Origin of the sequence: Sulfitobacter maritimus (assembly GCF_013346665.1) — a bacterium.
Taxonomy (GTDB): domain Bacteria; phylum Pseudomonadota; class Alphaproteobacteria; order Rhodobacterales; family Rhodobacteraceae; genus Sulfitobacter; species Sulfitobacter maritimus.
This window is the reverse complement of sequence record NZ_JABVBB010000018.1, coordinates 1-55,855: the sequence shown is the minus strand read 5'-3', so window position 1 is coordinate 55,855 and position 55,855 is coordinate 1. Positions and strand designations below refer to the sequence as shown.

Sequence of the window (55,855 nt, the reverse complement as noted above, 5' to 3'; positions counted from 1 at the left end):
TAGAATGCTACGTCTGACAACCCTCACCTCTGTCCTCGCTCTTATGGCCACAGGCCTTATGGCTGAAGAAATCAAAGTTGGCGTCTCGCCGGGGGAACATGCCGAGATCATGGAAGAAGTCGCCCGCGTGGCCGAACCCATGGGGCTGGAGATCGATGTGATCGAATTTTCTGACTACGTCGTGCCAAACCAAGCGCTGGCCGATGGCGACATTCAGGCGAACTCCTTTCAGCACGTGCCTTATTTGGAGGCGCAGATGAAAGACCGTGGTTTCGCGCTGACCGTGGTTGGCAATACGATCACCACCCCGATGGGCGTCTATTCTGACAAGGTCGACGACATTGCCGCGCTGGAGGAAGGCGCCACCTTTGGCATCCCGAATGACCCGACCAATGGCGGCCGGGCGCTGCTGGTGTTGCAAGAGCTTGGCCTGATCAAGGTCGACCCCGCCGCCGGGCTGACCCCGACCGTGCTGGATATCACCGAGAACCCGAAAGACCTGTGGTTCAAGGAGTTGGACGCCGCGCAATTGCCGCGCTCGCTCGCGGACCTCACCGCCGCGCTGATCAACACCAACTACGCGATTGCCTCAGGGTTGAACCCGAAAGAGGATTCCATCGCGATGGAAAGCGCCGAAAACCCCTATGTGAACGTGATCGTTGTGCTTGAAGGGGACGAAGAGGCCCCTTGGGTCGAGACATTGCTGAAAGCCTATCACTCCGACGAAGTGAAAACCTTTATCGACGAGAGCTACCAAGGCACCGTTATCACCTCTTGGTAAGCACATCGCCCAGACCCGCCATATCATTGGCGGGTCTGGGCTGACCCCCTATGCTGGGATCAAAAATCCCAGTCTTCGTCTTCTGTCGCCACGGCTTTGCCAATGACATAGGACGACCCCGAACCCGAAAAGAAATCGTGGTTCTCGTCAGAGTTTGGCGAGAGGGCGGCCATGATCGCAGGGTTCACCTTGCAGGCGTCATCCGGGAAAAGCGCTTCAAACCCAAGATTCTGCAGCGCCTTGTTGGCGTTGTAATGCAGAAAGCTCTTCACATCCTCGGTAAGCCCCAAGCCGTCATAGAGCTGCTCGGCATAGCGCGCCTCGATGTCGTAAAGGTCAAAGAGCAGGGAGAAGGCGAATTCTTTCAGTTCTGCACGTTCCGCTTCCGGCAGGCGTTCATAGCCGCGCTGGAACTTGTAGCCGATGTAATAGCCGTGGATCGCCTCATCGCGGATGATCAGGCGGATCAGGTCGGCGGTATTGGTCAGCCGTGCGCGGCTGGACCAATGCATCGGCAGATAGAAGCCTGAATAGAACAGAAAGCTTTCCAGAAAAACGCTGGCAATCTTCTTTTTCAAAGGGGTGGCGGGGCTGTCGTATTCATCTAGGATCAGCCGGGACTTGGCCTGTAGATGCTCATTTTCAGCCGACCAGCGGAACGCCTCTTCGACCTCGGATGTTGAACATAGGGTCGAGAAGACAGAAGAATAGCTCCGCGCATGGACCGCCTCCATAAAGGCGATATTGCTCAACACCGCTTCCTCATGCGGTGTGATCGCGTCGGGCATCAGAGCAGGGGCACCGATCCCGTTTTGGATTGTGTCGAGCAGGGTCAGCCCGGTGAAGACGCGGATGGTCAATTGCCGCTCTTCGTCGGTGAGCTGCGACCAGCTTTGCACGTCATTGGACAGCGGCACCTTCTCGGGCAGCCAGAAGTTCACCGTCAGACGGTTCCAGACGTCGAGGTCAATGTCGTCCTCAATGCGGTTCCAGTTTACGGCGCGCGGGACAGGGCGGGGGCAGATGAAATCTTTCATAGGAAACCTCAAAGCGAACAGGAAACGCAGCCCTGCACTTCGGTCCCCGAAAGGGCGTCTTGGCGCAGGCGGATGTAATAGATGGTCTTGATGCCCTTTCTCCACGCGTAGATTTGGGCGCGGTTGATGTCGCGGGTGCTGGCATCAGCGGGGAAGAACAGCGTCAGCGACAGGCCTTGGTCCACGTGCTGCGTGGCCGCCGCATAGGTGTCGATGATCGCTTCTGGGCCAATTTCATAGGCATCCCGATAGAACTCAAGATTGTCATTGGTCATGTAGGGTGCTGGGTAATAGACGCGGCCAATCTTGCCCTCCTTGCGAATTTCGATCTTGGACGTGATCGGATGGATCGAAGACGTGGCGTAGTTGATATAGCTGATCGACCCGGTGGGCGGCACGGCCTGAAGGTTGCGGTTATACAACCCGTCCTGCATCACCGCGGCCCGCAACGCCGCCCAGTCATCCCGGCTTGGCACATCGATGCCCGCTTGGGCGAACAATTCTTGCACCCGCGCCGTTTCGGGCTGCCAATCCCGCGTGACATATTTTTCAAAGAAACTGCCGTCCGCGTAGGTTGATGCCGCAAAGCCCTTGAACGTCTGGCCGCGTTCCCGCGCCAGCGCGTTGGAGGCGGTGAGGGCGTGGAACAGGACTGTGCAGAAGTAGATATTGGTAAAGTCGATGCCTTCGGCACTGCCGTAGTGGATGTGCTCGCGGGCAAGATAGCCGTGCAGGTTCATCTGCCCCAAGCCAATGGCATGGCCTTCGTCGTTGCCCTTGCGGATCGACGGCACGCTTTCAATCGAAGACATCTCGGAGACAGCATTCAGCGCGCGGATCGCGGTGTTGACCGTCGCGCCAAGATCGCCGCCGTCCATGCTGCGGGCGATGTTCATGCTGCCGAGGTTGCAGGAGATATCAGTCCCCATTTGCGCGTAGCTCAGATCGTCGTTGAACTGCGACGCCTCGTTCACCTGCAAAATCTCAGAACAGAGATTGGACATGGCGATGCGCCCGGCGATCGGGTTGGCCGCGTTCACCGTGTCCTCGAACATGATATAGGGGTAGCCGCTTTCGAACTGGATCTCGGCCAAGGTCTGGAAAAAGGCGCGGGCGTTGATTTTGGCTTTGCGGATGCGCGGATCATCGACCATCTCGGCGTATTTTTCGGTCACGGAGATGTCGGAAAACGCACAGCCATAGACCTTTTCCACGTCATGGGGCGAGAACAGATACATATCCTCGTTCTTCTTGGCCAATTCAAAGGTCACATCGGGAATGACGACACCCAGCGAAAGCGTCTTGATCCGGATTTTCTCGTCCGCGTTTTCGCGTTTGGTGTCGAGAAAGCGCAGGATATCGGGGTGATGCGCGTTGAGATAGACCGCCCCCGCGCCCTGCCGCGCGCCCAGTTGATTGGCGTAGCTAAAGGAATCTTCCAGCAGCTTCATCACTGGGATCACGCCGGAGGACTGGTTCTCGATCCCCTTGATTGGCGCACCATGTTCGCGGATGTTGGTGAGCATCAAGGCCACCCCGCCGCCGCGCTTTGACAATTGCAAAGCCGAATTGATGCCGCGCCCGATGCTTTCCATATTGTCTTCGAGCCGCAGCAAGAAGCAGGAGACGAACTCTCCACGCGCCTTTTTACCCGCGTTCAGAAAGGTGGGCGTTGCAGGCTGGAACCGCCCTTCGATAATCTCGCGCATCAGGCGCATGGCCAAATCCGCATCGCCCCGCGCCAAGGTCAGGGCGTTCATCACGACCCTGTCCTCATAACGCTCCAGATACCGCTGCCCGTCACGAGTCTTGAGCGTATAGGAGGTGTAGTATTTGAACGCGCCCAGAAAGCTCGGGAAACGGAACTTCAATGCGAAAGCGGCTTCCCAAATGGCATGGAGGTCTTTGCGGTCGTATTGCGCGAGCACCTGTGGCTCATAATAGCCTTCATCAACGAGGTAGCGCAGCTTTTCCTCCAGCGAATGGAAGAAGACCGTGTTGCGGTTCACATGCTGCAGAAAATACTGCCGCGCGGCCATGCGGTCGGCCTCAAATTGGATACGCCCGGTATCGTCATAGAGGTTCAGCATCGCGTTTAACGCGTGGTAGTCGAGATCGGTGGTTACGCTTGCATCAAGCATGAGGTTTCCTTTTCAAAGGCGGCAAATCGGGCAAGGCCAGAACGGATGCGGGTGAGGTCGGTGTCGGTGCCCGCCAGTTCGAAGCGGTAAAGCACAGGCACCCCGCATTTCGCGGAGATGACATCGCCCGCGCGGGCAAATGTCGGGCCGAAGTTTCGGTTGCCGCTTGCAATCACCCCCCGCAGCAAAGCCCGCGCAGCAGGGTTGTTAAGAAAGCGGATCACCGGTTTCGGCACGGCATGACGCCCGCTGCCGTCGGCATAGGTCGGGCAGATCAGAACGAAGGGGGAGGTCACCTCCACCGGCGGCGCGCTGGCGCGCAGCGGCAGCCTGGTGGCTGGCAGACCAAGCCGGGCAATCATGCGCGCGGTATTGCCCGACCCGCCAGAGAAATAGACAAGCTGCATCTGTCGGGTCCCGCTCAGGACAGGCGGTTGATCATATCGGGGCGAAACCCGGCCCAATGGTCGTCACCAGACACCACCACGGGCGCTTGGCGATAACCTAATGCCTGGACCCGGTCCATTGCAGCGGCATCTTGGGTCAAATCGACGAGGTCATAGGCCAGCCCACGCGCGTCAAGCGCTCGGACAGTCGCAGTGCATTGAACGCAGGCCGGTTTGGAGTAAACGGTGATGGTCATGTGGTTCTTCCCAGTGTTCTGGCAGACGTCAGGACCGGGACACGAAACACAACGGCACGCGAGATCGCACCGGGCATCACGCGCCCGGGGCCCTCCGCCCACGGTCGTCGTTTTGGCGCTCAGGCAGGTCTCCTGACTCACGGCTCAAACGCCTTAGCCCGCCTTCCCAGTGCAGTTGCACCAGTGGTTCCGGGCCTCGGCTTGCCGCTCACAGTTGCGGGGGCAGCGCCGGATTTTCACCGGCTTCCCTATTCGTCTGCGACGCAAATCACAGACACCAAAGCAACATCATGTAGAGTGCATTCGCGCTCTTCTGTCAATATATAGATATTTGGGAATCTTCCGTGTCACGCATAGGGCGGCACGAAATTAGCAGTTAGTTCGAGACCAGCGCCCCGTTTAACCGGACAGCGCTGGCCTTATCTTTTGGTATCAGCTACGGGCGCGGGGCAAGCCGCAGCATCCGTATATAGGTGTCAAACCTTGGTGCTATTGCGACGACGGATCGCATCAACGCTCCACGGTCCGGGGCCTGCGAATACCAGATACAGGAACACAAAACAGAACAAGATCGCCCCGGCCCCGTCATTGATGGAAGGAAAGAAACTGCGCGGCGCATGAGCAATGAAATAGGCGACCGCCATGGTGCCTGACGCAAGAAAAGCGGCAGGACGGGTGAACAGCCCCAAAGCGATCAACGCCCCGGTGACCAATTCGATCAAGCCCGCGTTCCAAGACATGGAAAGGATCTCAGGCGTGCGGCCAGCGGGAAAGCCAAGGATCTTTTCCGAGCCATAGCACAGAAAGGTCAACCCGGCGGCGATACGTAGGACGCTGCGCATACGCGGCCCCCAGATGGTTTCAAGGTCTTGGGCGTTCATCTTGATCTCCTTGTTGTGTGTCGAACTGCGGGCATATGTGAAAACGGCGGGGATCGGAACTGCATCGGCTTCGGGTTGCCGATGTCCCGACATCACAGGCCAACATAGGGACGGACCTGTACCTGCGAAACGGAGATAATTTGGCATTCACTATTGCACTGACCGCAATAAAGGCTCCGCGCCTGAGGCAAAGGCTTAACCCGCCGGGGTGCCTGCGACAGCCGAAAAATGGTGCCACGCGCACATGCGGCACAAGCGGCGCATGAAGTGGTATCCGCAGCGCTTGGGGCAACAGAGATTAACCATTCACACGACCTTCTGGGCGCTGGCCACGTAACCGGCATCGAGTGTTCGGGGTCGAAGGCATAGCACCCTGTCAGTCATTCAGAACTGCGCAGCCGTGACCACAACGACCTGTTCCTTTTGGGGGCGAGAACTTTCCCGACATCCGCCACCGCAAACCCCAGCCGCACCATCGCAGCACTGCCGCTGCGTGCGGCGGATGCAATTGCAGCCGCTGCGGCTGAGTGACCCCAATGGGGCCGACCGGATGACAGAGCCATAGGGCCAAGCATACCGCGCATGGCGCCCATGGCTATTCGCAGTCGCGTGTAGGTGAGCCTCCTGTAATCCTTAATAAAACCCGGTTCTTCTGCCAACACTAGACAGACGCGCGGGCGTAACCCATGGTTGCAGCGTGCAAAGGTCAGTGGACGGAAGAGCCACACCGATTGCGCGTCGGGTCTGCCTTATCTGCGCAGCCCGCTGAAATTTTTTTGGAGATTATTCGTGAAAAACATCGCAATTACCGGGCTCTTGCTCGGCTTAACGCAACTTGTTGCGTCCCCCTTGTTTGCCGCTGACCTTAAAGTCACCATCGTGAACCAGTCCGGTTACACCATAGAGGAGTTCTATGGGTCGAATAACGGAACGACAGACTGGGAAGAAGATATCCTTGGCGAATTCGCATTGCCGCATGGGGAAGCGGTTGAGGTCAACTTCGACGACGGTTCCGGCCATTGTATCTTTGATTTCCTCGCGGTGTTCGAGGATGGCGATACCGTGCATGAAGAGGATGTCGACGTCTGCACCGTAGGCACCTTCACTTTCAAATAATGCGCCTTTTTGCAGGGGGAGGTGATCCCCCTGCAAACTTTAATACACCGGCGCTGCCTCACCCTGCGCCTGACGTCTTTCCTGACGCCAAAGCCGCAGCAGATGGCTGACGATCACCAGGTTCAACAGACCTACGGCCCCCGCGACGGCATAGGATGCGGTATAGTTCCCTGTCAGATCGTAGAGCGCTCCGGCCTGATAGCCGCCGATCGCATGGCCGAACCACCCGAACATGGTGACAATGCCAAAGGCAAAGCCCCGGTTATGGGGCGCAACAAGCGCACGGATGGACGCAAGGACCCCGGTCATGACGCCTGCATAACCGAACCCGTAAATCACCGCATAGATGTAGAAAACCTGCAATGTCTCGATCAGCACAAAGCCAAAGACAAGCGCGGTCATCCAAGCTGTCGCTGTCATATAGGCGGGCAGGGCGCCGATCACATCGGCCAGTTTGCCAAAGCCAAGCCGCCCGATGATCGCGACCAGCAACATGACGAAAATCACACTGCCAGCTTGGTCGGGCGCAAAGCCTCGGTCTTGGATCAGCGGCACAAGATGCATCAGCGGGACTGCCATACAGGTGCAGCACAGTATGATCGCGGCGCTAAGATGCACGATGACCACTTTGCTTGGCAGATAGGTTTCTGAGGGGGGCTGAGCGCCACCGTTGGTACCGGTGGCGACGGCAGGCGGCTGGCGCAGCAGGAAGCTCAGCGGCACCAGCGTCACCAATATAAACACACCCGTCGCCGCGAAAGCGCCGTCGATGCCGAAGGAGGTGATCAATATCGACGACACGAAAGGCACGCCACCTTGGCCCAGTGCCTGTCCCGCCGACGCGATCCCAATCGCGACACCGGCACCCACGGCGAACCAGTTGCCGACAGCCGCCATGATGGGCGGAAAAATGGCACCGGCGCCGAGAAATCCGGCGACGAAGAACAGCAAATAGAACTGCCAAAGCGCCGTAAGTGTCGAGGCCAGCAGATAGCATAGGCCCAGCATGACCGACCCAAACAAGACAACGGGTCGCGTGCCGTGACGGTCAGCTAGTGGCCCCATGATCAGCCCGCCAAAAGATAGGCCAAGAATGCCAAAGAGGTTGATTAACGTCGTATCGCCGCGCCCCCAGCCAAAGGTGTCATGCATCGGCACGATGAAGGCCGACATGCCGTTTACAATTGCCCCCATAGCAACAGCGAGGATGCAGGCCGAAGCGGTCACGATGACCCAGCGGTATGCAGGTTGAGAAAGGGCGGTGGTCATAGCAGGTCTGCCTTGGATGAAATCTAAAGTACAGCGTGTGGGCGAAGCGCGCGTCTGAGTTGGGTTTATTGAGGCGCGGCGGCAAAGGCCGCAGCGACAGCGTCGACGAAGAACTGCGCTTCCTCCTCTTGTAGCACAAGGGGCGGGCGGATTTTCAGAATATTAGCCCCCGGACCTGTTGCGCTGATCAAAACGCCATTGTTACGCAGGTGGTTGACCACGAAAGAGGCACAGGCCGCGTCGGGTTGGTTCGTCTCGCGCGATGTCACACATTCCACCGCCCAGAACAGCCCTGTGCCGCGCACATCACCGATCACAGGGTGTTTTGCCGCGATGTTTTCCAGCCCTTCCTTCAAAACAGCGCCCATCTTTAGCGCATGGTCCTGCAAGCCTTCGCCCTCAATCACATCAAGCACCGCCATGCCCGCCGCTGCTGCCACCGGGTTGCCGCCGAAGGTATTGAAGTAGCGACCTTTCTCACCAAACTCTTTAACCAGTTCCGGCCGCATTGCCGCGCCTGCCACCGGAAAGCCGTTGCCCATGGGTTTGCCCATCGTAACAATGTCCGGCACCAGCCCGTGCCGCTGAAAGCCCCAGAAGGTCTCTCCGGTCCGGGCAAATCCAGCTTGGACTTCATCAGCGATAAACAGACCGCCTTCGGCACGGATCAGATCGACGGCGGGCTGTAGGAACCCTGCCGGGCCGGGGTGCAGCCCATCGCTGGAAAAGATCGTATCGACGATAAAGGCGGCAGGTTCGATACCGTCCGCCCGCATCTGCGCAATGGCGCGGGCCAGATCAGCGGCAAGCTTTGCCCCCTGATCGGCGGCAGGAATGCGCAGACTGTCAGGCGCGTCGATCAAGCGAATCCGTGGTCCGCGCGGCGTGAAATCGCCCAACGAGGGGGACAATTCGGCCACCGCTTCGGTCAGACCATGATAGGCCAGCCGGGTGATAATTACACCCTGCCGCCCGGTATAGCTGCGGGCGATGCGCAGAGCGATGTCATTGGCCTCGGACCCGGTGCAGGTAAACATCGCATGACCAAGCGCATCTGGCATCGTGGCCAGTAGCCGCTCGGCATAGGTCACAACCCCTTCATGCAGATAGCGGGTGTGGGTGTTCAGGACGCCCAATTGCGCGGTGATGGCCTGCACCACATGCGGGTGGCAATGGCCGACCGAGGCGACATTGTTATAGGCGTCCAGATACTTACGCCCGTCCTTGTCCCAAAGCCAGACGCCTTTACCGCGCTGAATATGCAGCGGCTTTTCATAGAACAAACGATACGCCGGGCCGAGCGCCTTGGCGCGACGGTCAATCAGCGCTTTGTCATCGGTGTCAAGCGCCGTGCTGCGGCTGGTGTCATAGGCGTTGATCATGCTCATGGGGTCATTCCTTCTGCGCGGCGTTGTGCAGGGCGGTGATCGCGGCCTCATCGCCGAGAGTGTTCAGGGCCGCCAGCCCGCGTTCGGCGGCGGCGGCATTGCGCAGGATATAATCCGCGTTCTCGCAGTAACGCTCTGCGCGGGTGGCGCCGATGGCCAATGTGGTGGCATGGCGCAGACGGATCAGCAGTGGCAGCAGGGCAATTTCCTCCGCCTCCAACGGCAGTCGGGCGGCATAGCCCGCCACCATCTCGCACATCGCGCCGAGCGGATCGCTGCCCTCTGCGATATGATAGGAGCAGGCCACGGCGAGGTCACAGACAATCGGGGTGTGCACCATATCACCGAAATCAATCAGGCCTACGGGACGCGTGGCCTCAACCCCATCGACCAACAGGTTGTGCGGGTTGAAGTCGTTATGGACGACCTGCGCACGCAGATGGGGCAAACGGGGGGCGACCTCAGCGTCGAACCGATTGAGGATAACGTCCAGTTGCGCGCGCAGGTCTGGGTCTTGCACGGCGCTAAGCATGGGGCGCAGATGGGCCGCCTGTTTGATGTCCCATTGCAGGAAATGCCCGGCGGCGGGGTGGAAAAATCCGCGCAGGCCAAGGGTGACCCGCGCATGAAAATCGCCCAGAGCATGAAAGAGACCGGCGCGGGGCGTGGCATTGCTCAGGACCGTGCCTTCGAGAAATGTCATCAGCCGCACCACATGGCTTTGACCGTCCCGCGCCTGTGCGATTTCGCAGGCGTTCCCGTTCAAACTGCGACAGATGCGCTGGACGGGCAGGCTGGGGTCGGTCGCGGCCAGATGCATCAGGGCTGCGGTTTGCATGTCGGTCACCGCGCGGTCCTCGGCCGCATTGGTGATCTTGAGCAAAGCCGCATCACCCGAAGGCAGACGCAGAAGAAAGTTCGCGTCCTTTTCGGCGGTGAGCGTTTTGACCTCGCCGGAGATACCATAGTGGCGCTGTGCGATCTCGGCTGCCAGTGCGGTATCAATGGCGGGGGAGGCCTGCGCGAGCAGGTCAGCGTCAGCCGGGGGTGCGCTGACCGCCGCGCTGGTCAGAAACGGCGGCAGGCCATCCGACAAGGCGGTTTCGGCCTGCGTCATGGTGCGACATCCTCAGTCCCGCACCATTCGGCGATGAACAGCGCCATGGCTTGGGTGATCTTCTTCACCGAACTGAGGCTCACGGATTCATTGATCCCGTGGATGTTGCGCGATTTCGGCCCGTAGCAGAGCGCGGGGATTTTGTTGTACAGCGCATAGACCCGCGTATCGAGATAGCTCGGTGACATGAAGGATTGCAGCGGGGCGCCGATGGCGCTCTCATGGGCGCGTTCCAGAACGGCCTCGGCGTCGCTGCCCGGTTCCAGCACATAGCCTTCGGCGTGAAAGCCGTTGAACACCACCTTGGGCGGGTTGTTCGAAAGGAAGTTGTCGCTTTGGGCAAAGGCTTTGACCTGCTCGGTGATTTCGCGCGCGGCATCTTCGGCGCTGCGGCCCGGGTAGATCGAAACGCGGCAATCGATATTGCACCATGACGGCACGGAGGATGCCCAGTCGCCGCCTTCGATCTTGCCGATGTTGAGGTTGATCGGATGGGCTTCGTCTTCGAAATGGGGGTGTTGGCCTTTTTCGGCGTTCCACTCCGCCTCCATCTCGCGCAGGGCGGTAACGACGCGGGAGGCCGCATCGATGGCGTTTGCCCCTTCGCCCATTTCGCGCACATGGACCGGCACGCCGCGCACCTGCACCTGAAACCAGATGACCCCGGTATTGGCGCGGACCAGCATTTCCTCTTCCGGCTCGGGGATAAAGACCGCATCGGCGGTATAGCCTTGCAGGAAGGTCTGGAGCGCGCCGTTGCCGGTGGATTCTTCCTCCACCACGGACTGCACATAGACGGTGGCCGCCGGTTGCAGCCCGATGCGGCGTAGCGCGTCGAGCGCAAAGATATTCGCCGCAGCACCCGCTTTCATATCGCCCGCGCCCCGGCCATACATCCAATCGCCGTCGATCTTGGCCGAAAAGGGCGGGTCGTCCCACATGTCGTGCAGCCCCTCGGGGACCACGTCGAGATGGGATTGCAGGATCAGTGAGCGGCCAGCCTCGTTGCGCGGGCGGTGGATGCCCACGACGATAGGCGCGTCTGAATGATCGTCCGAATATTTCGAGCCGCCGGGATGCGCCTCAATCGCGGCGCGGTCCATCTTGAACCGGTCCATCGCGTAACCACGGCTCTGCAAACTGCGAAACAGCAGGTCTTGGATCGCATGTTCATGCCCGCGCAGGGAGGGGGTCTGCACCAACTGCTGGGTAAAGCGCACTTGCTCATCAAAACCGTCTTCGACAGCCTGAAGGATGCGGGATTTCAGATCAGGATCGAGGGTCATGTCGTGTCCTTTCAGAGGTTATAGCATCGCTTCGATGAGGAAGGGGCCCGGCTCTTTCGCGGCCTCCTCGATGGTGCGCATCAGGTCGGCAATGTCCTCAACCCGTTTGCCCGGCACGCCCATGCCCTTGGCCATGGCCACAAAGTCCAGCTCGGGGCGGTCAAGGTTGAGCATGCTCAGCGCGTCGGGGCCGGGCTGGGCGCCGACGTTGTGCAACTCACCCTTGAGGATCTCATAAGACTGGTTGGCAAGGATGATCGTGGTGACGTTGGAGTTCTCGCGCGCTTGGGTCCAGAGCCCTTGGATGGTGTACATGGCCGAGCCATCCGCTTGCAGTGTGATCACCGGGCGCTCCGGGCAAGCGATGGCCGCCCCGGCGGAGAGCGGGATGCCGATGCCGATCGATCCGCCAGTGATCGCGAGCCAAGAGTTCGGCGCGGCACTGTCACCGGCAGGGAAAGTGGCCCCGCCGGAGGACACCGCCTCATCCACCACGATTGCGTCTTCGGGCAGCGCGTTCGCCAGTGCGGCCCCGAGGTTTTGCAAGCTGATGCCACCCGCCTGCGGGGCCGCGGGCCGGTTGTGCTGAGGCGGCGTGGTGGCTTTCGCGCCGATCCGATCCGCCAGAGCGGCGATGGCTTCAGACCCGTCACCATCAACCGCCGCCAGTGTGACGGTATGGCAGTCGACCGGCAACAGCAGGCTCGGCTTGCCGGGATAGGCGAAAAAGGCAACGGGGGGCGGGGTTTCGATCAGGATCGCGCGGCTGTAGGGGGCAAGACACTGAAGCGCCGCGTCGATCGGGTAGGGAATCTTCCTGACTGTGAAGCGTCCCTGACCCCGCTCTAGACGGCGGTTCGAGGTTGGGGCGAGGATGTCGGCCCCGGTCTTTTCCGCGATGCCGTGCAGCAAGGCCATGGTTTCTTGGTTTTCCAGCACAGCGCTGCCGACCAGCAGAACGGTTTTCTCGCCGCTTTCCAGTGCGTTGATTGCCGCGTTGAGGGCGCGTTCATCCAAAGGGGCAGGGGCGGCGGGGGCGACGGCCTCAGCCATCTTGCCGCCCGCGTCCCAACCGATATCGGCAGGGGCGATGAGCGTGGCGATCTTGCCCGGTTTGCTTTGCGCCACAGCGAGCGCTGTCATCGCATCGGCGGCAAAACTGCCCGCATCACGGCCCGAACGGACCCAGTCGCTAAAGGGCGCGCAGGCGCCTTCGACATCTGCCGACAGAGGGGCGTCGTATTTCTGGTGGCGCAGCGCGTGGTCGCCCACAAGTTTCACCATTGGCACCCGTGCCTTGCGGGCGTTGTGCAGGTTGGCTGCGGCATTGGCAAAGCCGGGCGCGAGGTGCAGTAGGGTCACCGCTGGCTTCCCGGCCATACGCGCATAGCCATCCGCAGCGCCCGTCACCACGCCTTCGAACAAGCCCAAGACACAACGCATCAGTTTGGTGCGGTCCAGCGCGTCGACAAACTGCATCTCAGACGTGCCGGGATTGGCGAAACAAACCTCCACCCCGCCCGCGTGCAGGCTGCGCACGACGCTCTCGGCACCGTTCATCTCTTTAGGTGTCTCGCTCATGCTGTGGCCTCGCGGAATGTCGTGAGAAAGGCTTTGGCGTTGTCGGCCAAGGAGGGGCCAAGATAGCCGCCCTCCTGCACCAGCGCCGTGGGCAGGTTCAGCGCCGCCAAGCGCCGCGCCATTTCGGCAAAACCATCGGGGTAGACGTTCACAGCTGCGAGCGGATCATCAGCAGCCATGTCAAAGCCCAGTGAAACCACCAGCGCCTCGGCCCCAAAGTCGCGGATCGCGGCAATGCCTTTATCGAGCAACGCCAGCACATCGTCCTGGCTCGCCCCCTGTTCCAGCAGCAGGTTCAACGATTTGCCCGCGCCTTCGCCCTCTCCGGTTTCATCGGCGTGGCCGAGGTAGAAAGTGGGATAGGTCGCCGGGTCGGGGTGGAGCGAGCAGAAGAAGATGTCGCCGCGTTCATAAAGGATGTCGAGCGAGCCATTGCCCGTATGCACGTCCACGTCGATCAAGGCGACCTTCTTGTAGGTTTGGGTCAGGTGATGCGCCGCGATGCAGGCATTGTTAAAAAAGCAAAACCCGTTCGAGCAATCGCGCATCGCGTGGTGGCCGGGCGGACGGCACAGCGCATAAGTCGCACGCGCACCTGCCGCCACGGTTTCAGCGGCTTCCACTGCGGTTTGGGCCGACCAATAGGCGGCATCCCAAGAGCCTTCGGTCAGCGGGGTTGAAGTGTCCGTCATCCACCAGCCCAACTGGCCGTGAATGTCCTTCGGTTCTTTCCCGCGCCGCACGCCGGGGTGCATTGTGGGAATCGCTAGCGCATCGGGGCCCGCGCTTTCGACGAAACGCGCATGGGCGTCAGGCAGGAAGTCCACGTAATCGGGGTTGTGCACGGCCTTGATGGGGGCAATGCCGTGGTCTTGCGGCTTGGTGATCTCAAACCCTTCGCCGATTAACATATCGCGTAGAATTTCAGCACGTTGTGGCTGTTCTTGATGCGGCATCGCCGCGCCGCGCCGGAAGTAGTGGGTTGGTGCGTGGCCAAGCTGGCGTTCGTCGAAAAAGACTTTCATCACATTCCCTGTGGTCTGATGCTGTTGCGGCGGAGCATTGCAGTTTTAATTTGCAGGCTCAATAGAAATGATGCATCATGCATCAAAACTGGTCGCGGTTTGACCAGTAAGAACGAGGGCGCGATGGCCGAGATCAGTCAAGTTTCATTGGGCGATGCGATTTATGATCGGGTCTGTCAGGACTTGGTCGAAGGCAAGCTTTGTCCCAATGAAAAGGTCACAATTCGCGGTTTGTCAGAGCGCCTTGGCACCAGTTCGACCCCGGTGCGCGATGCGGTGCAGCGGCTTTTGCGGGATGAGGCGTTGGTGCAGCGCAGCGTGCGCGATGTGCGCGTGCCAGTTCTGACCAAGCCGCAATATCTGGAAATCGCAAGCATCCGCCGCGAGCTGGAGGGTTTCGCCGCAGGCCGTGCCGCCGAGATGGTTGGCCCCAAGGAAATCCGTCACCTTAAAAAGATCGTTGAGCGCAATGAGACCGCAGCCCTTGCAGGGCGTTGGCCGCAGGCGGTGAAATACAATCAGGAGTTCCACTTCGCGCTGGCCGAAGCTGCGGAGATGCCCATCTTGCTGTCGATTCTCAGCGGTCTTTGGTTGCGCATGGGGCCACTGATTGCCGGGTATTACGCGCGCGAGAAAGTCGGACTGGTTCGACATCATCAGGCCATTATTGCAGCCTGTGAGAATCGCGATCCCGCGGCCGCTGCCGCGGAAATGCGCGCAGACATAGATGACGCAAAGGAGGGGATCATCAGATACATTGAAACGTTCACCGCAGATGAATGAGCGCTCCAACCTCTGCCCATCACGCGGGATCGCACCACCCGAAAGAGCCGACGCAAGATCGGACTTCGCGGAACGAAATTTAACTGAAAACCAATGGGGATTTACATGCTGAAAACCACCAAACTAACCGCAGCCGTTCTGGCGCTGGCACTTGCCGGTCCGCTGGCCGCACAAGAGGGCGCGCCGAAATCCGGCGGCACGCTGAACGTCGTGATCCAGCCAGAACCGCCCAGCTTGATGCTCGGCCTTGTGCAGAACGGCCCGACACAGATGGTCGGCGGCGATATCTATGAAAGCCTGCTGCGCTATGATTTTAATCTGAAGCCCGAAGGGCAGTTGGCGGAATCTTGGGAGATTTCGGAAGACGGCAAGACCTATACCTTCAAACTGCGCGAAGGTGTGGTGTTCCATGATGGGGAGCCTTTCACCTCGGAGGATGTTGAATTCTCCATGGATAAGTTCCTGCGCGAAAGCCATTCGCGGATGCGCACCTATATGGAGCATGTCGAAAGCATTGAGACGCCGGATGACCACACGGTTGTTTTTAACCTTAAGCAGCCCTTCGGCCCCTTCATTGGCATCTTTGAGCCCGGCACCGCGCCGATGATCCCAAAGCACATCTACGAAGGCACGGATTTCGCGAACAATGAGGCGAACAACACGCCCATCGGCACCGGCCCCTTCAAGTTCGACAAATGGGAAAAGGGCAGCTTCATCCATCTGGTGAAGAACGAAGACTACTATATGGAGGGCAAGCCCTACGTTGACGAAGTCTATTACCACGTGATCCCCGATGCCGCCTCGCGCGCCGTGGCCTATGAGACCGGCAAGGTTGACGTGCTGCCCGGCGGCTCGGTTGAGAACTTCGACGTGGCGCGTATTCAGGCGATGGACAACACCTGCATCACTGACAAGGGCTGGGAATACTTCGGCCCGCTGTCTTGGATGTGGGTGAACAACGACAACAAGCCGCTTGACGATGTGAAGGTGCGCAAGGCGATCATGCACGCTGTTGACCGCCAGTTCGCCAAAGACGCACTGTGGAACGGGTTGGGCAAAATCGCCACCGGCCCGCTGTCCTCCTCCACCCGTTTCTATGACGGAGACACGCCGGACATCTCCTATGATCCGGAAAAGGCCAAAGCGTTGCTCGAAGAAAGCAGCTATGATGGCGAAACCATCCGTATTCTGGGTCTGCCCTATGGGGAGACTTGGCAGCGCTGGGCCGAGGCGGTCAAACAGAACCTGAGCGAGATCGGCATGAAGACCGAGATCGTGCCGTCGGACGTGGCGGGCTGGAACCAGAAGGTCGCGGACCGCGACTATGATCTCGCCTTTTCCTATCTGTACCAATACGGCGATCCGGCGCTCGGCGTGTCCCGGACCTATATGGGTGACAATGCCGCCCCCGGTTCGCCTTGGAACAACGTGGCGAACTATCAAAACCCTGAGACGGACAGACTGTTCGCCGAAGCGGCGTTGATGGCCAGCCCCGAAGAGCGCAAGGCGGCCTATAAGGAAATCCAAGACAAAATCGTCGAAGATGTGCCCAACATCTGGCTTTTGGAACTGGGCTTCCCCACGATCTACCGCTGCGACATCAAGAACCCCGTCAACACCGCCTTTGGCGTGAACGACGGTTTCCGTGACGTCTGGATCGACAGATAAAAAGAGCGACAACGCTCAAGGCCCGAGCCGTTTTGGCGGCTCGGGCGCAATTTAGAACAAAACGGGGCGGATAGCGTGATACGTTTCATATTGGGCAGGTTGATCAAGGCAGTGTTTATCCTGCTGGCGATCCTTGTCTTCAATTTCCTGCTGATCCATGCGGCACCGGGTGACCCTGCGGCGGTCATGGCGGGCGAAGCCGGGGCGGCGGACGAGAAATTCCTTGCAGACCTGCGGGCGCGTTTCGGGTTGGACCAACCGCTCTACATGCAGTTGTGGCTTTATATCAAAGGCGCGGTGCAGCTTGATCTGGGCTATTCCTTCCGCCAGCAGATGCCGGTGGCCGAGATGATCGGCGACCGCTTGCCAGCGACTCTTTTGCTGACTGGCGTGGCCTTTGTGCTGTCGCTGGTGCTGGGCGTGACCGCCGGTGTCGCGGCCTCCGCCCGGCAGGGGCGGTGGGGTGACACGATCATCTCGACCTTCGCGCTGCTGTTCTATGCCACGCCGCTGTTCTGGGTGGCGCTGATGGCAACGCTGGTCTTTTCTGTCTGGCTCGAATGGCTGCCGGGTTTTGGCTATTCCACCATCGGGGCGGGCTATACGGGCATGGCTCATGTGCTGGATGTGGCCAAACACCTCGTGCTCCCGGCTACCACTCTGGGGCTGTTCTTTACAGCGATCTACATGCGCATGACGCGGGCTTCGATGCTCGAAGTCTCCCGGCTCGATTTCGTTAAAACGGCCCGCGCAAAGGGGCTGACCCGCGGTGTGATCCAGCGGCGGCACATCCTGCGCAACGCGCTCTTGCCGGTGATCACGCTCGCCGGGCTTCAGGCCGGGCAAATCTTTGGCGGGGCCATCCTGACCGAGACGGTCTTTGCCTGGCCCGGCATCGGGCGGCTGATGTTCGAGGCGATCAACCAGCGGGATTACAACGTGATCCTCGGGGTCTTTTACATCTCGGCGGCCATGGTGCTGCTGTTCAATCTGATCACGGATGTCATCTATGTCATTGTTGATCCGCGGATAAGGCTGACGACATGATGAGCTTTTGGAAACGTTTCAGCTATAACCGTGGCGCGGTCATTGGTCTGGTGATCCTGACCTTTGTGATTGTCGCCGCCGTCCTTGCGCCCATCCTCTTCCCGCAAAGCCCATGGAAAATGGTGCAGCGTCCCTTCCTGCCGCCATTCACGCAAGACGGCTTGCTTTTGGGCACCGATGCGCTTGGCCGCGACGTTCTGGCGGGGCTGGCCCATGGGGCTTACGTGAGCCTGCTGGTCGGGCTGGTCTCAACCATTGTGGCGCTGGCCATCGGCGTGCCAGTGGGGGCTGCGGCGGGGTATTTCGCCGGTCGGATCGACGACGCGCTCATGCGCTTTACCGAGTTCTTCCAGACCATCCCCAGTTTCGCCTTAGCAATCGTGCTTCTGGCGATTTTTCAGCCCAGCCTGACTTTTGTGATCATCGCGATCTCTATCGTGTCATGGCCCCCGGTGGCGCGTCTGGTGCGGGGCGAGGTGCTGTCGCTCAGAACCCGTGAGTTTGTCGAGGCGGCGAGCCTGTCGGGTCTGGGCAACCTCCAGATCATCACCCGCCACATCCTGCCCAACGCGCTGCCGCCGATCATCGTGCTGGCCTCGCTCATGGTGGCGCAGGCGATCTTGCTGGAAAGCTCGCTGTCCTTTCTGGGGCTGGGCGATCCGAACATCATGTCTTGGGGCTATATGATCGGGGCCGCGCGCACCGTGATCCGCACCGCATGGTGGCTGTCCTTCCTGCCGGGCATGGCGATCCTTTTGACCGTGCTGGCGCTGAACTTGATCGGCGAAGGCCTGAACGACGCGCTGAACCCGCGATTGACGAGGAAATCCGAATGACCCTGCTTAGCATCCGTGACCTGTCCATCGCTCTGCCGGTGGGGGCCGATAGGCTCTATGCTGCGAAGGACATCAATTTCGACCTCGCCCCGGGCGAAATCCTCTGCATCGTTGGCGAAAGTGGGTCGGGCAAATCCATGTCCGCCAATGCGGTGATGGGGCTGCTGCCGCAGGGGGTTCGGCCTGACAAAGGCAGCATCACATTTGACGGCCAGTCGATCCTTGGCCTGTCCGAGAAAGAAATGCTGAAGCTGCGCGGCAGCCGCATCTCGATGATCTTCCAAGAACCGCTCAGCGCGCTAAACCCGCTGATGCGTGTCGGTGCGCAGATCGCGGAGGTGTTCGAGGCCCATGGCGCGCTCACCGGAGCCGAGCGTCGGGCGCGGGCGCTGAAACTGCTAGAGGAAGTGGGCATTCCTGATCCCGAAGCGGCGATCCGGGCTTATCCGTTCCAACTGTCGGGCGGACAGCGCCAGCGGGTGATGATCGCCATGGCCTTGGCGCTGGAGCCGGATATTCTCATCGCAGATGAGCCGACCACCGCGCTCGATGTGACCACGCAGGCGCAGATACTCAAACTGATCGAAGACCTGCGGCGCAAACGCGGCATGGCGGTGATTTTCATCACCCATGACTTTGGCGTGGTGGCCGATATCGCCGATCGGGTGATCGTCATGAAAAAGGGCGAGATCGTCGAGGCTGGCCCGGCCCAGGAGGTGCTGCTCAAACCCCAGCACCCCTACACCCGCGCCCTGATCGACGCGATCCCCCGGTTGACCCAGACCGACGCGCCTGAGCAAGTCGAACGCAAACCGCTGCTGAAAGTCGAAGGGCTGCAAAAGACCTTCTCGACCGGCTCTGGCACGCTCTTTGGCAAGCGCCGGGTGGTGAAGGCCGTCCAAGACGTGAGCTTTGACCTCTACGCAGGTGAAACCATTGGTATCGTTGGAGAGTCCGGGTCGGGCAAATCTACTGTCGGGCGCTGTCTGGTGCGGCTGCTGGACCCTGATGGGGGCCGGGTGCTGATGGATGGCGTAGATATCGCAGATATGTCAGGCGCAGACCTGCGCGCGCAGCGGCGTAAGTTGCAGATGATCTTCCAAGACCCGTTTTCCTCGCTCAACCCGCGCGCCCGTGTGTCGCGTATCCTCACCGAAGGGCTGATCGCCTATGGCACGCCCGAGAAAGAGGCCAAGGCCAAGGCGCGTGAGTTGCTCGAACTGGTCGGGCTGGACGAAAGCGCGATGAAACGCTTCCCGCATGAGTTTTCGGGCGGGCAACGGCAGCGGATCGGCATCGCCCGCGCGCTAGCGCTGGAGCCTTCGATCATCATCGCGGATGAGGCTGTCTCGGCGCTGGACGTCTCCATTCAGGCGCAGGTGCTCGACCTGCTGGCTGAGTTGAAAACCCGGCTCAATCTCTCGATGCTCTTTATCACCCATGACCTGCGCGTGGCGGCCCGGATTTGCGACCGGATCATCGTCATGCAAAAGGGCCAGATCGTCGAAGCGGGACCGGTCAGCAAAGTGCTGCACGACCCCGATACCGCCTATACGCGCAGCCTGCTCGACGCTATTCCGGGACAGGAATATGAACGCGCCTTGGCTCAAGCCGAATAGGGCGCGAGTTATCAAGTCTCACGCCAAAGATGGAACATCAGATGAGCAATATGGCGCAGGGCCAAAAGACGCTTCTATTGACAGGAGCAAGCCGGGGCATCGGCCATGCCACGGCGAAAACCTTTGCAGAGAATGGCTGGCGCGTTATCGGCTGCTCGCGGCAGGCATTCTCGCCCGAATGTCCTTGGCCGGGCGGGGCGCAGGATCATGTGCAGGTCGATCTGAGCGATCCTAACAAGACGATTGATGCGGTTGAGCGGATCAAGGGATTGCTGAACGGGCAACCGCTGCATGCGCTGGTCAATAACGCGGGCATTTCGCCGAAAGACGCGAACGGCGGTCGGCTCAACACGCTCGACACCGATCTGCGGGTCTGGGGCGAAGTCTTTCACGTCAATTTCTTTGCCTCCGTGGTCCTTGCGCGTGGGTTGCGCGATGAATTGTCCCTTGGCCGCGGTTCGGTCGTGAATGTGACCTCCATTGCGGGATCGAGGGTGCATCCCTTTGCGGGCGCTGCCTATGCCACTTCCAAGGCCGCACTGGCCGCGCTGACCCGCGAAATGGCGCATGATTTCGGGCCGCTCGGCGTTCGGGTCAATGCCGTGGCCCCCGGCGAGGTTGAAACCGCGATTCTGAGCGAGGGGACTGATAAGATCGTCGAAACCGTGCCGCTGCGCCGCTTGGGCCAGCCCGAAGAAGTCGCCCGCGCGATCTATTTTCTCTGCACCGACGCGAGCTCTTATGTCTCTGGCACGGAGATTGAAGTGAACGGCGGTCAACACGTCTGAGGGCCGAAATGCCCCTTTGGATGCTCTAATACCGGCGTTTTTGCTGCTCGGCGTGGCGTTATTGGCAGCGCACACTTGACTTCCGTAGCCGCAAAATGTGTACCTGCGCGAAACCAGAATTAGCCCTAGGAAGGGACCATCATGCACGCCTATCGCAGCCATACCTGTGCCGATTTGAGCCTTGAGAACAAAGGCGACAACGTTCGTCTGTCCGGCTGGGTTCACCGGGTGCGAGATCACGGCGGCGTTCTTTTCCTCGATCTGCGCGATCATTACGGCATCACCCAAGTGATTTGCGACCCCGACAGCCCGGCCTTTGCCGAGATGGAAAAGGTGCGTGCGGAATGGTGTGTGCGCATCGACGGGACGGTCAAGGCACGCGACGAAAGTCTGGTAAACCCCAAGCTGCCGACGGGTGAGATCGAAGTCTACGCCCGCGACATCGAAGTGCTGGGTGCTGCGGCCGAACTGCCGCTGCAAGTCTTTGGCGATCAAGAATACCCCGAGGAAACCCGCCTGCGCTACCGCTACCTCGACCTGCGCCGCGAAAAGATGCAGCAGAACATGACCCTGCGCTCGGACGTCGTGGCGTCGATCCGCAAGCGCATGTGGGACCAGAACTTCCGCGAGTTCCAGACGCCGATCATCACGGCTTCCTCCCCCGAAGGCGCGCGTGATTTTCTCGTGCCTTCGCGGCTGCATCCGGGCAAGTTCTACGCCCTGCCGCAGGCCCCGCAGCAGTTCAAACAGCTGCTCATGGTCTCGGGCTTTGACAAATATTTCCAGATCGCGCCCTGCTTCCGCGACGAAGACCCGCGTGCCGACCGTTCGCCCACCGATTTCTACCAGCTTGACATGGAGATGTCCTTTGTCACCCAGCAGGACGTTTTCGACACGATCCAGCCGGTGATCGCGGGTATTTTCGAAGAGTTCGGTGGCGGCAAGAAAGTCGACGAGACTTGGGAGCAGATTTCCTACAAAGACGCGGCGCTGTGGTATGGCTCTGACAAGCCCGACCTGCGCAACCCGATCAAGATGCAGGTGGTCTCCGAGCATTTCCGCGATTCCGGCTTTGCGATCTTCGCCAAACTGCTGGAGCAGGAGGGCACCGAAATCCGCGCCATTCCCGCACCGACAGGCGGCAGCCGCAAGTTCTGTGACCGCATGAACGCTTTCGCGCAAAAAGAAGGGCTGCCTGGCATGGGCTATATCTTCTGGCGCGATCAGGGCAACGGCATGGAAGCGGCTGGCCCCTTGGCCAAGAACATTGGCCCTGAGCGCACCGAGGCGATCCGCCAGCAGCTTGGCCTTGAGGTGGGCGATGCGGCCTTCTTCCTCGGCGGTAAACCGAAATCGTTTGAATCCGTCGCAGGCCGCGCGCGGAATGTGATCGGCGAAGAACTGGGCCTGACCGACAAGGACCGTTTCGCTTTCGCATGGATCGTAGATTTCCCGATCTACGAAAAAGACGAAGAGACCGGCAAGATCGACTTTGAGCACAACCCCTTCTCCATGCCCCAAGGTGGGATGGAAGCGTTGCAAGGCGATCCGTTGGAGGTGCTTGGTTATCAGTATGACCTTGCCTGTAATGGTTATGAGCTGGTGTCTGGTGCGATCCGGAACCACAAGCCCGAGATCATGTTCAAAGCCTTCGAGATTGCGGGCTACGGCGAGGACGAGGTCCGCAAGCGCTTTGGCGGTATGGTTAACGCATTCCAATACGGCGCTCCGCCCCACGGCGGTTGCGCGGCTGGTATCGACCGGATCGTGATGCTGCTGGCGGAAGAGGCCAACATCCGCGAGGTTATCCTCTTCCCGATGAACCAGCGCGCCGAAGATCTGATGATGGACGCCCCAAGCGAGCCAACGAGCGATCAGTTGATGGAGTTGGGTCTGCGGGTGATCCCACAAGACTAAGCGCTCGCCCTTCGGGCCGGCAGAGATGAAAAACGCACCGGCGAAGGCCGGTGCGTTTTTTGTTTGTGTGTCGTGATTAGTCTTCCAAACTGTCTTCGCGCTTTTTTTCGATCAGTTTGGCTTCCTTGTCCTTGCGCTTGAGAAAAGCCTCGCCAAACTTATCGTTGTCCTCTTCACCGATCACCTTCTTGGCGCGGGCAAACAGCTCTTCTTCTTCCTCGTCCATGTGATGTTCGTAGTCGTGTTTCAACTTCTTGAACGTGGTGAGCCATGCGGATGAGGACATATCGGTCTCTCGCAACTCTTCCATCAGGTCATCAAGCTGCTGGTGCTCATGCACCGAATGGCGGGCGTGGTCCTGACCCCAGGTTTCCGACATCAGTTTGGAATAAAAGGTTTCTTCTTCCGCCGCCGCATGGGATTTCACGTCGTTGTAAAATTTGTCCCAAGCCTCGCGGCGCTCGGCGCTGTCGCCTTCGGTGTCGGCAATGGTGTTGAGCAGGGCGCGGTGATCGTCGTGATCGTCTTTGATCGCATCGTAAATGGAGGGCATTGCAATATCCTTTGGTGGTTCTTTTAAGATAACGCCAAAGCCTGCTGCCAGTTCCCCCGCTAGAAGATCGCGCCGCTTGGGGCGGAGCTTGCCACCTCTTGGATGATGCCACCCGCCTTGGCGTGGAGCGCTGCCAGTATTACCACGAAAAGTCCGAAGGCATTGGCGCTGAGCACGATCCAATCGACCGGTTTCGACTCGGCTAAGGCTTGCTCTCGCTCTTTTGTCTGGCTCATATCCCACCCCATTCCGCCGGTCCTTTACAGGCAACATAAAGATGGATGCTGAATGTGGCGTGAATGTGGGGTGGTTTCGTTTCTTTCGCGGTGTTTGTTTTGGGGCAAAGGCGGTTGCACGGCGACGCCGCTGAAAATGCGCCTGCCCTAGGTGTATATCCAAGAGCGGGGTTCTCCTGACCGCTTCAAAACCGGGAGGGGGCGACAAACGCCCCCCTCTGTTAGATCGCCATTTTCTCTGAAAGCCGATGTTGGATCATGCCGGCCAGTGCCGCAGTCTCCGAACTTGCGGGCTGTCCAAGTGCCCGCTTATGGGCCAAAGCCCGCGCCGCGGCCTCTAGCACGTTATCATCTGCCGCACGCGCCACCCCGCAGAGAAATTGCGCAACGTAATCGAGCGCGTGTTCATCAGGTGGGTCTTCCAGCACATCCGCGATATGGGCCATATCGTCCTGATAGGCGATCCGGTCGGGTGCCACGATCTCATCCGGCAGCACACGCGGCCCCATGGGGCGGCGGTGGCTGGGCAGGGTCGATAGGATCGCCTCTTGAAAAGACGAGAGCGAGGTGATCGGTTTGGCCAAGAACCCATCGACCCCAGCTGCCCGGGCGTCCGGTTCCATATGGCTATCGCCGGAAATGGCAATAATCGCCTCGATTCGCGGCTGGCTTTGCGTCAGTTCTGCGATCAAATCAAGCCCGCTGCCATCGGGCAAACCAAGATCGACGAGCGCGACCGAGGGGCGGTACACCTGCAAATGGCGCCGCGCCGAGCGCAAACAGTCGGCCCGGCGGATACGCGCCCCGGACCGCAGACAAAGCAGCCGCAACGCCTCACAAGCGAAGCGGCTGTCTTCGACCACCAGAATGGTCAGGCCCAAGAGGGGCCGCGCTGCCGTAGGGGCAGGGGTTGTTTTCGCAAAAGGGTCGATATCGTCCATGATCACCTCCAACAGCATCCGCGTTGCCATGGTTACGCCGCGTTGCCTAACGACGCGTTAACGTGACGCATTGTCGTTCAGCGGATCGGGGGGCATATTGCGGCCAACTCAGCAGGAGAACCCAGAATGATCGGACGTCTTAACCACGTGGCCATCGCGGTGCCGGACCTCGACGCGGCGGCGGAACAGTATCGCTACGCGCTTGGCGCCAAGGTGGGGGCGCCGCAGGAAGAGCCAGATCACGGCGTCACCGTGATCTTTATCGAACTGCCAAACACCAAGATCGAATTGTTGCATCCTTTGGGCGATGACAGCCCAATCAACGGCTTTCTTGAGAAGAACCCGGCCGGGGGCATCCACCACATTTGCTATGAGGTCGATGACATCATCGCTGCGCGGGACCATCTGAAATCCACCGGCGCGCGGGTGCTGGGCAATGGTGAGCCTAAGATCGGCGCCCATGGCAAGCCGGTGTTGTTCCTGCATCCTAAAGACTTCAATGGCGCGCTCGTCGAGCTTGAGGAGGTCTGAGCATGGGTATCGTTTCAGGGCTGGTTCTCTTTGCCGTCATCTGGTCCATGACATTTATGATCGCGCTGCCCATCCGTGTGCAGACCCAAGGGGACCTTGGCGCGGTTGTGCCCGGCACCCATGCAGGCGCGCCGGAGCATCATCATCTGGGGCGTAAAGCGCTTTGGACCACGCTTATTGCTGTGATCCTCTGGGCGATCTGCGCCACGATCATCCTGTCGGGCTGGATCACCGTTGCGGATATCGAAGGCTGGCTGCATCCGAATGCGGCACCAGGGCATGGTACAGGTGGGTAAAGGTCGCCGCGCCTAAGATCGGCACCAATAGGTTGATGAGCGGCACCGACAGCGGCACCGCCATCAGCACCCCCGCCATCCAGATCGTACCGGCATGACGGCGGCGCAGGCGTTTTGCCTCAGCCCGGTCATGGCGGCGTAGGGCGGCGAGGGTGAAATACTCTCGGCCCAGCAGAAAGCCGTTCAGCCCCCAGAAGATAAAAGGCGCGGCGGGGGTGAAAAGCAGGTAGAGAACAAGCGCCAGCAGGTTCGCCCCAACCAGCACGCCAAGGAAGTTGACCGCATCGCGTATGGAATCGCCCAAGCTCAAACGGTGGGCTGCGGGCAGGGCCGGGTAATGCACTTCCTCTACAGCATCGGCCACATCATCCAAAAACATGGATGATATCGCAGAGGCGACCGGGATCATCAGAAACACCGAAAGCCCCAGCAACAGCAGCAAGGCGCCCCAGCTGAGTACATCATCGAGCCAATGGACCTCGCCCAAACCGGGCAGTGTGGCGTTTTCGGGGGTGATCCAGCCCACCAGATAGGCAAAGCCTGCCGTTGCCGCGATCAGCAGCGCCAGTGAAAGGCCCACGCCGAGCAGCAGCACCCGCCGAAAGCGGCTGTCGCCTAATTGGCCGAGCGCACCCGTGAAGGACCGCAGGATGACCCCTAGAGCCATGTGGCGATCCGGTCGATGTCCGGGCGCGGGCGCTCGGGTGGGGCGGTGGTTTCGGTGCCGATATGGATGATGCCCGCGATGCGCTCATGCGGTTCCAGCGCGAGACCCTCTTCCATAAAGCCGCGGTCATGGCTCGGCCAGCCGGTCAGCCAATTGGCCCCCCAGCCCGCCGCCAATGCGGCGTTAAGCAGCGCCAGACAGACAGCACCCGCAGAGTAGGTCTGCTCAAGGGGCGGGATCTTGGGCGAGGGTTTTTGCACCTCGATCACGGCCACCGCAAGATGCCCCTGATCGAACTGGCTACGGCCCTTGGCGATGTCGGTGTCTGGCAGGCCAAGCGCCGCGCCACGTGCGTCAACAAGGCGGGCCATACGCGCCATCGCCGCTTTGTCGATGACGATGAACCGCCAAGGCTCAAGCTTGCCGTGGTCCGGTGTGCGTGCGGCAGCGGTCAGCAAAGGACGCAACTCTTCAGCATCAGGCACCGGCGGGCAGAGTGTTTTTGCAGGGCGCGAGCGGCGGCTTTGCAGAAAGGCGAGGGCAGCGGGATCGGCAGTGGGCATAACAGTCACCTATAAGACCAGTTGCCGCGCCATATCGTCAATTGACTGGCGCAGAAAGGCATCAAAATCGGGCGCGGGTTGGCGGATATTAAAGGACCGCGCCAGTGGATCGGGGGCCGTGGTTTTGCTGTCAGCCAATGCAGCAATAGTGGCATGACCGCAAAAGGGAACATAGGCCTCAGAATAGCCGCCTTCATGCACCATCACCAGCTTGCCGCCGCACAGCTTTGCCGCAGTCTCGCGGATGCGGCGGGTCATCTCGGCAAAGGTTTCAGCCGTGGCCTGCATCCGGGCGAGCGGATCAATAATGGCCGCGTCATAGCCGCAGGCGACGATGATCATGTCGGGGTTGAAGGCCTCAATCGCCGGGATCACCACCCGATCCATCGCATGGAGATAGGCGGTATGGCCCGACCCTGCGTGCATCGGCAGATTGAGGTTATAACCCTCACCCGCGCCGCGCCCGCGATCCTCCAGCGCGCCGGTGTCGAGCGGGTAGTTCCCCTGCTGGTGCAGCGAGATCGTCAGCACATCGTCACGGTCATAGTAGATCGCTTCAGTGCCATTACCGTGATGCACGTCCCAATCCAACACCACCAAACGTTTCGCCAGACCTTTGGCCTGTGCGGCCTCAATCGCAACGGGGATATTTGCGAGCAGACAAAAACCGTTGGGATCATCCGGCAGACAGTGATGCCCTGGCGGGCGGCTGAGCGCATAGGCGTTGTCCAGCGCTCCTGTCGCTACCGCGTCCACCGCAGCAATCGCGAGACCGGCAGAAAGCGCGGCCAGCTCAAACCCGCCTTTGCCAAAGGGCACACAGCGGCCCAACTCGCCACCGCCATTGTCTGACAGGCGTTTGAACTCTTTCAGATAGCTTTCTGGGTGAATGCGCGCCAAGGCCTCATAGCTCGCAGGCGCGGCGCTGCTGGTTTGCAACTCTGCCAAAAGACCGGTCACATCGAGCAGATTTTTCAGCCGTCGTTTTGTCTCGGGATTTTCGGGCAGGCCACCGGCGGCCATGGGCTGCACCAGCCCGCCCGCTGGTAGGGTGAAAACATAGTTCCCCCCTGCGTGCCAAAAGCAGGATTCGTCCCAGTAAAAGCCTGTGGCCATTGTATTCCCCCGTCGTTGTTCGAAGGGAAACTGGCGCAGGGGCGAAGGATTGTCCATGGGGCGGGCGGGATAGAACGCGGGTGTGGTGTTTGGGGGCGCAGGTTGCGCAGCGGTATTTAAGAAAGGATGAAGGGAAGGGCGGAGGTGCGTAATGGGATGCGTTCCGCGTCTGTGGAGGAGGCCGCAGGTTGCGCAGCGGTATTTAAGAAAGGATGAAGGGAAGGGCGAGGGCGCGTAATAGGATGCGTTCAGCGTCTGTGGAGGGGCGGCAGGTTGCGCGGCGTCTGCGATTTTGAAAGCTGCAGACGATGGCGGCGCCTAAGCGCCGACCATGCCGATGATTTCATAGGTGCGTTTGAGGATCGGGGCCGTGATCTCGCGGGCTTGTTCGGCGCCGCGGGCAAGGATGCGGTCGATCTCGACCTCATCGGCCATTAAGCGAGACATCTCGGCTGTGATGGGGCCCATTTTTGCTACGGCAAGGTCTGCGAGGGCGGGTTTGAATGTGCCGAATTGCTGGCCGCCGACTTCGGCAAGCACTTGATCGACGGTTTGGTCGCTGAGGGCTGCGTAGATGTTCACGAGGTTGCGCGCTTCGGGGCGGTCCTTGAGGCCGTCGGCTTCGGACGGCAGCGCGTCTGGATCGGTCTTGGCTTTGCGGATCTTCTTGGCAATGGTGTCGGCGTCGTCGGTCAGGTTGATCCGGCTCGCGGGAGAAGGGTCGGACTTTGACATCTTCTTGCTGCCATCGCGCAGGGACATGACGCGGGTGGCGGCGCCTTCGATCACCGGCTCGACCAAGGGGAAGAAATCGACGTCATAGTCGTGGTTAAATTTCGCCGCGATGTCGCGGGTGAGTTCGAGGTGCTGTTTCTGGTCCTCGCCCACCGGGACATGGGTGGCGTGGTAGATCAGGATGTCGGCGGCCATCAGGGCGGGGTAGGCGAATAGGCCAAGGGAGGCGGCTTCGGCGTTTTTGCCGGCCTTGTCCTTCCATTGCGTCATACGGCCCATCCAGCCCATGCGGGCGACGCAGTTGAACACCCATGCCAGTTGCGCGTGTTCAGGCACTTGGCTTTGGTTGATCAGGATGGATTTTTCCGGATCGATGCCTGCGGCGATGAATCCGGCGCAGAGCTCGCGTGTGCTTTTCTTCAGGTCCGCCGGGTCTTGCCAGACGGTGATCGCATGTAGGTCGACCATGCAGTAGATCGACTGCACGCCCTGTTCTTGTGCATCGGCAAAGCGTTTGAGCGCGCCGAGATAGTTGCCCAGATGCAGGTCGCCTGAGGGCTGAATGCCGGAAAACACGCGCGGGGTGAACTGGTTCTCTGACATGGAACGTACCTCTGGGCTGGAAAGTCTTGCGCGGCAGGCTTACTTCTGGCCGCGAACCCCGTCAAGGAGCGCCCATGCAAGACCCTGATCTTCAGCCCCCCGTGAATCCTCTGCCGCCTGCGGTTGTCCTGCTTTTTCTGGCCATCGCTGGGGTCGAGGTGGTGCTTTCCCTGGCCGAAGCCGGGCTGGTTGGGGGCCCCGGTGCCGTAGGTTGGCGGCTGGGGCTGGTGCGCGACTATGGGTTTTCGGGGTTGATCTTTGACGCGATGATCGGCGCGGGGCAGTACCCCGTTGAGCATATCTGGCGCTTTGTGACCTATCCGTTCATTCATCTGGGCTTCACCCATGCGATCTTTGCCGTGGTGTTGCTCTTGGCCTTGGGCAAGATGGTGGCCGAGGCGATGGGGCAGGTGGCCTTTGTGGTGATATTTGTGCTTTCGGGCGTGGGTGGCGCGCTGGCCTATGGGGCGCTGCTCAATGATCCGGTCTGGCTGGCCGGGGCCTATCCCAATGTTTACGGGCTGATTGGCGGGTATAGTTTTGTCATGTGGCGGCGGCTGATTGGGTCGGGCGAGCCCCAGTATCAGGCGTTTACCTTGATTGCGCTGTTGATGGGCTTGCAGCTGTTCTGGGGCATTTTCTTTGAAGCGGGCCTGTTGTGGGTGGCGGAACTGGCTGGGTTCTTTTGTGGCTTTGGCCTGAGCTTTCTGCTCGCGCCCGGTGAGTGGGCGCGGCTGAGGGCGCGGTTGCAGCAGCGTTAACCGCGCCGCATCGCGCCCTTGAACTCGGACAGGCGGAAGGCCCCAATGAGCTGGCCGATGCCAAAGTAGCTGACAGCGCCAATCGCGATCAGCAAGACCAGCGCCAGCCCGCGCCACCATGGCAGGCCTAGCATCGGCTGTAGTGCGGCGTTGCCCAGCCAGAGCGCGCCGCCCATTGCTGCGGAGGCGAAGAGAATACGCCAGATGCGTTTGTGGAACCGCGCATCGAACTTGGCCGCCGCGCCGTAGCGCCTTGCGCCGATAGCGAGGCAGGCGAACATGGTCCAGCCTGCAAGCGTCGCGGCGATGGCGGGGGCGAGCCAGCCGACCCAAGGGGCGAGCCCGACGGCGAGGGCGGCGTTCACCACCATGGCGACCACGGCGAAGTGGAACGGGCGGCGGGTGTCTTCGCGGGCGAAATAGACGGGCTGCAGGATTTTCTGCAGCACAAAGGCGGGCAGGCCAAGGCCATAGACCATTACCGCTGTGGCGATGGCGGCGGTGTCATCGACATTAGAGGCCCCGCGTTCGAACAGGACAGTGACCAGCGCGAAGGGGATAACGATTAGCGCCACGGCTGAGGGGATCGTCAGCGCGAGCGAAATTTCTGCGGCGCGGCTGAGCGCGGTTTGCGCGCCGTCGTCGTCACCCGCCCGCAGGCGGCGCGACAGGTCAGGCAGCAGCACAATGCCTACTGCGATGCCCACCACACCCAGCGGCAGTTGGTACAGCCGGTCGGCGGCGAAGAGCCAAGAGACGGCTTTTTCATATTGGCTGGCGACTAGCTGCCCGACCACAAGGTTGATCTGCATCACGCCGGAGGCCAAGGCGGCGGGCAGGGCGATCATAATCATGGCGCGCATGTCGGGGGTCCAGCGCGGGCGCGAGGGGCGCAGCGCGAAACCTGCCTCCGCTGCCGCACGCCATGTCAGCGCCAGTTGCGCTACACCTGCCAACGGGATCGACCAGACCAGCCAAAGTGCGACTTCGCCGCCTATGAAGGCCGCAATGCTCATGGCCGCGATGACAAAGATGTTCAGCAAGACAGGCGCGGCGGCGGCCACGGCAAAGCGGCCTGTGGCGTTCAGGATGCCCGAGAACAGCGCGGCCAGCGACATGCAGAGGATATAGGGGAAGGTGATCCGGCCAAAGCCCACCGTCAGGTCAAAACGTTCGTCGCCGGTAAAGCCTTCGGCGGTCAGCCAAACCAGACCGGGCATGAAGATCATGCCAAGAGCCGTCAGCACCAGAACCACCATCGCCAGCCCGTTAAAGGCATCGCGGGCAAAGGTGCCGGCGCCTTCCTCACCCTCCAGCTTTTTGGCGAACATCGGCACGAAGGCTGCGTTGAACGCACCTTCGGCGAAGAAGCGGCGGAACATATTGGGCAGGCGGAAGGCGGCCACGAAGGCGTCCATCACCGGGCCGGGGCCGATCAAGGAGAGCAGCAGCACTTCGCGCAGAAAGCCGAGCACGCGGCTGAGTAAGGTCCAGACACCGACAGTGAAAAAGCCGGACATAAGACGGATAGGTTTCATCGGGGGAGCCTTAAGTTGCGCTGCACCGTCCCTAGCGCGGGCGCTGGCGCGGCGCAATGCTGGGCGTTAGCCCCGATTTCGCTGCTTTGGCAAAGCGGCGCTTATCCTCCGGTGGGGTATATAAAGCCGTTAATCGGATAGGTGCTGCCAAAGGCACCGGGCTGGCTTTCCACGCGCACGGCGGACCAGTCGTTGGCCTTGGACACGTCAATCACTGCCATCTTGAGCGAGACCTGATTGCGCTTCCAATTGGCGTGATCGACTTTAATTTCACGCGGGGAGACGATGTCGGACACCACGGCAATATGCCCCATCGGCATGGACCCGGTTGCGCTAAAAGCCATCACCGCGCCGACCACAGGCTCTTTGCCGCGTGGATAAAGCCCTTTTGCCTTGCCCCACCATGTCTCTGCATTGCCGCGAATTTGGATGCCGCTGACATTGCGGGCAAAGGGTACGCACCAAACGCGTTGACCCTTGGCACGCATGTCTTGGGCGGTTTGCACGGCCATGAAATGACGCTGCGGGTCAATCCCACCGAAATCATAGGTTGGCAGCGTGTCGGGAGCTTTTGCGCAGGCAGCGGTCAACAAAAGAGTTGCGCAAATCGCCATAAGGCCCCGGTTCGGCAGTGCTGCGCGTGTGGCGCTCATATGTCCCTCATTCACGAAATCCCGCGCTTTTGCCGGGTTGCGAAGGATTTTGAATATTCGGGCTTAAAAGCAAAGCGCGGATATGGCGACCGGCGGGAAATTGCCGGTTAGGCGAAAGGAGGAGCCTAACCCTCCGCTCGCTCAACCCCGGCGGCAATCGCCTCGCGCAGACGTTTTTCCAAAGCGCGCTGTTTGGCTTCGGCGTAATATTTGAGGCCAAACATGTCTTTGACGTAGAACGTATCGACGACTTGCTCGCCATAGGTCGCGATCACAGCATTGGCGATATAGACGTTGGAGGCCGCCAATGTGCGCGTCAGATCATAAAGCAGACCCGGGCGGTCGCGGGTGTCGACCTCGATAATCGTGTAGATCTCCGATCCTTCATTGTCGAAGGTGATATGCGTCGGCACCTTAAAGGCGCGTTCGCGTTTCTTGACTTTATCACGTGATTTCAAGGCATCGCGGGCAACGATCTCGCCACGCAGGGTCTTTTCAATCATCTCACGCAGGCGTGGCAGGCGGGAGGCTTCGTAGGCGTTATCCTCGGAATCCTGAATCCAGAAGGCATCGGTGACAAAGCCGTCCTTGGTGGTATAGCTGCGCGCATCCACGACATTGGCCCCTACCAGCGCCAGCGCCCCGGCCAGACGCGCAAAGATGCCGGGGTGATCGGCCATGACGAAACAGGCGCGAGTGGCGCCGCGGTCTTCGTCGGGGTGCAGATCAATGCGGATGTCGTCATTGCCGATGTCGCGCAGCAGTTCGGCAAAGGCCACATGCGCGGTGACGTGAAGGCCCTGCCAATAGGGCGGGTAATGCCGCGCGGTCTCGCGTTGCAGCGCCTTGCGCGGCCAGTCTTTCAATGCGGCACGCAGCGCTTTCTTGGCCTCGGCCCCGCGGTTCTCGCGGTTGAGGTCCTCCAGCCCGGTTTCCAGTGCCCGTTCGGTCTGGCGGTAGAGCGCGCGGATCAAGACGGCTTTCCAATTGTTCCAAGTGTTCGGCCCGACGCCACGAATATCGCAGACCGTAAGCACACAGAGCAGGTCGAGCCGCTTCACCGTCTGCACGGCCTTGGCAAAGTCGCGCACTGTACGCGGGTCGGCGATGTCGCGTTTCTGGGCCATGTCGGACATCAGCAGATGGTAGCGGACCAGCCATTCAACCGTGTCAACTTCATCCCGCTTTAACCCCAGTCGAGGCCCAATGCGCCGCGCCAGTTTGGCGCCGATGATCGAATGGTCTTCGGGGCGGCCTTTGCCGATGTCATGCAGCAGCAGGGCGATATAGAGCACTTTGCGGTTCACGCCACGCTCCAAGATCGAAGAGGCGACGGGCAGTTCTTCTTCCAACTCGCCTTTCTCGATCCGGGCCAGATGGGCGATACATTGGATCGTATGCTCGTCAACCGTGTAGCTGTGATACATATTGAACTGCATCATCGCCACGATCGGTTCAAACTCGGGGATGAACGCACCAAGCACGCCCAGTTCATTCATCCGTCGCAAAGCGCGTTCAGGGTTGCCGTGTTTCAGCAACAGATCAAGAAAGATGCGCCGGGCCTCGGGCGTGCGACGCATGTCATCGTCGATCAGCGCCAGATTGGCCTTAATGAGCCGCATTGCGTCGGGGTGGATCAACATGCCGGTACGCAGGGCTTCCTCAAAGATGCGCAGCAGATTCAGTTTGTCCGACAGGAACTCAGCATCGTCCTTTACGGCAATGCGGTTGTGCACCACCTGAAACCCTTCGCGTATTTTCGGACGGCGGCGAAAGATGCGCTCCAACAGCGGTTCGGCCTTCATATGGCTGGCTTCCAGCCCGGTCACGAAGATGCGTGTCAGATCGCCCACGGCAGTGGCGTGGCGGAAGTAGGCCTGCATAAAGACCTCAACCCCGCGCCGCCCGCCCATGTCCTCATAGCCCATCGCTTGGGCCACCAGCACCTGCATGTCAAAGGTCAGCTGTTCGGTCGCCCGCCCGGCCAAGAGATGCAGATGCCCGCGCACCGCCCAGAGAAAGGCCTCGGCCTCGCGGAAAGTGTCATACTCATCGGCGCGGAAGACGCCGAGATCGACCAGATCGGCCACGCGGTCAACGTCATGGATGAACTTGGCGATCCAGAACAGCGAATGGAGATCGCGTAGCCCGCCTTTGCCCTCTTTGACATTGGGCTCCACCACATAGCGTTCGCCCTGTTTCAGGTGGCGGTTATCACGCTCTTCCAACTTTGCTTCGATAAAATCATGACCTGAGCCTGAGAAGAGATCGATCTTAAGACTTTCCGACAGCGCCTCTGCCAAGGCCGCATCGCCATCGATGAAACGATGTTCCAGCAGCGCCGTTTGAATGGTGAAATCGTCCGCTCCAAGACGCAGACATTCTTCGATGGTACGGGTGGCGTGACCGACCTTCAGCTTCAGATCCCACAGGATATAGAGCATCGATTCAATCACGCTCTCTGACCAAGCGGTGGCCTTGTAGGGGATCAGAAACAGCAGATCGACGTCCGAATGAGGTGCCATCTCGCCGCGCCCATAGCCGCCCACGCCGATCATCGCCAAACGCTCGCCTTCGGTCGGGTTGGGATTGGGGTGAAGGATATGGCTGGCGATGGACAGCACGCAACGCAGCAGTTGGTCGGTTAGATAGGTATAGGACGAGGTCATCGCCCGCGCGTCGAAGGGGGATTCCGCAAAGGCCTGTGCAATGGCGGCGCGGCCTGCCTCGCGCGCGCTGCGCAGGATCGCCACAATATCAGCCCGGAGGGCCGCGCCTTCATGGGTGGTGTCGAGCTGTGAAAGCGCCCGCCAGACGCTGTCACCATCGAAAATCTGTTCGGGGCTGCAAATCAGGCGCGGGTGGGGCCCCGCGCCTGATGTTGTTGTCGGTTTCGCTAGGTCCAATTTAGAACCCGGCGCCGCCGAAGCCGCGGGGGGCTGGGTCAAGCACAACAACACGGTTGTCGCGGATCGTGGCTATCGCCAGCGCCCGCTCATTTGTGCCATCGCGGCGCAGGCGGAAGACGCCGCTGGCCCCATTGAAGCCCGCACCTTGGGTCAGTGCTGCGCCAGTCAGGGCGTTCGATTTGCCAGCTTTCACCAGCGAGCCAATCGCGGCTATGCCGTCAAATGCCAGACCAGCAAGCGGATGCGGTTCGTTTTGATAGGCGGCTTTATATTGGTTGGTGAAAGCATTGCTCGCCCCGGTATCGGGCCGTGCGAACCAGCCGCCCTGAATGCCCGGCAGTTCCAATGTCTGCGCCGGAATGTCCCAGCGGGTCAGACCCATGTATTGCGTGGTGGCCGCCTGCACGCCCGCTTCAGGGAGCAATTGGGCGAAAAGCGGCAGGGCGCTGGCCGAAGAGGTGGTCAAGAACAGTGCATTTGCCCCGGTGCTGTCAACCGCAGCTTTGACCCGCGGCACGGCAGCGACAACGGATTCTTGGCTCAAGGCATAATCTACTGTGCCTGCCAAAGTGGCGCGATTGGCGCTGATCGCCTGCAAGATCGCATCACGGCCCAGTTGACCAGCCAGATCCTGCCCGTGCAATACGACGATCTTATCTTTGCCGTTGCGTTTGGCAAAGCTCACCAAGCGGTTCGCGGTGTTAGAAAAGGTTGGTCCGAGGATGAAAACATTCCCGCCTGCAATGGTCGGGTTGTTAGAGAAGGACAGGACATTCACGCCCGAGGCTGCCACGGCAACACCTGCGGCATTGGCTGCTTCGGCATAAACCGGGCCAAGAATAATCTTTGCACCCTCATTCACGGCCTGAGAGGCAATCGAGGCCGCTTGGCTCGCATTGCCCGCCGTGCCATATACGCGCAGGTCAATCTGAACACCGCCCAGATCCCGCATCGCCAGACGCGCGGCGTTTTCTAGGTTTTGAGCGAGCAGATTATCGCTGGCCGAACCGCCGCGCGGGACCAGCAGGGCCACCGGAACAGGTGCGGCCGTATCAATACGCGGGCCACCGGAATTGGCGCCTGTGATCGCGACAGGCTGACAGGCCGCGAGGATCGCAGCAAAGAGAGGCAACAACAAAAGGTGCATCTTCTTGCGGATGGCTCGGAAAAAGGCAATCATCGGTATTCACTCCCCGGTGGTTACAGGGCGGCAAAAGCCGCCGGAATATGGCCGCGATCATAGTGACTGCGAAAGGCGGGTCCAGCGTTGAAATTCCAAAAGACAGAGCTAGCGCCAGGACTTTATTTTGTCGGCGTCCCCATCGGCACGGCGCGTGACATCACACTGCGGGCGCTGGACGTGCTGGCCTCCGCCGATGTGCTGGCGGCTGAAGATACCCGCAGCTTGAGGCGGCTGATGGAAATCCACGGCGTCCCGCTTGCCGGGCGGCAGGTGTTGGCTCTGCACGATCACAGCGGCCAAACGGTGCAGGAGCGGCTGATCGCTGCGATTGGCGAGGGAAAATCGGTCGCCTATGCATCCGAAGCGGGCATGCCGTTGATCGCCGATCCGGGGTTCGAACTGAGCCGAGCAGCAGCGCAGGCGGGGGTCATGATGACCTGCGCGCCAGGGCCATCAGCGGTACTGACCGCCTTGGCCTTGGGTGGGCTGCCAACGGACGCATTTTTCTTTGCTGGGTTTTTGCCAAATAGCAAAGCTGCCCGTCTCAGTGCGCTGGAAAAGCTTCGCGATATCCCCGGCACGTTGGTTTTCTACGAATCGCCCAAGCGGCTAGGGGCGATGTTGCGAGACGCGGCCACGGCTCTGGGGGGGCAGCGACAGGCCGCAATGTGCCGAGAGTTGACAAAAAAGTTTGAGGAGATCCAAAGGGATACATTGGAAAACCTCGCGGAAACCTATCTTGCCAAAGCGCCAAAAGGCGAAGTTGTCGTGCTTATTGATCGCGGACGTTTAGAATCTGTTAAGCAAGTTGACTTAGAAGCGGACCTGAAGCGGGCGCTGCATGATCATTCGATGCGCGATGCCGTTGATCTGGTGGCCAAAGCTCATGGTTTGCCCCGGCGGCAGGTCTATCAGGCAGCATTGTCGCTCGGCAACGACGGTTGAGGAGGTTGTTTCGATGATGGTAAGAGATGCGCCCCTGCGCTCGGCTGCAAAGCGTCAGCGAGGGTTGAATGCTTATCACGCAGGATTGGCCGCCGAACAGCGTATTGCTCAAGACTATGAGCGACGGGGGTTTGCGGTTGCGCGGCAGCGTTGGCGTGGGCGCGCGGGGGAGATAGATTTGATCGTGCGGGACGGCGCTGCCTTGATCTTTGTCGAAGTGAAACAAAGTCGCAATTTCGCCCGCGCTGCAGAAAGCCTGTCAAAGCGACAGATGCAACGTATCTACAAATCCGCCGAAGAATTCCTTGCTGGAGAGCCTGCTGGCAGTCTGACGGAAGTGCGTTTTGATGTGGCCCTTGTTAACGGACAGGGAGCAACTGAAATCATTGAAAATGCTTTTGGTCTTTGCTGAGCTATTGCGCCCTCCCACCTGCTGCGCCATCTAAGAGGGGTCCTTTTTACCCTGTTCCATAGGTTCAGGTCGGGACGTGACCGACGCAAGCAGCAGGGAGACCCCAATGAAGATCGCCTTTCAGATGGACCCGATTGGGGACGTGGACATCATCGCGGACAGCAGTTTCCGTCTTGCCGAAGAAGCTCAAGCGCGGGGGCATTCGCTGTTTTTCTACTCCCCAGACCATCTGGCCTATCAAGAGGGACGGATCACGGCGCGGGGGCATGATTTTACCGTCCAGCGCGTCCAGGGCGATCATGCGCAGTTTGGTGAGGAACGTGAGGTTGATCTTGCGGGCTTCGATGTGGTTTGGCTGCGCCAGGATCCGCCGTTTGACATGCACTACATCACGTCGACCCATCTGCTGGATCGGTTGAAAGGGACCACATTGGTGGTCAATGATCCGTTTTGGGTACGCAATTTCCCCGAAAAGCTGATGGTGCTCGACTTTCCCGAATTGACGCCGCCAACGACGATCGCACGCGATCTTGCGACAATTAAAGCATTCAAAGCCAAACATGGCGATGTGATTCTCAAACCGCTGTATGGCAATGGCGGGGCTGGCGTGTTTCGGTTGGATACGAATGATCGCAATTTGACGTCGCTGCATGAATTGTTCACCAACTTCTCGCGTGAGCCGTTGATCGTGCAAAAGTTTCTGCCTGCGGTATCTCAGGGTGATAAACGTGTCATCCTTGTCGACGGTGAAGCCGTGGGGGCGATCAACCGCGTGCCAGCAGCGGGCGAGACGCGGTCGAATATGCATGTCGGCGGGCGGCCTGAAAAGGTCGGACTGACAGAGCGCGATCTGGAAATCTGCGCGACCATCGGTCCGCTGCTAAAGGAAAAGGGGCAGGTTTTCGTCGGCATCGACGTGATCGGCGACTATCTGACCGAGATCAACGTCACATCGCCCACTGGCATTCAGGAGTTGGAGCGGTTTGACGGGGTGAATATCGCCGGCAAGATCTGGGAGGCGATTGAGGCGCGGCGCGGGTGAGCCTTCGGCGTCATCTGCTGAACCGCTGTCTGCGCTGGACTGAGAAACCCTTGTTGTCGCGCGGATCACCGCAGATGTTGCGTCGGGTTCTAGAAATACAGGCCCGCCTGTTTTTTCGCGGCCCCCGCGACGTAGATGCGAATTGGCAAGAGGTGCCGGATGGTCCGCGCGCCTTGTGGCTTGTCCCGTCGCAGGCGGGGGCGCGGGTCATCCTTTATATTCACGGCGGGGGGTTTGTCTTTGGCAGCCCGCAGACGCATCAGGCCATGTTGGCGCGGCTGGCCTCGCGTTGCAAAGCCCGAGCAGTTTTGCCAACCTATGCGCGAGTTCCAGAAGCGCGGTTCCCTGCGCCGGCGAAGGACGTGCGCGCGGCTTGGGACGGGCTGCGTCGTGCGGGGATCGCGGCGCAGGATATCGTGATCGGCGGCGATAGCGCCGGTGGGGCTTTGGTGTTCGCTCTGTTGGCAGAGCTTTGTGCAGAGGGCCGCGCTTTGCCGGCAGGTGTGTTTGGGCTTTCGCCTTTATTGGATCTGACCTTTTCGGGGCGAAGTTTTCGCGAGAATGCGGGGCGCGATGTGCTCTTGCCGGTTCAGCGGGCGAGCGAAATGGTGCAGTTGTATCTCGCAGGGTTTAACCCCAGCGATCCGAAAATCAGCCCGTTGTACGCAGATTTTCAGGGCGCGCCACCGGTCTGGCTTTGTGCCAGCGATACCGAGATTTTGCGCGACGACAGCCGCCGTTTGGTTGCACGTTTAGAGGCTGCCAATGTGCAGGTGACCTTTCGCGAAGAGCATGATCTGGCCCATGTTTGGCCGCTCTTTCAAAACCATTTGCCAGAGGCGCAAGCGACGATTGAAGCGCTTGCGGATTGGATCAAGGCTTTGCCGCTTGCGGCAGGCAGCGAGAGGCTGGGTCGGGAAGTCGAAAACTAATCGCCTCCGCCATATGGGCACGACCAACATGGGTGGCGCCCTCTAGATCAGCGATTGTGCGGGCGACCCGCATCACACGGTGATAGCCCCGTGCCGATAGCGCAAAGCGATCTGCTGCGCGGACCAGCAATGCGCGGGCATCACTGTCGGGGCTGGCAATCGCTTCGAGCATATCGCCCATGGCATCGGCATTGGCGGACATCCCCGGATGATCGGCAAAACGAGCGGTTTGTCGGTCACGTGCGGCGCGAACGCGGGCGCCGACATTTGCTGAGCCTTCGGCGCTCGGCGGCAAGTTCAGGTCTGTATAGCTGACAGGCGGCACGTCGACACGCAGGTCAAAACGATCCATCAGCGGGCCAGAAATGCGCCCCAAGTAGTCTTCGCCGCAAGCCGGTACGCGGGAACAAGCGCGGGCGGGGTCGGGCAGATACCCACATTTGCAGGGGTTCGCGGCGGCGACCAGCATGAATTTGCAGGGGTATTTCACATGGGCTTTGGCGCGGGCGATCATCACCTCGCCGGTCTCGATAGGTTGGCGTAGCGTTTCGAGCACGGTGCGCGAGAATTCGGGAAACTCGTCCATGAACAGGACACCGTTATGGGCAAGGGAGACTTCGCCGGGCCGGGCCCGCCGCCCGCCGCCGATGATCGCGGCCATGGAGGCGGTATGGTGCGGCTCGCGAAAAGGCCGGCTGCGAGAGATGCCGCCTTCGTCGAGCAGCCCCGCGAGCGAATGGATCATCGACGTTTCAAGCGCTTCGATGGCGGTAAGGGGCGGCAGGATGCTCGGCAGACAGGCAGCGAGCATGGATTTGCCCGAGCCCGGCGTGCCCACCATCATTAGGTGATGACGCCCTGCCGCAGCGATTTCCAAAGCGCGTTTGGCGCGTTCCTGACCTTTCACATCCCGCAGGTCGCGGGTGGCTGTGGAAAGCGGCACTTCACCCGGTTCGGCGGGGGTGATTGGCACCTGTCCAGTATAATGGCGCACCACATCGCTGAGGGATGTCGCGGCGATGACCTGCGCGGCACCAACCCATGCGGCCTCCGCCCCCGAGGCGGCAGGGCAGAGCAGGCTGCGGTCGTGGGCGGCGGCTGCCATGGCGGCGGGCAGGGCGCCGACCACCGGGACTAACGTGCCGTCGAGAGACAACTCGCCCAGAGCGACGACGTTCTGTGTTATATCATCCGGCAGAATGTCCAGCGCCGACAAGAGCGCCAGGGCGATAGGAAGGTCAAAATGGCTGCCTTCTTTCGGCAGGTCCGCAGGGGATAGGTTCACGGTGATGCGTTTGGACGGCAGGGCAATGGCCATCGCGCCGAGTGCGGTGCGGACCCGGTCGCGGGCTTCTGAAACCGCTTTGTCGGGCAGCCCGACGATGGAAAAACCCGGCAAACCAGCGGTCATAGCGCATTGCACTTCAACCATCCGGGCCTCTACCCCCTGAAATGCGACCGTATAGGCCCGCGACACCATCTGTCTATTCTCCTGCCCTGACAGGATTAAGGGTTAGGCAGGGTGTGTTTAAGAATGGTTAATCCGGTTAGAGCACATCGTTAATCTTATGGACCTGCCATTGGCCTTCTTTATGGCTCAGGTGAGTCACCGATAGATTGTCGATCTTATGGGCCATGGCCGCCAAAGGCTCGGTGCCGAGCGCCTGTTGGATCTGGGTCAGGATTACGCCGAAATGAGCGACTGCGATCACATGCGCCTGCGGATGAGCGGTATTGATCCGGGCCACCACGCGATCAACGCGAGCTTTGGTTTGGTTCCAGCTTTCGCCCTCTGGCGCAACGACATCGCCCGGCGTTTCCCAATAGGCGCGACTTAAGTCCGGGTCGCGGGCTGCGACCTCTTTAAAATGCAGCCCGTCCCAAGCGCCAAAGTGCAACTCGCGCAGGCCGTGCTCATTCGGAAGACGGGCGCGGCTCGGCAGCGCCAAGGCATCGGCAGTCGCAACCGCGCGGCTAAGGTCAGACGACAGCAGCACGGCCTCACGTGGCAGGTGGGCGTTCAGCCGCGCAAGGGCTGCGGCATCTGACAGATCGGCAGGCACATCGCGCCAGCCAACGAAATTTTTTTCATGTGTCGGGCCATGACGGACCCAGTGCCAGACCGTCATTCCAACTGGCCTTTCAGCACCTGTGGCAAACCTGCGATCACCTGAACCACGGTGTCGGCTTCGGCGGCGAGCGCGATGTTGAGCCGCCCCTGCGCTTCGCGGAACTGCCGTGCCAATGCGTTGTCGGGGACGATCCCCTGTCCCACCTCGTTTGACACAATGATCCACGGTGCCGCGCAGCCGCGCAACGCCTGCAGCAGGTCGTTTTGCGCTTGTTTAAGGTCACTGCCTTCCAGCAGGTGATTGCTCAACCACATGGTCGCGCAATCGATCAGCGCAATCTCGCCCATGGTGAGGTTGGACAACGGTTCTGACAGGTCAAGCGGGCATTCAACTGTCTGCCACCCCGCATCACGCCGCGCCCGGTGTATGTTCACGCGTTCTTGAACTTCGGCGTCCCAGATGCGCCCAGTGGCAAGGTAAGTCCTTTTAAGACCTGAAGAATTTGCCAACTCCTCGGCCCATTGGGACTTTCCTGACGCCGCACCGCCTAGAGCGAAGGTATTTCTTGGCAACATCTTCTCATCAAATATTTGAACCAAATGGCATAGCTCTGCGTATCTCTCTCAACGGCGCATCACAAGCCAAGCCACGCTTTAAGGGGGATATCCATTATGTCATTGCAAACCGCACGCGAATTTTCACTCACCCGCACCGCTATGAAGGCCGAGTTGCTCGACGCCGATACCGAACTTGAACTGGCCTATGCTTGGCGCGACCAGCGAGACGAGGCAGCGCTGCACCGTCTGATCACCGCTTACATGCGTTTGGCGATTTCCATGGCGGGTAAATTCAAGCGCTACGGCGCCCCCATGAACGATCTGATCCAAGAAGCGGGTCTGGGTTTGATGAAGGCGGCGGATAAGTTCGACCCCGACCGAGGCGTGCGCTTCTCGACCTATGCCGTTTGGTGGATCAAGGCGAGCATCCAAGACCATGTCATGCGCAACTGGTCGATGGTACGGACCGGATCGACCTCCTCGCAAAAATCCCTGTTTTTCAATATGCGTCGTGTGCAGGCTCGGCTGGAGCGCGAAGCCTCGGCGATGGGCCAGACCCTCGACAAACATCAGCTACGCCAGATGATCTCGACCGAAATCGGTGTGCCGCTGCATGATGTGGAGATGATGGAGGGGCGTCTGTCCGGATCGGACTATTCGCTGAACGCCACGCAGTCCGCCGAAGATGAGGGCCGTGAGTGGATCGAAGCGTTGGCTGACGAAAGCGCGCAGGCTGCGGAACGTGTTGAGGAAGAGCATGACACGGCACAATTGCGCAACTGGCTGCTGACCGCGATGCAGGGGCTGTCGGAGCGTGAACAGTTCATCGTTCGTGAGCGCAAACTGCGTGATCCTTCGCGCACTTTGGAGAGCCTTGGCGATGAGTTGAGCCTCAGCAAAGAGCGGGTGCGTCAGCTGGAAGCGGCAGCGTTCGGCAAAATGCGCAAGTCGCTCGAAATGCAATCGCGTGAAGTCTTTGCTTTCTTGGCATGACTGAGGCGCCCCCACTCGCTGGGGGCTGGCAGAATTGTGATCCCCGGATTAAGGTCTCCCGAATGAAATCGGGGGGCCTTTATGCTGTCGGGCAAACATATTCTGTTGATCATCGGGGGGGGCATTGCTGCCTATAAGTCGCTCGACCTGATCCGCCGCCTGCGCGAACGTGGGGCGCGGGTGACGCCGGTGTTGACTCGGTCTGGCGAAGAGTTTGTCGCACCGCTTTCGGTTTCCGCACTGACGGGCGTAAAGGTCTTTCGCGATCTCTTTGATCTGGGGGATGAGGCTGAGATGGGCCATATCCAACTGAGCCGCGCGGCGGATCTGTTGGTCGTGGCACCTGCGACGGCGGATTTGATGGCGAAAATGGCCCAAGGCACAGCGAATGATCTGGCCTCAACGTTGCTGTTGGCCACTGACACGCCGGTGCTGTTGGCCCCCGCAATGAATGTCCGCATGTGGACGCACCCCGCGACACAGCGCAATATTGCCACGCTGCGCAGTGACGGTATCGGCATGATTGGCCCGAATGACGGCGACATGGCCTGCGGTGAATATGGCCCCGGACGCATGGCAGAACCGCTGGAGATCGTCGCCGCCATCGAAGCGCGTCTTGGCGATGGTCCGCTAAAGGGCAAGCGCGTCGTCGTGACGTCGGGGCCTACGCATGAGCCCATCGACCCGGTGCGCTATATCGCCAACCGCTCATCCGGTGCGCAGGGGACGGCCATTGCACGCGCGCTTGCAGCACTGGGGGCCGAGGTTGTCTTTGTCACCGGTCCGGCAGAGGTGCCTGCGCCCGAGGGCGTGCAGGTCGTGTCGGTCCAGACAGCGCAAGAGATGTTGAAGGCGGTCGAGGCTGCCTTGCCCGCCGACGCCGGCGTTTTCGCTGCTGCTGTGGCTGATTGGCGGGTCGAGGGGGCGAGCGGTCGTAAGCTTAAGAAATCCAAAGATGGCCTGCCCACGCTTTCCTTTGCCGAGAACCCCGACATCCTCAAAACCATCAGCCAGCGCAGCACAGACCGCCCGCCGCTGGTCGTGGGGTTCGCCGCCGAGACCGACGATGTGCTGGCCAACGCCACATCGAAACGGCTGCGCAAGGGCTGTGACTGGATCGTGGCCAATGATGTCTCGCCCAGCACTGGGATCATGGGGGGCAGTGAAAACGCTGTGACATTGATTACCGACGCGGGTGCAGAGGAGTGGCCGCGCATGGGCAAAGATGCAGTTGCCCAGCAGCTCGCCCAACGTATTGCCGCAGAACTGGCCTGAAGGAACGTCATGACCACAATCAAACTCCGCTGGGCCGAAGGCGCGGACAAGACCCTGCCGCTGCCCGCCTATGAAAGCACTGGCGCCGCCGGGGCCGACCTGCGCGCGAACCTGCCCGGTGGCGCGATCACCTTGGCCCCCGGTGCGCGCGCGCTTATTTCGACTGGGCTGCATATGGCGATCCCACAGGGGTTCGAGGTTCAGGTCCGCCCGCGCTCCGGGTTGGCGCTCAAGAATGGTATTACCGTAATCAATAGTCCCGGCACGATCGACAGTGACTATCGTGGCGTGGTTGGGGTGATCCTTGGGAATATGGGTGATGAGAATTTTACGGTGACGCATGGGATGCGCATCGCGCAGATGGTCGTGGCGCCTGTGGTGCAGACGGGCTTTGATCTGGTTGAGCAAATGGATGAGACGACGCGCGGTGCAGGCGGGTTTGGTTCGACAGGGGCCGCCTGATGGCGCTGGTGCTGCTGATCGCCTTGGCCATTTGGTTCGGCGGTGGCCTTTTGGGCATGCCACGCGGCCTGCGGGCAGGGATGCTCGCGGTGATGTTCGTGGCCCTAATCGCCTTGCATCTGGTCTTCCCGGCAGACCATCCCATGCGCCTTGGCACCGGCGGCAGCGCGGCACCTTGGCTGTTGCTGGCGGGCTTTGCCGCGCTGGTGGCGCTTTACCGTTTGGGCCTGTCCACCCTGCGAGCACGGGCCACACCGGTGGACGCTCCGCCAAGTTCGGGCAGCTTCAGCGACAGCGAATTGAACCGCTACGCCCGCCACATCGTCCTGCGCGAAGTCGGCGGGGCAGGGCAGAAGGCGCTGAAAAATGCCAAGGTGCTGGTTGTGGGCGCAGGCGGTCTTGGTGCGCCTGCGCTGCAATATCTCGCGGCGGCAGGGGTCGGCACCATTGGGGTGATCGATGATGACACGGTCGAGAACGCCAATCTGCAACGGCAGGTGATCCACAAAGACGCCTCTATCGGCATGCCCAAGGTGTTCTCAGCCCAAGCCGAAATGCTGGCTCAGAACCCCCATATCACCGTGCGCCCCTATCACCGCCGCCTGTCGGACGACATCGCAGAAGCCCTGATCGCTGACTATGACCTCGTGCTGGATGGGACCGACAACTCGGACACGCGCTACCGGGTCAACGCGGCCTGTGTCGCGGCGGGTGTGCCGCTTATCTCAGGTGCGCTGAGCCAATGGGAAGGGCAGTTGAGCGTTTTTGATCCCGCCCGCGGCGCGCCCTGCTATCGTTGCGTCTTTCCCGAAGCGGCGGCTGCAGGGCTTGCGCCATCCTGTGCGGAGGCGGGGGTGATCGGCCCACTGCCCGGTGTGATTGGCACGATGATGGCGCTGGAGGCGGTCAAGCTCATCACTGGCGCGGGCAGTGTGCTGCGTGGGCAGATGATGATCTATGACGGGCTTTACGGCGAGAACCGGCAGATCACGATTACCCGTCGGAAGGGCTGTGAAACCTGCGGCGGGTGATTGCAAGTCTCTGCCCCGCGCCCCATCTTGGGGGCAAAGGAGATTTTCATGACAAACCCGCTGCTGGCCCGTTGGGACACCCCCTTCGGCATCGCCCCCTTTGACCGTATTTCCGACGACGATTTCGCGCCTGCGTTGCAAGAGGCACTGACCGCCCACCGGGCCGAGATCGACGCGATAGCAGACAACTCGGATGCGCCCACCTTTGCTAATACGATTGAAGCGCTAGAAGCCTCTGGCCAAGCGCTCGACAAGGTGCTCAGCGTGTTTTTCACCGTCGCCGGGGCCGACAGCAACCCAACGCGCGAGGCGTTGCAGCGCGAATTTTCGCCGGAACTGGCGGCGCATCAATCGGCAATCTCGGGCAATGAGTCGCTGTTCGCGCGTATCGCTGCCGTCTGGGCCGCGCGGGATGATCTGGACCTGACCGAGGAACAGGCGCGGGTGCTGATGTTAACCCACCGTGGCTTCGTCCGCGCCGGGGCGGCGCTGACCGGGGATGCCGCCAAACGCATGAAAGAGATCAAGGCGCGGCTTGCCGTACTGGGGACGCAGTTCACCCAGAACCTGCTGGCCGATGAGCGGGCGTGGTTCATGCCGCTGGGCGAAGATGACCTGACCGGCCTGCCGGATTTTGTGATCGACACCGCAAGGGCAGCGGGCGAGGAGAAAGGCGCAGACGGTCCGGTGGTCACGCTGTCGCGTTCGCTGATCGTGCCTTTTCTGCAATTCTCGGACCGCCGCGATCTGCGCGAAAAGGCGTTCCGCGCATGGGAAGCGCGTGGCGCGAATGGGGGAGAGACCGACAATCGCGAGATTGCCGCCGAGACGTTGGCCCTGCGCAAGGAGCGTGCAGAGTTGCTCGGCTATGAAAACTTCGCCGCTTATAAGCTGGAAACCGAAATGGCCAAGACGCCACAGGCGGTGCGCGATTTGTTAATGTCGGTCTGGAAACCAGCCAAGGCGCAGGCTGATGCGGATGCCGAAGTGCTCACAGCACTCATGCAGGACGACGGTGTGAACGGCCCCCTTGAGCCGTGGGATTGGCGCTACTATGCCGAGAAACGCCGCGCGGCAGAGCATGACCTCAATGAAGCGGCGCTGAAACCTTACTTCCAACTCGACCGAATGATCGACGCAGCCTTTGACTGTGCCAATCGTCTGTTCGGGCTGGAATTCGCGCCGCTTGACGTGCCGCTCTATCATCCCGATTGCCGGGCATGGGAGGTAACGCGCGGTGGCGAACATGTGGCGGTCTTTATCGGGGACTATTTCGCGCGTGGCTCCAAACGTTCGGGCGCGTGGTGTTCGGCAATGCGCGCGCAGGCGAAGTTCCCGCAGGAACAAGCGCCGGTGGTCATCAACGTCTGCAACTTTGCCAAAGGCGATCCAGCTCTGCTGTCCTATGACGATGCGCGGACGCTGTTTCACGAGTTCGGCCACGCGTTGCACCAGATGCTCTCGGATGTGACCTATGAAAGCGTCAGCGGCACCTCGGTCGCGCGGGACTTCGTGGAACTGCCGAGCCAGCTTTACGAGCATTGGCTGGACCAACCCGAAGTGCTGCAGAAATTCGCCACCCACGCCCACACCGGCGAGGCGATGCCGCGCGAGATGTTGGAGGAAGTGCTGAAGGCTGCGACCTTCGACATGGGTTTTCAGACCGTGGAATACATCGCCTCTGCGCTCGTCGATCTGGAGTTCCACGACGGCCCCCCGCCCGCTGATCCCATGGCGCGGCAGGCCGAGGTGCTGGCGGAAATCGGCATGCCGCAGGCAATCCGCATGCGCCACGCCACACCGCAATTCGCACATGTCTTTGCGGGCGACGGCTATTCCAGCGCCTACTACAGCTACATGTGGTCCGAGGTGATGGACGCCGATGCTTTTGCCGCCTTTGAAGAAGCAGATGGGGCGTTCGATGCAGAACGCGCCAAAGCGTTGGAAGACCACATCCTCTCAACCGGCGGCAGCCGCGATCCGGCAGAGCTTTACACCGCGTTCCGTGGACGCTTGCCGGGGGTTGAAGCGCTGCTGAAGGGGCGCGGACTGGCGGCCTAAGAGCATGTGGCCGGGGGTCAGTACCCCCGGTCGCGGTCCACGAGATGCAGCAACGGCTTACCGGCTTCGCTGCGGCGAATGTTTTCCGCGATCACTTCGGACGCCGTGTCATTGCGCGTCGCGGCGGCGATATGGGGGGTCACGGTGACATTGGGATGCGCCCAATAGGGGTGGTCCTCGGGCAGCGGCTCGACCCGGAAGACATCAAGCGTGGCATGGGCGATCTGTCCGCTGTCGAGCGCGGCGAGCAGCGCGTCATCGTCAATCAGCGGACCGCGACCGGGGTTAATGATATAGGCACCCTTGGGCATCTGCGCGAGCGTCTCGGCGTTGATCACATTCTGGGTGGCGGGCGTGTCGGGCATCAAAAGCACGGCGATCTCGGCACGCTTGAGCGTTTCGGTCAGACCTGTGTCACCATGCAGACAACGCACGTCCTCCACCGCTTTCTCACTCCGCGACCAGCCGCTGACGCTAAAGCCCAGCCCCACCAGCGCCTTGGCCACCGCCTGCCCAAGTGCGCCAAGCCCAAGGATCGCGACACTGCGATCACGGGCGAGCGGTTGGTCGCGCGGCTCCCATTTGGCGTCTCGCCGGGTGATGTCGATATCCAGCCCCAGATGATAGCGCAGCACATGGCCGGTGACCCATTCCACCATACCGTGCGTCAGGCCGAAATCCACCATCCGGGTCAGCGGGATTTTCAGGGTCTCATTGCCGGTGATATTCTCGACCCCGGCCCAAAGGTTCAGCACCGCTTTGGCGCGGGTGTAGGGTGTGAAATCCTGCAAATCGCTGTTAGGCGCGTAGACGATGTAGTCGACCTCTTCGGGCGCGAAATCTGTGGCGAGTTTGAGATCCCGCCCCGGCAGCGCTTTCGTTAACGCATCCGTCAGGGGCTGTTCATATCCAGCCCAGCGTTCGGCCTTGGCAGCGAAAAGAATATTGATCGTCATAAATTACCTCGGTCTATGAACATGCGCCGATTGCACAAGGCCAAAGGCCAAGAGCAGCACCAACATGGCCGAGCCACCGTAGCTGACCATCGGCAACGGCACGCCCACCACCGGGGCCAGCCCCATGACCATCGACATATTGACGGCGAAAAAGAGAAAGAAATTGAGCGCAATGCCCAGCGTCAACAGGCTGGCAAACCGGTCTTTGTTCTTGATTGCTGAGACCACACAGAACAGGATGATGAGCGCATAAAGGCAGAGCAACGATACGCCGCCAAGAAAGCCAAACTCTTCGGCCAGTGTGGTAAAGATGAAGTCCGTGTGTTTCTCGGGCAGAAAGTTCAGCCGCGACTGGGTGCCTTGCATATAGCCGCGCCCCGACCAGCCGCCCGAGCCGAGCGCGATCTTGGACTGGGTGATGTGGTAGCCCGCGCCCAACGGGTCCTGACTGGGGTCGATGAAGGTATCAATACGGCGGTACTGGTAGTCCTTAAGCAATTGCCACGGTGTGCCCCGCGATTGGAAGACCGCTGTGACCAGCCCGATCGCAGCGGCGATGACCGCCGCGAAATAAGCCCAGTGAACGCCGGCCAAAAACATCAACCCGCCCCCCGCCGTCAGCAGCAGGATTGAGGTGCCAAGATCGGGCTGTTTCAGCACCAGCGCGGTAGGGACCACGATAATTAATATGGGCAGCAGTACCCAAAACGGGCGCGAGACTTTCTTGGCGGGCAGCCAGTCGTAATAGGCCGCCAGAAACACCACCAGCGTGATTTTCATCAGTTCCGAAGGCTGTAATCGCATGAAACCAATATCAATCCAGCGCTGCGCCCCCATGCCCACCGAGCCGAAAAGTTCGACCGCGACAAGCAGCAGCAGCGTGCCACCATAGGCCACGCCAGCAAGGTTGCGCCACAGCCATATCGGCACCATCGCCACGCTGAACATCAGCGCCAGACCCAGCCCGAAACGCTTGATCTGCGGCTCTGCCCATGGGGCAAAGGAGCCACCGGCCACGGAATAGAGCATCAAAAAGCCGACCCCCGCGACAGAGGTCAGCAAGATCGCCAGCGGCCAGTTCATATACAGGATTTTGCGCAGCCCGGTGGGGACGTGTTTGACCGTATGCTCAAGATAGCTCATGCCTGATCCTCGCCCTCTTTCGCGGCGACGGTGCCGGGGGCCAGATCGCGGAGCTTCTCTTGCTGGGTCTTGATGCGGCCCCGGTCAGACTTGGGATAGGCGTCGAGCGGGGGCTCGCCGCCGGCCATAGCCTGCAATATGACGTCCCGCGCGATGGGAGCTGCCGCTGTGGAGCCGCCGCCGCCATGCTCGACCAGAACCGCGACTGCATAGCGCGGCTTGTCAAATGGTGCGAAGCCCACAAAAAGCGCGTGGTCACGGCGTTCCCACGGCAGGTCTGCGTTACGGGTCACGCCACGCGCGCGTTCGGCGGCGGTGATGTTGCGGACCTGACTGGTGCCGGTCTTGCCCGCCATCCGCATCGTATCGTCGATGATCCGGCTGCGGTAGCCGGTGCCGCGCCGGTCGTTGACCACATCGTACATCGCCTTGCGCACCTGTCGCATGTGGTTTTCGTTCAGCCCCATCGGCGCCCCGGCACCGCTGGGCTGTTCCACCCCGTCGATGGATTTGATCAGCCGCGGGTCCACTGCGCGGCCCGTCGCGATGCGTGCGGTCATGATCGCCAGTTGCAGCGGTGAGGCAAGGTTGAACCCCTGTCCGATCGAGGCGTTGACGGTGTCGCCCACGACCCATTCCTCGCCCCGCGCTGAGCGTTTCCATTGTTTCGTTGGCGTCAGCCCCCCGGCGACGGACGACAGCGCCAGATCATGTTTCACACCTAGGCCGAAGCGGTTCGCCATTGCAGTGATCTTTTCGATCCCCACCTTCACAGCAAGGTCGTAGTAATAGACGTCACACGATTGCTTGAGCGAGTTTTGTAGGTCGACCCAACCGTGGCCTGCGCGTTTCCAGCAGTGAAAGCGCCGTCCCGCGACCTCCAGATGGCCGGGGCAATAGACGGTTTCATCGGGGGTAACGATGCCCTCTTCAATGGCGGCCAGCGCCACGATCATCTTGAAGGTAGAGCCGGGTGGGTAGGTGCCTTGGACGGGTTTGTTCACCAGCGGGCGGTATTTGGAGTTCAGCAGCGGGTTATAATCGGCCGAGGAAATCCCGCCGATAAAGAGGTTCGGGTCATAGCTGGGCGATGAGGCAAGCGCCGCCAAGTCGCCGTTCTCGCAGTCAATAATTACCACCGCGGCGCTTTCTTCGCCCAAACGCGCTTGCACGTAGCGTTGCAGATTGGCGTCGACCGTCAGTTGCAGATCGGCCCCAGCCTGTCCCTCTCGCCGCTCCAACTCGCGCATCACGCGGCCGGTTGCGTTAACCTCGACGTTCTTGGTCCCGGCGCTGCCACGCAGCAGGCTTTCGGCGCGGGCCTCGACGTTGATCTTGCCAATCTGAAAACGCGGGATGCGCAGCACTTGATCAGGGTCTTCCAGCGCGTCCAGATCAGCTTGGCTGACGCGGCCCACACGACCCACCACATGGGCGAAGTCTCCGCCGCGCGGGTAGACGCGGGTCAGACCCACTTCGGGCGTGACACCGGGCAGGGCAGGGGCATTAACGCTGACTTTGCTCACGACCTCCCAACTGACGTCATCGACGATGGTGACGGGCAGGAAGGGGGCGGAGCGGGCCATTTCAGCCATCGCGCGTTCGCGGGTTTCCGGATCGATTTCAATGACCTGCGCAAGGCGGTCCATGACCTTTTCCACATCGCCAGCATCTTCGCGCACCATGACAATGCGGTAAGAGGGCACGTTTTCAGCCAGTTGCAGCCCGTTGCGGTCAAAAATCTCGCCACGGGCGGGGGGGATCAGGCGGATGTTGATGCGGTTCTCTTCGGCCAGCAGGCGGAATTGGTCGGCCTGATCGACTTGCAGATAACGCATCCGCGCGGCTAATCCGCCCATGAACAATAGCTGCGCGCCGCCCAACAACGCCGCACGGCGTGTGAGTTTGAGGTGGCTTGCATCACTGTCAGCGCGGTTGCGTCTCATTGCAGCGGTCTCCGTTCAAACCCGTTTGCCAAGCGCATCAAGATCGCCCGGCGCTGTTTTACGCACGCCCATGATACCATGGGTGACAAATACGATCAGCGGATAGATCACGACCGTCGCGACAAGTTCGGTGAGGTTCAGCGTCCACGTCGGGGTGGGCAACAGCGCAAGCCCTAAGAGCAACCTATTGCCCAAGATCACAACGCTCAGCACCACAGCGACGCTCAGCCATTCAGCGGCAAAACTCGCGTCCCGCAGATGCCGCCCGCGCGATTTGAGGTTCTCCACCCCGATCAGAGCCAGCACGGCCCAAAGACCGGGTGGGCGGTGTAGCAGCAGGTCCGCCAGCAGAAAAACCCCGGCTAAAATGATCGCCGGCACATATTCAGGCCGCCGCAACCCCCAAGCGCAGGCAAAGGCCAAGAGCAGGTCCGGCCCGGCCCAACTGCGCGGCAGGGTTTCCAGCGGCAGGAGGTGAAAGAATAGGATCACCAGGACCAGCGCGACAAAGCCGCCCCGCATGAGCCACAGACGGCTGCGCGACAGATCGGTCATGGGGTGATCCCCACAGGCGCAGCCGGGTCGGCCAGCGGCCCGTCCGAGGTGATCACATGCGCGGTGTCGGGCACCTCTTCATGGCCGTGGTGGCGCAGCACGCGCAGGAATTCGAGCCGCTCGTAATCTGCCGCCAGACGCACCCGCAGACGCCCACCTGGATCGGCGGCAACCTGTCCGATCAGAATGCCCGCCGGAAAGACCCCACCATCGCCTGAGCTAATCACCCGGTCGCCGGGGCGGACCAGTTCGGGGTTCTCAATAAAATCAAGCGGCGGGGCGGCGGTGTTATCGCCGGTCACCATCGCGCGTTGTCCCGAGGGCTGGATCGTCGCCGGAATACGGCTTGAGGCGTCAGTCAGCAGGATCACCCGTGCCGTGTTCTTGCCCACACCCGCAATGCGCCCCACGAGGCCAATGCCGTCCATCGTCGCCCAGCCTTCGACCAGTCCATCGCGCGCGCCCACATTCAACAGCACGGATTGCCGGTAGGGCGAGCCACTGTCAGCCATCACGGTGCCGGTGATAAAGGTCAGGCGCGGGTCGAGCCGCACGTTGTTGAGGTCCAGCAGCCGCGCGTTCTCCTGCTCTAATTGCAACGCCGCTTCTTTCCACGCCTGCATTTGGCGCAGTTCCGAGCGCAGCTCGCGGTTCTGTTCGTTCAGCCGCTGATAGCTTTGAAAGTCGCGCAGCAGGTTGATCGTGCCAGTCACCGGAGCCATCGCCCAGTCGAGGTTCGGCACAAAACGGTCCGTCACTTGAGCGCGAAAGCGTTCCACACGCGGGCTGTCGATCCGCCACAGCAGGAACACGCCGGTCAACGCCAGCACCAGCACAGCCAAAAGCAGCCGACGCAGGGGGCCGGTGAAATCGCTGGAACTGGACCGGTCTCTGGCCATCTATGCTCAAACTCCCACCCGGTCAGGCGGGGCGTTGTCGCCGCGTGCCGGGTCTGGCTACCTTGCCAGTATTAACTGTCGTAATCGATTGCGTGGCGGAGTTGTTTTTCATACTCAAGCGCCTTGCCAGTGCCGAGGGCCACGCAGTTGAGCGGCTCATCCGCGACCGAAATCGCAAGGCCGGTCTGCTCGCGCAGGGCGAGGTCCAAGTCACCCAAGAGCGCGCCGCCGCCGGTCAGCATGACGCCCCGGTCAACAATGTCAGCGGCGAGGTCGGGCGGGGTGGTTTCCAGCGCGGTCATCACCGCTTCGCAGATCTGCTGCACCGGTTCGGCCAAGGCTTCGGCGATCTGGGCTTGTGTCACCTCGATCTCTTTCGGGACACCGTTCAGCAGGTCACGGCCCCGGATCTGCATCGAGGTGCCGCGCCCGTCATCGGGCATACGTGCCGTGCCGATGGAGGTTTTCACCCGCTCAGCCGTGGTTTCCCCGATCAGCAGGTTCTGCTGGCGGCGCAGGTAGTTGATGATGCCTTCGTCCATCCGGTCACCACCAACGCGGACCGAGCGGGCATAGACGATGTCGCCCAAGGACAGCACCGCGACTTCGGTCGTACCGCCGCCGATGTCGACAACCATGTTGCCGGTGGGGTCCGTGATCGGCATGCCGGCACCAATGGCAGCGGCAATGGGTTCGGCGATCAGCCCCGCACGGCGGGCGCCCGCGCTCAGCACCGATTGACGGATCGCGCGTTTTTCCACTGGGGTCGCGCCATGCGGCACGCAGACGATGATCTTGGGCTTGGAGAAGGTCGAGCGCTTGTGCACCTTGCGGATGAAATGCTTGATCATCTCCTCGGCGGTGTCGAAATCGGCAATGACACCCTCGCGCATCGGGCGGATCGCCTCAATGCTGCCCGGTGTCCGGCCCAGCATCAGCTTGGCGTCTTCGCCCACCGCGAGCACTTTCTTGACGCCGTCTTTGACGTGGTAGGCGACAACCGAAGGTTCGCTCAGAACGATGCCCTTACCCTTGACGTAAACCAGCGTATTCGCGGTGCCGAGGTCGATCGCCATATCAGAGGAGAACAGACCGCGGAATTGATCGAGGATGGACATAGGGTAGCGGAGCCTTGCAAATATTCGGACGGGCCCGGTGCATAGGATATGCGCGGGCTATTGGCCCTTATAGGACGCGCAGGGGCAGGGTGAAAGGGGCAAGGCGGCAAAGGTGGCGCGATATTGCCATCGCGCTATCATGCAGTGGCAGATTTAAGGAAATGTAAGGCGGAGGTCCACGGCATCATGCAAAAAATTCAAACACTCGGGGTGCATCATATCACACTTACCGGAGCAGACCGGCAAAGCTCGATTGATTTTTGGGAAGGGGTACTGGGGATGCCCTTTGTCTTTGACCAGCCCAACTTGGATGATCCCGACGAGGGGCATCTGTATTTTGATCCCGGCGATGGTCGCTTGATCACGATCTTTACCAATGAGACCCGCAAACGCGTGCATAACCGCACGCCGACGGACCCCGGCTGCGTGCATCATCTGGCGTTTGAGGTAGACAAGGCGATGTTTGACCAGATCATCGAACGGCTGGAAGCGCGCGGTATTGGTCATTCGGGCGTGAAGGATCGGGGCTTCATGCATTCGATCTATTTCAAAGATCCGCTGGGGCTGTTGATCGAACTGGCCTGCTATACCTTCATCCCGCCGCGTGGGTCGAGCCATGCAGAGGTGATGCTAGAGGCGCATAAGCTGCGGGTAGCGGCGGGGGATAATCATATCCAGCGGCAGCATTTGGCGGACGCGACGGTGAAGATTGTCGAGCGCGGTCAGGCGTCGCTGAGTGAGGATCGTGGGGCGAAGAACCCGTATTGACGGGGCGCGGCGCAAGACAAGCCGCGGGCGCTGGCGCTCTTTCCCGACGGTTTCCCATGTCACTTGGCCCGGAATCGAGCCGCAGGCGCCGGGCCATCGGCTGCCCGTCCATCACGCCAGAAGCGTGCGATTGGATGTTTGCGCACCTCTGGTGCGGCGGGTGGGCGAGTTTGTGAAGCTGGGCGTAACCTCGCGAGCGCACATTACGATTGAGCCATAGCGCACATCACGATTAAGCCTTAAAGGGGTATCAACGCGGATCGCATCGCCGACCCACGGTCAGGCGATTGCTCTCGCTTTTGATGGCTTTTGATGTCACTTAGTCGGGGCTGAGATCAGTCAATTAAAGCGCAATGCTCGAAGCGCTGTCCCCATTTTCTCAACAGTTTTCCATGCCACCGGGCCCGGAATCAAGCCGCAGGCGCCGGGCCATCGCCTGCCCGTCCCGCCGGGTAGGCGATTTGGTGAAGCTAGGCGTAA

The 55,855-nt window shown here is 60.6% G+C and carries 53 protein-coding genes, 1 pseudogene and 1 riboswitch; of the genes and pseudogenes, 23 read left to right on the top strand and 31 right to left on the bottom strand.

Translation table 11 applies throughout. The features are described from left to right. Positions 1-4: 4 nt before the first annotated feature. Complete coding sequence (locus HTT03_RS00875; protein WP_174857993.1) at positions 5-781, top strand: MetQ/NlpA family ABC transporter substrate-binding protein; 777 nt, start codon at positions 5-7, stop codon at positions 779-781. Positions 782-840: 59 nt separating this feature from the next. Here HTT03_RS00875 and nrdF read toward each other — a convergent pair whose 3' ends face one another. The 5 genes from nrdF to HTT03_RS00850 all read right to left on the bottom strand — a co-directional run bounded on the left by nrdF (position 841) and on the right by HTT03_RS00850 (position 5,483). Beyond that, positions 841-1,818 (bottom strand): class 1b ribonucleoside-diphosphate reductase subunit beta, encoded by a 978-nt coding sequence (nrdF, locus tag HTT03_RS00870; protein ID WP_174857992.1) that lies wholly within the window; start codon positions 1,816-1,818, stop codon positions 841-843. An 8-nt stretch (positions 1,819-1,826) separates the two neighbouring features. Then, complete coding sequence (nrdE, locus tag HTT03_RS00865) at positions 1,827-3,959, bottom strand: class 1b ribonucleoside-diphosphate reductase subunit alpha (RefSeq protein WP_174857991.1); 2,133 nt, start codon at positions 3,957-3,959, stop codon at positions 1,827-1,829. Continuing rightward, entirely contained in the window at positions 3,941-4,366 is a 426-nt protein-coding gene (gene nrdI, locus HTT03_RS00860; RefSeq protein WP_174857990.1) for a class Ib ribonucleoside-diphosphate reductase assembly flavoprotein NrdI, read from the bottom strand. The genes nrdE and nrdI overlap by 19 nt, the downstream gene beginning before the upstream one ends. 14 nt (positions 4,367-4,380) lie before the next feature. Beyond that, positions 4,381-4,602 (bottom strand): glutaredoxin-like protein NrdH, encoded by a 222-nt coding sequence (gene nrdH, locus HTT03_RS00855; protein WP_174857989.1) that lies wholly within the window; start codon positions 4,600-4,602, stop codon positions 4,381-4,383. Between the two features lie 105 nt (positions 4,603-4,707). After that, positions 4,708-4,899: riboswitch (cobalamin riboswitch) on the bottom strand. A gap of 179 nt (positions 4,900-5,078) precedes the next feature. Beyond that, the gene (locus HTT03_RS00850) at positions 5,079-5,483 is read right to left on the bottom strand and encodes a DoxX family protein (RefSeq protein WP_174857988.1); all 405 of its coding nucleotides are present in this window, start codon (positions 5,481-5,483) and stop codon (positions 5,079-5,081) included. Positions 5,484-6,272: 789 nt separating this feature from the next. On the opposite strand from HTT03_RS00850, the gene HTT03_RS00845 reads away from it, so the two are divergent. Next, on the top strand, positions 6,273-6,599 hold the full coding sequence (locus tag HTT03_RS00845) for a hypothetical protein (RefSeq protein WP_174857987.1): 327 nt from the start codon (positions 6,273-6,275) through the stop codon (positions 6,597-6,599). A 39-nt stretch (positions 6,600-6,638) separates the two neighbouring features. On the opposite strand, the gene HTT03_RS00840 is transcribed toward HTT03_RS00845, so the two are convergent. Both HTT03_RS00840 and HTT03_RS00835 read right to left on the bottom strand, forming a co-directional pair. After that, positions 6,639-7,868 carry an MFS transporter gene (locus HTT03_RS00840; RefSeq protein WP_174857986.1) on the bottom strand — a complete coding sequence of 410 codons (1,230 nt, stop codon included), beginning with the start codon at positions 7,866-7,868 and terminating at the stop codon, positions 6,639-6,641. A 65-nt stretch (positions 7,869-7,933) separates the two neighbouring features. After that, positions 7,934-8,440, bottom strand: coding sequence for an aminotransferase class III-fold pyridoxal phosphate-dependent enzyme (locus HTT03_RS00835; protein WP_174857985.1), 507 nt, complete (start codon positions 8,438-8,440; stop codon positions 7,934-7,936). A 106-nt stretch (positions 8,441-8,546) separates the two neighbouring features. Here HTT03_RS00835 and HTT03_RS00830 point away from each other — a divergent pair. Further along, a pseudogene (locus HTT03_RS00830) lies at positions 8,547-8,643 on the top strand. Positions 8,644-9,260: 617 nt separating this feature from the next. Here the strand turns inward: HTT03_RS00830 and HTT03_RS00825 are convergent. From HTT03_RS00825 to HTT03_RS00810, 4 genes are read right to left on the bottom strand one after another with little or no spacing between them, the layout of a single operon-like run. Then, entirely contained in the window at positions 9,261-10,373 is a 1,113-nt protein-coding gene (locus HTT03_RS00825) for a phosphotransferase (protein WP_174857984.1), read from the bottom strand. Next, positions 10,370-11,659, bottom strand: coding sequence for an ArgE/DapE family deacylase (locus HTT03_RS00820; protein WP_174857983.1), 1,290 nt, complete (start codon positions 11,657-11,659; stop codon positions 10,370-10,372). Before HTT03_RS00820 ends, HTT03_RS00825 begins: the two co-directional genes overlap by 4 nt. Positions 11,660-11,677: 18 nt before the next feature. Beyond that, positions 11,678-13,240: an acetolactate synthase large subunit gene (locus tag HTT03_RS00815; protein ID WP_174857982.1), complete on the bottom strand. Its 1,563-nt coding sequence runs from the start codon at positions 13,238-13,240 to the stop codon at positions 11,678-11,680. Next, complete coding sequence (locus tag HTT03_RS00810; RefSeq protein ID WP_174857981.1) at positions 13,237-14,265, bottom strand: histone deacetylase family protein; 1,029 nt, start codon at positions 14,263-14,265, stop codon at positions 13,237-13,239. Before HTT03_RS00810 ends, HTT03_RS00815 begins: the two co-directional genes overlap by 4 nt. Before the next feature lie 123 nt (positions 14,266-14,388). On the opposite strand from HTT03_RS00810, the gene HTT03_RS00805 reads away from it, so the two are divergent. The 7 genes from HTT03_RS00805 to aspS all read left to right on the top strand — a co-directional run bounded on the left by HTT03_RS00805 (position 14,389) and on the right by aspS (position 22,923). Continuing rightward, on the top strand, positions 14,389-15,048 hold the full coding sequence (locus HTT03_RS00805) for a GntR family transcriptional regulator (RefSeq protein ID WP_246253312.1): 660 nt from the start codon (positions 14,389-14,391) through the stop codon (positions 15,046-15,048). A gap of 93 nt (positions 15,049-15,141) precedes the next feature. Further along, on the top strand, positions 15,142-16,716 hold the full coding sequence (locus HTT03_RS00800) for an ABC transporter substrate-binding protein (RefSeq protein ID WP_174857980.1): 1,575 nt from the start codon (positions 15,142-15,144) through the stop codon (positions 16,714-16,716). Positions 16,717-16,791: 75 nt separating this feature from the next. Continuing rightward, positions 16,792-17,763, top strand: a complete 972-nt coding sequence (locus tag HTT03_RS00795; protein ID WP_174857979.1) for an ABC transporter permease subunit — start codon at positions 16,792-16,794, stop codon at positions 17,761-17,763. Beyond that, a complete protein-coding gene (locus HTT03_RS00790; RefSeq protein ID WP_217482689.1) occupies positions 17,760-18,599 on the top strand; it encodes an ABC transporter permease in 840 nt (279 codons plus the stop codon). Before HTT03_RS00795 ends, HTT03_RS00790 begins: the two co-directional genes overlap by 4 nt. Next, a complete protein-coding gene (locus tag HTT03_RS00785) occupies positions 18,596-20,218 on the top strand; it encodes an ABC transporter ATP-binding protein (RefSeq protein ID WP_174857978.1) in 1,623 nt (540 codons plus the stop codon). Before HTT03_RS00790 ends, HTT03_RS00785 begins: the two co-directional genes overlap by 4 nt. A 29-nt stretch (positions 20,219-20,247) precedes the next feature. Next, positions 20,248-21,006, top strand: coding sequence for an SDR family NAD(P)-dependent oxidoreductase (locus HTT03_RS00780; protein ID WP_425506270.1), 759 nt, complete (start codon positions 20,248-20,250; stop codon positions 21,004-21,006). A gap of 141 nt (positions 21,007-21,147) precedes the next feature. After that, positions 21,148-22,923 (top strand): aspartate--tRNA ligase, encoded by a 1,776-nt coding sequence (gene aspS / locus HTT03_RS00775; RefSeq protein WP_174857976.1) that lies wholly within the window; start codon positions 21,148-21,150, stop codon positions 22,921-22,923. A gap of 76 nt (positions 22,924-22,999) precedes the next feature. Here the strand turns inward: aspS and HTT03_RS00770 are convergent, their stop codons facing one another. The 3 genes from HTT03_RS00770 to HTT03_RS00760 form a co-directional block, all read right to left on the bottom strand. Then, entirely contained in the window at positions 23,000-23,476 is a 477-nt protein-coding gene (locus HTT03_RS00770; protein WP_174857975.1) for a hemerythrin domain-containing protein, read from the bottom strand. 59 nt (positions 23,477-23,535) lie between these two features. Then, the gene (locus tag HTT03_RS00765; protein ID WP_174857974.1) at positions 23,536-23,712 is read right to left on the bottom strand and encodes a hypothetical protein; all 177 of its coding nucleotides are present in this window, start codon (positions 23,710-23,712) and stop codon (positions 23,536-23,538) included. A 221-nt stretch (positions 23,713-23,933) separates the two neighbouring features. After that, positions 23,934-24,653, bottom strand: a complete 720-nt coding sequence (locus HTT03_RS00760; RefSeq protein ID WP_174858005.1) for a response regulator — start codon at positions 24,651-24,653, stop codon at positions 23,934-23,936. Between the two features lie 126 nt (positions 24,654-24,779). Between HTT03_RS00760 and mce the strand changes: the two genes are divergently transcribed. Next, complete coding sequence (mce, locus tag HTT03_RS00755; RefSeq protein ID WP_174857973.1) at positions 24,780-25,184, top strand: methylmalonyl-CoA epimerase; 405 nt, start codon at positions 24,780-24,782, stop codon at positions 25,182-25,184. Positions 25,185-25,186: 2 nt separating this feature from the next. After that, positions 25,187-25,480: a DUF1467 family protein gene (locus tag HTT03_RS00750; protein ID WP_174857972.1), complete on the top strand. Its 294-nt coding sequence runs from the start codon at positions 25,187-25,189 to the stop codon at positions 25,478-25,480. On the opposite strand, the gene HTT03_RS00745 is transcribed toward HTT03_RS00750, so the two are convergent. The 4 genes from HTT03_RS00745 to trpS all read right to left on the bottom strand — a co-directional run bounded on the left by HTT03_RS00745 (position 25,413) and on the right by trpS (position 29,164). After that, positions 25,413-26,147 carry an EI24 domain-containing protein gene (locus tag HTT03_RS00745; RefSeq protein WP_174857971.1) on the bottom strand — a complete coding sequence of 245 codons (735 nt, stop codon included), beginning with the start codon at positions 26,145-26,147 and terminating at the stop codon, positions 25,413-25,415. The two genes, HTT03_RS00750 and HTT03_RS00745, sit on opposite strands and share 68 nt — an antisense overlap. After that, the gene (locus tag HTT03_RS00740) at positions 26,138-26,710 is read right to left on the bottom strand and encodes a nitroreductase family protein (RefSeq protein ID WP_174857970.1); all 573 of its coding nucleotides are present in this window, start codon (positions 26,708-26,710) and stop codon (positions 26,138-26,140) included. The genes HTT03_RS00745 and HTT03_RS00740 overlap by 10 nt, the downstream gene beginning before the upstream one ends. Before the next feature lie 9 nt (positions 26,711-26,719). Continuing rightward, positions 26,720-27,826 (bottom strand): class II histone deacetylase, encoded by a 1,107-nt coding sequence (locus HTT03_RS00735; protein WP_174857969.1) that lies wholly within the window; start codon positions 27,824-27,826, stop codon positions 26,720-26,722. 318 nt (positions 27,827-28,144) lie between these two features. Further along, the gene (gene trpS, locus HTT03_RS00730; protein ID WP_174857968.1) at positions 28,145-29,164 is read right to left on the bottom strand and encodes a tryptophan--tRNA ligase; all 1,020 of its coding nucleotides are present in this window, start codon (positions 29,162-29,164) and stop codon (positions 28,145-28,147) included. 74 nt (positions 29,165-29,238) lie between these two features. Here trpS and HTT03_RS00725 point away from each other — a divergent pair, with 74 nt between their 5' ends. Continuing rightward, on the top strand, positions 29,239-29,925 hold the full coding sequence (locus tag HTT03_RS00725; RefSeq protein WP_174857967.1) for a rhomboid family intramembrane serine protease: 687 nt from the start codon (positions 29,239-29,241) through the stop codon (positions 29,923-29,925). Here the strand turns inward: HTT03_RS00725 and murJ are convergent. The 4 genes from murJ to HTT03_RS00705 form a co-directional block, all read right to left on the bottom strand. After that, positions 29,922-31,463 (bottom strand): murein biosynthesis integral membrane protein MurJ, encoded by a 1,542-nt coding sequence (gene murJ, locus HTT03_RS00720; protein ID WP_174857966.1) that lies wholly within the window; start codon positions 31,461-31,463, stop codon positions 29,922-29,924. The two genes, HTT03_RS00725 and murJ, sit on opposite strands and share 4 nt — an antisense overlap. Before the next feature lie 101 nt (positions 31,464-31,564). Continuing rightward, positions 31,565-32,116 (bottom strand): CHAP domain-containing protein, encoded by a 552-nt coding sequence (locus HTT03_RS00715; RefSeq protein WP_246253311.1) that lies wholly within the window; start codon positions 32,114-32,116, stop codon positions 31,565-31,567. Between the two features lie 125 nt (positions 32,117-32,241). Continuing rightward, a complete protein-coding gene (locus HTT03_RS00710; RefSeq protein WP_174857965.1) occupies positions 32,242-35,022 on the bottom strand; it encodes a [protein-PII] uridylyltransferase in 2,781 nt (926 codons plus the stop codon). A 1-nt stretch (position 35,023) separates the two neighbouring features. Beyond that, positions 35,024-36,205, bottom strand: coding sequence for a penicillin-binding protein activator (locus HTT03_RS00705; protein WP_174857964.1), 1,182 nt, complete (start codon positions 36,203-36,205; stop codon positions 35,024-35,026). An 87-nt stretch (positions 36,206-36,292) separates the two neighbouring features. Here HTT03_RS00705 and rsmI point away from each other — a divergent pair, with 87 nt between their 5' ends. From rsmI to HTT03_RS00685, 4 genes are all read left to right on the top strand, one after another. Next, positions 36,293-37,153 (top strand): 16S rRNA (cytidine(1402)-2'-O)-methyltransferase, encoded by an 861-nt coding sequence (rsmI, locus tag HTT03_RS00700; protein ID WP_174857963.1) that lies wholly within the window; start codon positions 36,293-36,295, stop codon positions 37,151-37,153. A gap of 13 nt (positions 37,154-37,166) precedes the next feature. Next, positions 37,167-37,565 carry a YraN family protein gene (locus HTT03_RS00695; RefSeq protein ID WP_246253310.1) on the top strand — a complete coding sequence of 133 codons (399 nt, stop codon included), beginning with the start codon at positions 37,167-37,169 and terminating at the stop codon, positions 37,563-37,565. A 106-nt stretch (positions 37,566-37,671) separates the two neighbouring features. Next, complete coding sequence (gene gshB, locus HTT03_RS00690) at positions 37,672-38,607, top strand: glutathione synthase (protein WP_174857962.1); 936 nt, start codon at positions 37,672-37,674, stop codon at positions 38,605-38,607. A 74-nt stretch (positions 38,608-38,681) separates the two neighbouring features. Then, positions 38,682-39,539 carry an alpha/beta hydrolase gene (locus tag HTT03_RS00685; protein WP_217482688.1) on the top strand — a complete coding sequence of 286 codons (858 nt, stop codon included), beginning with the start codon at positions 38,682-38,684 and terminating at the stop codon, positions 39,537-39,539. Here HTT03_RS00685 and HTT03_RS00680 read toward each other — a convergent pair. From HTT03_RS00680 to cobU, 3 genes are all read right to left on the bottom strand, one after another. After that, positions 39,481-41,019 (bottom strand): YifB family Mg chelatase-like AAA ATPase, encoded by a 1,539-nt coding sequence (locus HTT03_RS00680; RefSeq protein ID WP_174857960.1) that lies wholly within the window; start codon positions 41,017-41,019, stop codon positions 39,481-39,483. The genes HTT03_RS00685 and HTT03_RS00680 overlap by 59 nt on opposite strands. Positions 41,020-41,086: 67 nt before the next feature. Next, entirely contained in the window at positions 41,087-41,668 is a 582-nt protein-coding gene (locus HTT03_RS00675) for a histidine phosphatase family protein (protein WP_174857959.1), read from the bottom strand. Next, positions 41,665-42,186, bottom strand: coding sequence for a bifunctional adenosylcobinamide kinase/adenosylcobinamide-phosphate guanylyltransferase (gene cobU / locus HTT03_RS00670; RefSeq protein ID WP_174857958.1), 522 nt, complete (start codon positions 42,184-42,186; stop codon positions 41,665-41,667). Before cobU ends, HTT03_RS00675 begins: the two co-directional genes overlap by 4 nt. Positions 42,187-42,282: 96 nt before the next feature. On the opposite strand from cobU, the gene HTT03_RS00665 reads away from it, so the two are divergent. From HTT03_RS00665 to HTT03_RS00645, 5 genes are all read left to right on the top strand, one after another. Further along, a complete protein-coding gene (locus tag HTT03_RS00665; RefSeq protein ID WP_174857957.1) occupies positions 42,283-43,161 on the top strand; it encodes an RNA polymerase factor sigma-32 in 879 nt (292 codons plus the stop codon). An 81-nt stretch (positions 43,162-43,242) separates the two neighbouring features. Next, entirely contained in the window at positions 43,243-44,436 is a 1,194-nt protein-coding gene (gene coaBC, locus HTT03_RS00660; protein ID WP_174857956.1) for a bifunctional phosphopantothenoylcysteine decarboxylase/phosphopantothenate--cysteine ligase CoaBC, read from the top strand. 9 nt (positions 44,437-44,445) lie between these two features. Then, entirely contained in the window at positions 44,446-44,898 is a 453-nt protein-coding gene (gene dut, locus HTT03_RS00655; protein ID WP_174857955.1) for a dUTP diphosphatase, read from the top strand. Further along, complete coding sequence (locus HTT03_RS00650) at positions 44,898-45,929, top strand: HesA/MoeB/ThiF family protein (protein ID WP_174857954.1); 1,032 nt, start codon at positions 44,898-44,900, stop codon at positions 45,927-45,929. Before dut ends, HTT03_RS00650 begins: the two co-directional genes overlap by 1 nt. Positions 45,930-45,977: 48 nt before the next feature. Continuing rightward, entirely contained in the window at positions 45,978-47,990 is a 2,013-nt protein-coding gene (locus HTT03_RS00645; RefSeq protein WP_174857953.1) for a M3 family metallopeptidase, read from the top strand. 17 nt (positions 47,991-48,007) lie between these two features. On the opposite strand, the gene HTT03_RS00640 is transcribed toward HTT03_RS00645, so the two are convergent. From HTT03_RS00640 to HTT03_RS00615, 6 genes are all read right to left on the bottom strand, one after another. Next, positions 48,008-48,946 carry a 2-hydroxyacid dehydrogenase gene (locus HTT03_RS00640; RefSeq protein WP_174857952.1) on the bottom strand — a complete coding sequence of 313 codons (939 nt, stop codon included), beginning with the start codon at positions 48,944-48,946 and terminating at the stop codon, positions 48,008-48,010. A 3-nt stretch (positions 48,947-48,949) separates the two neighbouring features. Then, positions 48,950-50,089, bottom strand: a complete 1,140-nt coding sequence (gene rodA, locus HTT03_RS00635; RefSeq protein WP_174857951.1) for a rod shape-determining protein RodA — start codon at positions 50,087-50,089, stop codon at positions 48,950-48,952. Further along, a complete protein-coding gene (gene mrdA, locus HTT03_RS00630; RefSeq protein ID WP_174857950.1) occupies positions 50,086-52,035 on the bottom strand; it encodes a penicillin-binding protein 2 in 1,950 nt (649 codons plus the stop codon). Before mrdA ends, rodA begins: the two co-directional genes overlap by 4 nt. Before the next feature lie 15 nt (positions 52,036-52,050). Then, the gene (locus HTT03_RS00625; protein ID WP_174857949.1) at positions 52,051-52,590 is read right to left on the bottom strand and encodes a rod shape-determining protein MreD; all 540 of its coding nucleotides are present in this window, start codon (positions 52,588-52,590) and stop codon (positions 52,051-52,053) included. After that, positions 52,587-53,489: a rod shape-determining protein MreC gene (gene mreC / locus HTT03_RS00620; protein WP_174857948.1), complete on the bottom strand. Its 903-nt coding sequence runs from the start codon at positions 53,487-53,489 to the stop codon at positions 52,587-52,589. The genes HTT03_RS00625 and mreC overlap by 4 nt, the downstream gene beginning before the upstream one ends. A gap of 71 nt (positions 53,490-53,560) precedes the next feature. Then, positions 53,561-54,607, bottom strand: a complete 1,047-nt coding sequence (locus tag HTT03_RS00615; protein ID WP_217482687.1) for a rod shape-determining protein — start codon at positions 54,605-54,607, stop codon at positions 53,561-53,563. Positions 54,608-54,793: 186 nt separating this feature from the next. Here HTT03_RS00615 and HTT03_RS00610 point away from each other — a divergent pair, with 186 nt between their 5' ends. Further along, a complete protein-coding gene (locus HTT03_RS00610; protein ID WP_174857947.1) occupies positions 54,794-55,375 on the top strand; it encodes a VOC family protein in 582 nt (193 codons plus the stop codon). The last annotated feature ends 480 nt before the right edge of the window (positions 55,376-55,855 follow it).

Excerpts from the sequence above, each read along its gene's own strand:
- HTT03_RS00875 (WP_174857993.1), top strand. The coding sequence starts at position 5 with ATGCTACGTCTGACAACCCTCACCTCTGTCCTCGCTCTTATGGCCACA.
- nrdF (WP_174857992.1), bottom strand. The coding sequence starts at position 1,818 with ATGAAAGATTTCATCTGCCCCCGCCCTGTCCCGCGCGCCGTAAACTGG.
- nrdE (WP_174857991.1), bottom strand. The coding sequence starts at position 3,959 with ATGCTTGATGCAAGCGTAACCACCGATCTCGACTACCACGCGTTAAAC.
- nrdI (WP_174857990.1), bottom strand. The coding sequence starts at position 4,366 with ATGCAGCTTGTCTATTTCTCTGGCGGGTCGGGCAATACCGCGCGCATG.
- nrdH (WP_174857989.1), bottom strand. The coding sequence starts at position 4,602 with ATGACCATCACCGTTTACTCCAAACCGGCCTGCGTTCAATGCACTGCG.
- HTT03_RS00850 (WP_174857988.1), bottom strand. The coding sequence starts at position 5,483 with ATGAACGCCCAAGACCTTGAAACCATCTGGGGGCCGCGTATGCGCAGC.
- HTT03_RS00840 (WP_174857986.1), bottom strand. The coding sequence starts at position 7,868 with ATGACCACCGCCCTTTCTCAACCTGCATACCGCTGGGTCATCGTGACC.
- HTT03_RS00825 (WP_174857984.1), bottom strand. The coding sequence starts at position 10,373 with ATGACGCAGGCCGAAACCGCCTTGTCGGATGGCCTGCCGCCGTTTCTG.
- HTT03_RS00820 (WP_174857983.1), bottom strand. The coding sequence starts at position 11,659 with ATGACCCTCGATCCTGATCTGAAATCCCGCATCCTTCAGGCTGTCGAA.
- HTT03_RS00815 (WP_174857982.1), bottom strand. The coding sequence starts at position 13,240 with ATGAGCGAGACACCTAAAGAGATGAACGGTGCCGAGAGCGTCGTGCGC.
- HTT03_RS00810 (WP_174857981.1), bottom strand. The coding sequence starts at position 14,265 with ATGAAAGTCTTTTTCGACGAACGCCAGCTTGGCCACGCACCAACCCAC.
- HTT03_RS00805 (WP_246253312.1), top strand. The coding sequence starts at position 14,389 with ATGGCCGAGATCAGTCAAGTTTCATTGGGCGATGCGATTTATGATCGG.
- HTT03_RS00800 (WP_174857980.1), top strand. The coding sequence starts at position 15,142 with ATGGGGATTTACATGCTGAAAACCACCAAACTAACCGCAGCCGTTCTG.
- HTT03_RS00790 (WP_217482689.1), top strand. The coding sequence starts at position 17,760 with ATGATGAGCTTTTGGAAACGTTTCAGCTATAACCGTGGCGCGGTCATT.
- HTT03_RS00785 (WP_174857978.1), top strand. The coding sequence starts at position 18,596 with ATGACCCTGCTTAGCATCCGTGACCTGTCCATCGCTCTGCCGGTGGGG.
- HTT03_RS00780 (WP_425506270.1), top strand. The coding sequence starts at position 20,248 with ATGGAACATCAGATGAGCAATATGGCGCAGGGCCAAAAGACGCTTCTA.
- aspS (WP_174857976.1), top strand. The coding sequence starts at position 21,148 with ATGCACGCCTATCGCAGCCATACCTGTGCCGATTTGAGCCTTGAGAAC.
- HTT03_RS00770 (WP_174857975.1), bottom strand. The coding sequence starts at position 23,476 with ATGCCCTCCATTTACGATGCGATCAAAGACGATCACGACGATCACCGC.
- HTT03_RS00765 (WP_174857974.1), bottom strand. The coding sequence starts at position 23,712 with ATGAGCCAGACAAAAGAGCGAGAGCAAGCCTTAGCCGAGTCGAAACCG.
- HTT03_RS00760 (WP_174858005.1), bottom strand. The coding sequence starts at position 24,653 with ATGGACGATATCGACCCTTTTGCGAAAACAACCCCTGCCCCTACGGCA.
- mce (WP_174857973.1), top strand. The coding sequence starts at position 24,780 with ATGATCGGACGTCTTAACCACGTGGCCATCGCGGTGCCGGACCTCGAC.
- HTT03_RS00750 (WP_174857972.1), top strand. The coding sequence starts at position 25,187 with ATGGGTATCGTTTCAGGGCTGGTTCTCTTTGCCGTCATCTGGTCCATG.
- HTT03_RS00745 (WP_174857971.1), bottom strand. The coding sequence starts at position 26,147 with ATGGCTCTAGGGGTCATCCTGCGGTCCTTCACGGGTGCGCTCGGCCAA.
- HTT03_RS00740 (WP_174857970.1), bottom strand. The coding sequence starts at position 26,710 with ATGCCCACTGCCGATCCCGCTGCCCTCGCCTTTCTGCAAAGCCGCCGC.
- HTT03_RS00735 (WP_174857969.1), bottom strand. The coding sequence starts at position 27,826 with ATGGCCACAGGCTTTTACTGGGACGAATCCTGCTTTTGGCACGCAGGG.
- trpS (WP_174857968.1), bottom strand. The coding sequence starts at position 29,164 with ATGTCAGAGAACCAGTTCACCCCGCGCGTGTTTTCCGGCATTCAGCCC.
- HTT03_RS00725 (WP_174857967.1), top strand. The coding sequence starts at position 29,239 with ATGCAAGACCCTGATCTTCAGCCCCCCGTGAATCCTCTGCCGCCTGCG.
- murJ (WP_174857966.1), bottom strand. The coding sequence starts at position 31,463 with ATGAAACCTATCCGTCTTATGTCCGGCTTTTTCACTGTCGGTGTCTGG.
- HTT03_RS00715 (WP_246253311.1), bottom strand. The coding sequence starts at position 32,116 with ATGAGCGCCACACGCGCAGCACTGCCGAACCGGGGCCTTATGGCGATT.
- HTT03_RS00705 (WP_174857964.1), bottom strand. The coding sequence starts at position 36,205 with ATGATTGCCTTTTTCCGAGCCATCCGCAAGAAGATGCACCTTTTGTTG.
- HTT03_RS00695 (WP_246253310.1), top strand. The coding sequence starts at position 37,167 with ATGATGGTAAGAGATGCGCCCCTGCGCTCGGCTGCAAAGCGTCAGCGA.
- gshB (WP_174857962.1), top strand. The coding sequence starts at position 37,672 with ATGAAGATCGCCTTTCAGATGGACCCGATTGGGGACGTGGACATCATC.
- HTT03_RS00685 (WP_217482688.1), top strand. The coding sequence starts at position 38,682 with ATGTTGCGTCGGGTTCTAGAAATACAGGCCCGCCTGTTTTTTCGCGGC.
- HTT03_RS00680 (WP_174857960.1), bottom strand. The coding sequence starts at position 41,019 with ATGGTGTCGCGGGCCTATACGGTCGCATTTCAGGGGGTAGAGGCCCGG.
- HTT03_RS00675 (WP_174857959.1), bottom strand. The coding sequence starts at position 41,668 with ATGACGGTCTGGCACTGGGTCCGTCATGGCCCGACACATGAAAAAAAT.
- cobU (WP_174857958.1), bottom strand. The coding sequence starts at position 42,186 with ATGTTGCCAAGAAATACCTTCGCTCTAGGCGGTGCGGCGTCAGGAAAG.
- HTT03_RS00665 (WP_174857957.1), top strand. The coding sequence starts at position 42,283 with ATGTCATTGCAAACCGCACGCGAATTTTCACTCACCCGCACCGCTATG.
- coaBC (WP_174857956.1), top strand. The coding sequence starts at position 43,243 with ATGCTGTCGGGCAAACATATTCTGTTGATCATCGGGGGGGGCATTGCT.
- dut (WP_174857955.1), top strand. The coding sequence starts at position 44,446 with ATGACCACAATCAAACTCCGCTGGGCCGAAGGCGCGGACAAGACCCTG.
- HTT03_RS00650 (WP_174857954.1), top strand. The coding sequence starts at position 44,898 with ATGGCGCTGGTGCTGCTGATCGCCTTGGCCATTTGGTTCGGCGGTGGC.
- HTT03_RS00645 (WP_174857953.1), top strand. The coding sequence starts at position 45,978 with ATGACAAACCCGCTGCTGGCCCGTTGGGACACCCCCTTCGGCATCGCC.
- HTT03_RS00640 (WP_174857952.1), bottom strand. The coding sequence starts at position 48,946 with ATGACGATCAATATTCTTTTCGCTGCCAAGGCCGAACGCTGGGCTGGA.
- rodA (WP_174857951.1), bottom strand. The coding sequence starts at position 50,089 with ATGAGCTATCTTGAGCATACGGTCAAACACGTCCCCACCGGGCTGCGC.
- mrdA (WP_174857950.1), bottom strand. The coding sequence starts at position 52,035 with ATGAGACGCAACCGCGCTGACAGTGATGCAAGCCACCTCAAACTCACA.
- HTT03_RS00625 (WP_174857949.1), bottom strand. The coding sequence starts at position 52,590 with ATGACCGATCTGTCGCGCAGCCGTCTGTGGCTCATGCGGGGCGGCTTT.
- mreC (WP_174857948.1), bottom strand. The coding sequence starts at position 53,489 with ATGGCCAGAGACCGGTCCAGTTCCAGCGATTTCACCGGCCCCCTGCGT.
- HTT03_RS00615 (WP_217482687.1), bottom strand. The coding sequence starts at position 54,607 with ATGTCCATCCTCGATCAATTCCGCGGTCTGTTCTCCTCTGATATGGCG.
- HTT03_RS00610 (WP_174857947.1), top strand. The coding sequence starts at position 54,794 with ATGCAAAAAATTCAAACACTCGGGGTGCATCATATCACACTTACCGGA.